Source organism: Proteus mirabilis ATCC 29906, assembly GCF_000160755.1.
In the GTDB taxonomy this organism is placed as follows: Bacteria; Pseudomonadota; Gammaproteobacteria; order Enterobacterales; family Enterobacteriaceae; genus Proteus; species Proteus mirabilis.
This window is the reverse complement of sequence record NZ_GG668578.1, coordinates 446,389-504,059: the sequence shown is the minus strand read 5'-3', so window position 1 is coordinate 504,059 and position 57,671 is coordinate 446,389. Positions and strand designations below refer to the sequence as shown.

Genomic DNA, 57,671 nt, shown 5'->3' with positions numbered 1-57,671 from the left:
ATTTAGGAATAATCAACGTGAGATTAGTGGTGACTGTGATAGTTTGCCCATTAATACAAATCTCACCTTTTGCACCATATACCATCGCGATCATCGGGTTTTCGATGTAAAACGTTTTTAAGGATATTTGGTTAGAAGAAAGTATGTGTTTGTATTCCATTGTCTTAGATATACCACAGGCAAGTTCAAAATGAACATGGGTTAAAATAAACAAAGCTTAAAGTTAACCACTTAATTTGTGAACTTATAAGCAGTAAGCATGGGTTTTATTATCACAATATTCCTATTGCGAAACCGCGTCGTTATACCGAATAGTATAAGAGTGGCTCAGAATATAATCTTGTTGCTGAGCAATAACAATATCGATATCTGTTCATTTTTTACTTTTATTTTTACCATTGTTATTTTTTCTAAACAAATTGCTGTTTATTTAAAACGCATTTTTTGAAACTCGGTGTAAAATCGCGCGGCATTGATGGAGCGCTTTATCCTGTTTGAGGAAAATGCAATTTATCTTTATTCACACCCTACCCAACATTCATTTCATTATTTTCTCGGTGATTTTGAATGACATAATCTGATGGGTAGTGCGGTATATATTCGTCTATTTCCTGATTTATTTGATCAATTTTGCCAAGTTGGCAGGAGTGGGTATGCCTGACTTTTCTGAGAAGGGTTGGCTTGCTGACATCGCTTTACGATATGAGTTAAAGCGAGGAAAGACATGTCTTACTGAAAAACGTCATCTCGGCCCCTTAATGGTTCAGCGACCTTTTTATCCAGAGCAAGGTGTTGCACATACCTATTTGTTGCATCCTCCTGGTGGGGTGGTCGGTGGTGATACGTTATCCATTAATATTAATGTGCAACCTTACGCACATGCCCTATTAACAACGCCGGGGGCGACAAAATTTTATCGTAGTGCAGGAGGCACTGCATCGCAAACGCAGACATTGACGGTTGCACAAGAGGGCTTTTTAGAGTGGTTACCCCAAGAGAATATCTTTTTTCCTGATGCTCAAGTGTGTTTAACCACACATATTCATTTAGCCTCATCAGCGAAATTTATCGGCTGGGAAATGCAGTGTTTTGGACGCCCAGTTTTAAATGAGTGGTTTGAAACTGGCAAGGTAAAAGGGCGCTTAAATTTTTATGTTGATGAGAGATTAATTTTAACAGAGTCAATGCGGGTTGAAGGCTTACAAAAACAAGCTGCCGCAATGCGTGAATTTCCTATGTTTGGCTCGCTTTATATTTATCCTGCAACCGATGCATTAAAAGAGATTATTCAACACCATTTAGAGAAGGTAAATCCCCTAGTTGAATATGGTTTAACGGATGTTGATGGCATTTTAGTTTTACGTGTATTAGGGACGCAAACCGAGCCGATGATGGCGTGTTTTGCGCAAGTATGGCAAATCGTCAGACAGCACTGGCTAGGTTATTGCCCTGAGCCACCGCGGATCTGGGCGACATAATCGTTTATTTTAGGAGCAGAAATGGAATTAACACCAAGAGAAAAAGATAAATTACTGCTTTTTACTGCAGGCCTTGTTGCAGAAAGACGTTTAGCTAAGGGATTAAAACTTAATTACCCTGAAGCTGTCGCCTTGATTAGCTGCGCCATTATGGAAGGCGCACGAGAGGGGAAAACAGTTGCTCAATTAATGAGTGAAGGACGTACTGTTTTAACCGCAGAGCAAGTAATGGAAGGGGTGCCAGAGATGATAAAAGATGTTCAAGTAGAGTGCACTTTCCCCGATGGCACCAAATTGGTTTCAATTCACTCACCTATTGTGTAGGTAATAACATGATCCCCGGTGAAATTAGAGTTAATGCAGCATTAGGCGATATTGAACTGAATGCTGGTCGCGAGACAAAAACCATACAGGTGGCTAATCATGGCGATAGACCTGTACAAGTCGGCTCTCATTACCACTTTTATGAAGTGAATGAGGCACTCAGGTTTGCACGAGAAGAGACATTAGGTTTTCGTTTAAATATTCCTGCTGGTATGGCTGTGCGCTTCGAGCCCGGTCAAAGTCGCACTGTTGAGTTAGTGGCTTTTGCAGGAAAACGTGAAATTTATGGTTTTCATGGCAAAGTGATGGGTAAATTGGAGAGTGAGAAAAAATGAAAACTATCTCACGTCAAGCTTATGCGGATATGTTTGGCCCAACAACAGGCGATCGTTTGCGATTAGCAGATACCGAGCTGTTTCTTGAAATTGAAAAAGATTTCACCACTTATGGCGAAGAGGTCAAATTTGGTGGTGGTAAAGTTATTCGTGATGGTATGGGGCAAAGCCAAGTTGTTAGTGCTGAGTGTGTCGATGTTCTGATCACCAATGCCATTATTTTAGATTATTGGGGCATTGTAAAAGCAGATATTGGTATTAAAGATGGCCGTATTGTCGGTATTGGCAAGGCAGGTAATCCAGATGTTCAGCCCAATGTGGATATTGTCATTGGCCCCGGAACAGAAGTTGTCGCGGGAGAAGGTAAAATTGTCACTGCTGGTGGTATTGATACCCATATCCACTTTATTTGTCCGCAACAAGCCCAAGAAGGTCTCGTTTCTGGCGTAACCACCTTTATTGGTGGAGGAACAGGCCCTGTGGCAGGTACTAATGCAACCACAGTTACCCCCGGTATTTGGAATATGTACCGCATGTTAGAGGCGGTGGATGAATTACCTATTAATGTGGGGTTATTTGGTAAAGGTTGTGTCAGTCAGCCCGAAGCAATCCGCGAACAAATAACAGCGGGTGCTATAGGTCTTAAAATACATGAAGACTGGGGGGCAACGCCAATGGCAATTCACAATTGCCTTAATGTCGCCGATGAAATGGATGTACAGGTGGCTATTCACTCTGACACCTTAAATGAAGGTGGTTTTTATGAAGAGACAGTAAAAGCCATTGCCGGTCGAGTGATCCATGTATTCCATACCGAAGGCGCAGGTGGTGGTCATGCCCCTGATGTGATCAAGTCGGTAGGAGAGCCCAATATTTTACCTGCATCAACCAACCCAACGATGCCTTATACCATTAATACCGTGGACGAGCATCTTGATATGTTGATGGTCTGTCATCATCTCGATCCCTCTATTCCTGAAGATGTGGCATTTGCTGAATCTCGTATTCGTCGCGAAACCATTGCTGCAGAAGATATCTTACATGATATGGGGGCAATTTCGGTGATGTCGTCAGACTCACAAGCCATGGGACGAGTCGGAGAAGTTATCTTACGCACTTGGCAGTGTGCACATAAAATGAAATTGCAACGAGGCACATTAGCGGGTGATAGCGCAGATAATGATAATAATCGTATTAAACGTTATATCGCTAAATACACGATTAACCCGGCACTGGCACATGGTATTGCTCATACGGTGGGATCAATAGAAAAAGGTAAACTTGCGGATATCGTGCTATGGGATCCTGCTTTCTTTGGCGTCAAACCGGCACTTATCATAAAAGGTGGTATGGTCGCTTATGCGCCAATGGGGGATATTAATGCGGCTATTCCAACCCCGCAACCGGTTCATTATCGTCCAATGTATGCCTGTTTAGGAAAAGCCAAATATCAAACGTCGATGATCTTTATGTCAAAAGCGGGTATTGAGGCGGGAGTGCCAGAAAAATTAGGCTTAAAAAGCTTAATTGGTCGTGTGGAGGGCTGTCGTCATATCACAAAAGCTTCGATGATCCACAATAACTATGTTCCTCATATCGAATTAGATCCACAAACTTACATTGTTAAAGCGGATGGTGTACCACTGGTTTGTGAGCCAGCGACTGAATTACCGATGGCTCAACGCTATTTCTTATTTTAACCAGCGTTTTTATTGAGAATTTATTGAATGAAAAAATTTACTCAGATTATTGATCAACAAAAAGCGCTTGAACTAACCTCTACAGAAAAGCCAAAGTTAACCCTTTGTCTTACCATGGATGAGCGCACCAAAAGTCGCTTAAAAGTGGCTTTAAGTGACGGGCAAGAAGCCGGGCTATTTTTGCCTCGAGGCACCGTACTTAAAGAGGGGGATATTCTGCTGTCAGAAGAGGGCGATGTTGTCACCATTGAAGCGGCTAAAGAGCAAGTATCAACGGTTTATAGTGACGATCCATTATTACTTGCTCGTGTTTGTTATCACTTAGGTAACCGACATGTACCATTGCAAATAGAAGCAGGTTGGTGTCGTTATTTTCACGATCATGTATTAGATGATATGGCTCGCGGCTTAGGGGCTACGGTGGTGGTTGGCTTAGAAAAATACCAACCTGAGCCGGGGGCTTATGGTGGATCATCCGGTGGTCATCACCACCACCATGATCACCATCATTAATGGCACTGCGATCATCAAAGGAGGTGCATGATGCTAGCTGATCTGCGCTTATATCAATTAGTTAGCCCCTCTCTTCCGGTAGGTGCTTTTACTTATTCTCAAGGGTTAGAGTGGGCCATTGAAAAAGGTTGGGTATGCTCAGCAGAAACCTTGTCAGATTGGTTAAGCGCACAAATGACCGGAACATTAGCCACACTCGAGCTTCCTATATTGCGGCGATTACAAACGAGTTTGGCAAAGGGTGATAGCGATACAGTGAAATATTGGTGTGACTTTATGGTCGCAAGTCGCGAAACCAAAGAGTTAAGGCAGGAAGAGCGTCAACGGGGGATCGCTTTTGCCCGTTTACTTCCTCAATTAGGCATTGAATTAGACGATACGTTACAACAGCGGGTTAAACAGACGCAATTAATGGCGTTTGCGTTAGCTGCCGTGCATTGGCATATCGATAGTGAAAAGCTCTGTTGTGCCTATGTTTGGGGCTGGTTAGAAAATACGGTGATGTCTGGGGTAAAACTGGTGCCATTAGGGCAAAGCGCAGGGCAAAAAATGTTGTTTGCTCTAGCTGAGCAGATCCCCGCTATTGTTGAGTTATCGGCACATTGGCCACAAGAGGATATTGGCAGTTTTACGCCAGCTCAAGTGATCGCCAGTAGTCGCCATGAAACTCAATATACTCGACTTTTTCGTTCATGAGATAAAGAGATGCAAGAATATAATCAACCACTGCGTATTGGTGTTGGTGGCCCTGTTGGTTCAGGAAAAACAGCACTATTAGAAGTTCTTTGTAAAGCTATGCGCGATAGTTACCAAATCGCCGTTGTTACCAATGATATATATACACAAGAAGATGCAAAAATTTTAACTCGTGCGCAGGCTCTTGATGCGGATCGGATCATTGGTGTTGAAACAGGAGGATGTCCTCATACGGCTATTCGTGAAGATGCTTCAATGAATTTGGCTGCCGTAGAAGAGTTGGCGATGCGCCATAAAAACTTAGATATTGTTTTTGTCGAAAGTGGCGGAGATAACTTAAGTGCGACCTTTAGCCCTGAATTGGCTGATCTTACTATTTATGTTATTGATGTTGCAGAAGGTGAGAAGATCCCTCGCAAGGGGGGGCCGGGGATCACACATTCTGATCTGCTGGTGATCAATAAGATCGATCTTGCGCCTTATGTGGGAGCGTCATTAGAAGTGATGGAAGCAGATACAGCCAAAATGCGTCCTGTGAAACCTTATGTTTTTACTAACTTAAAAGAGAAAGTAGGTTTAGAGACGATTATCGATTTTATTATTGATAAAGGTATGTTGAGACGTTAATCACTATAGAGTACCAGTATCGGTTATCGCTGTTACAATGACCGATACTGGTAAAATAATACGCTACTACCACGTGATACCTATCAGCGATATATTTAGTTTAGATAGGTAAATGCCGTTGTTACTTTAACAACACCTTTGGTTTCACTGGCAATTTTAGCGGCTGCAGCCCCTTCTTGACGGGTTAATATCCCTAATAAGAATACTTCGCCATTTTCGGTGATCACTTTTACGGAAGATGATTTGACGGCATCGCTAGCTAAAATTTGTGAACGTACTTTAGTGGTTAACCATGTATCTGAAGAAGCAGTGCCTAATGTCACAGGCTCACCTTGGCGAACTTCATTATAAACATTGTTTACTCCTTCCACTTTGCTAGCAACTTGTTTAGCTGTCTCTGCAACCGACATATCTGGACTTTGTCCAGTTAACAACACATTTCCTTGATAAGCGGTAGCGACAATGCGCGCATTACTGTTCTTGATCTGTTGGTTTTTATTTAGAGCACCAGAAACTCGGGCTTCCAATGTGCCATCATCAACTTGTTGTCCTAATGAACGAGGATCGGTTGCGGTTTTGCCAGCAACGGCAGCAGTACCCACCACAGCGGCACCAATACAGCCTTGTAGCAATAGCGCGGAACAAAGTACTGCGGTAATCGGAAGCAATTTCATAGTAACTCCTTAGTCATCCTGATGTGGGAATAATGTATTATCAATTAAGTCGCAGAGACAATTGACCGTTAACATCTGCACTTCCTGTATTCTGACTGTACGCTGAGAGGGGATCCTGATCTCCACATCTTGAGGGCCTAATAATCCAGCAAGCTCACCGCCATCATAGCCAGTCAGTGCAACAATGGTCATATCTCGAGTAACAGCGGCTTCAACAGCTTTAATAATGCTTCTGCTATTACCATGAGTGGAAATAGCTAACAGTACATCACCTGCTTGCCCTAATGCCCGTACTTGTTTGGCATAAATTTCATCATGTTGCTGATTTCCCATAATGGCGGTCATCACAACACTGTCGGTATTTAAAGATAATGCCGGTAAACTTGGGCGCTCTGTTTCAAAACGATGGATCATACTAGCAGCAAAGCGTTGAGCCGTTGCTGCTGAGCTACCGTTGCCACAGCTTAATATTTTATGTCCGTTTAACAAAGATTGAACCATCATCATGGCAGCTCTGGAAATGGCATCGGGTAACGCTTCTGCTGCTGCAATTTGAGTTTGAATACTCTCTGTAAAGCAGACTTTTATTCTATCAAGCACGTTAAGACCTATATAATCTAATTTAACGAATAAATTCCGTATGATCGAGAATGTTTTTTAGCCATATTAACTGGCGTTGATCAAATGCACAAATATCAAAGCGACAGTTAACCGTCTCGATACTTTGTTGGCGTTGAGCTAACCAACAATTGGCGGCGTACCATAAGCGGCGCCGTTTACTGTAGGTCACTGAGCTGATTGCATCACCAAATTGTGCACTACGCCGAAAGCGGACTTCAACAAATATCCATGTTCTATTACCCTGCATAATAAGATCAATTTCTCCACAGGGATATCGGACATTACGCTCAATTAACTTTAACCCTTGTTGGCGCAAGTAATTTAACGCTTTTCTCTCATAATATTGTCCGACTAGATAAGTACTTTTAGGAATAATCATCCATGATTTCCTGATGTTATCTCTTATAAATAAACCGCCTCAAGATAAAGTCAGCTCCTTATCTGGAGACTTCAAAGAGGCGGTTTATGGGGGAAATTGCTTACTTATTGTCCCACAGGTTCAATTTTACCTTGTTTAAATTGCATCCATGGGAGTTGTCGATAAATAGTGCAATTATCTTCCACACGTAAAGAGCCAGAAACACCATTGAACTGTAAGGTTCCTTTGGTGAGTTCATTGTAATTGTTTGCTAATGACCATGCATCAATACCCATAGCGTAAAGGCGCATTAATGAGTAATCGTTCGCAAATTTACTGGATGCTTTTTGCATTAACGGTAAATTTGCTCCCGTCATAAGAGGAATATCACTAAATTGGATACCGTCCATTTCCATACGAAAATCTGGCCCCATTCCCCCTTGATTACTGCGTGAACTGACATAAATCGGTGGGCGTTTTTTGGTACTGATTGCCATATCAATCATTGGTTTAATCAATGTTAACTCATCGCTAGTGGCAATGATATACACAGAATCAATAGCACCGTTTGTTGTTGGCATTGAAGCGGTATCTAATGGCAGTGGTGCATTGTCTGTTGGCAATACCGGGGTTCCTGTCATTCGAATACCCACGCCACGATTAATTGAACTTTTTAGACTATCAAGAGAGCCGAAAGTTTGTTGTAAGACGGTTCCACCCCCGCTACGCTGCCACTCATCCGCAAAAGTTTGTGCCATTCTTTGACCGAATTTATTGTCAGGAACGATAATAAGTGGATTAGATTTTTGTTGCTGGCGTAAGTGTTGAGCCGCATTACGAGTTTCATCTTCTGGGGAAAGTGAAAAGAAACACACTGTAGTAGCAAGAGGAATATTATCAACTTCATTTAGTGCTAAAACAGGTAAACCACTTTTTAACTCAATAGTTTTGATCACTTCGGGTTTTAATAGTGGCCCCACAATTAAATCAGCACCCTCTTGTTGCACTTGTTTCAGTAACAGATCAATGGGTTGGCTATTGGTATCATACATAATCACTTGGCGATTATTTTGGACAATAGGATCTAATTGCACGCGGCTATTACCCGCAAAGGCTTCGGTTTCTTTTGCTGAAGTAGCATCACTATTTTCAGCGCCTTCCGCTGTATTCTCATCTGTTGAATTATCGTTTTCCGTTGTCGCTGTGTCTGCATTCGGAGATGAAATACCTAATTCTGCTAAAATGGAAGCTAAACTATCTTGTTGGGGGGCTTCTGGCGCTGCGTTAGCTTGAACTTGAGGTAAACCTTCTTTAGCATCGGTAAAGCCTTGCATAATAGCATTACCAAACACTTTAGCTTGTCCTGTTAACGGTAATAATAATGCGATTTTTCCGCTGTTACTGACGGCAGATTGTGATTGGCGCAATAACAGCGTCGGTAATGTTAGCGCTCCTGGATTGCGTGGATAGCGTGTTTGCCATTCGCGTATTGCTTGGGATAATTTACCCGCATCATCTTGGTTATATTCATAAGTGTTGAGTAAATCTAACCAGCCTTGTAATGTATTTTCATCAGCTTTGATTACCACACTACGACGTTGTTCAGGTGTAAGCTTCGTGAGTGTTAACCAAGTATCATCAATATTTTGCTGATGTAATACAGGATCAGTGATAAGGGGTTCTAGGCCAATATAGGCACGGATCACATCTAAAGAGGCTTGTCCGTTCGCATCATCAATGACTTTCTGAAATTGTTTCATTTCCACTTGCGCTTTTTCAGCAGGTGTCAGTGGCTGTTGTTGTTGCCCCGTCAGGGTACAACCTGACATAATCAAGGCAGAAAGTATTGCAGTATAGGATAAACCTGTTTTAAAACGCACAAAAATTGAGGAAAGCATACTGTACCCAGTGATGTTTTATAATTATGCTCAATTTTAAATCGGTCATTCGGAATAAACAATGAATCAACCTAATCGAGCAGCGGTAACGACATCCACACTGTACATAGTACCCACACCCATTGGTAATCTGGGCGATATCACCCAGCGGGCACTTGATGTGCTGTCTCATGTCGATTTAATAGCTGCAGAAGATACCCGTCATACAGGGCTTCTATTACAGCATTTTGCCATTAACGCACGTTTGTTTGCGTTACATGATCATAATGAACAGCAAAAAGCAGATCAATTAATTAGCAAATTACAACAAGGGCTAAGTATCGCATTAGTCTCTGATGCAGGTACACCATTAATTAATGATCCCGGCTATCATTTAGTCAATCAGTGTCGCAAAAACGGTATAAAAGTGGTGCCATTACCTGGGGCATGTGCGGCAATTACCGCGCTATCAGCCGCCGGATTACCTTCTGACCGTTTTTGTTATGAAGGTTTTTTACCAGCAAAAACAAAAAGTCGTCAAGATTGTTTGCGTGATTTAGCACAAGAGCCACGTACTTTAATCTTTTATGAGTCCACCCACCGTTTATTAGATAGTTTAGCGGATATGGTGACGGTTTGGGGGGAAGCGCGCTATGTTGTATTGGCAAGAGAATTAACCAAAACGTGGGAAACCATTCAAGGAATGCCCGTTGGGGAATTACTTAACTGGGTTCGTGAAGATGAAAATCGCCGTAAAGGAGAAATGGTATTAATTGTGGAAGGGTATCAAAAGCCACAAGAAGACCATTTTGCCCCAGAAGTATTACGCACATTGGCGATTTTACAAAAAGAGTTACCTTTGAAAAAGGCGGCAGCAGTTACCGCTGAGATTTATGGCGTGAAGAAAAATGCGTTGTACAAACACGTCATTGCGCAAAATGAAGCGGAACAAGATCAGTAAAACGATTTTTTGTTTCTTTCGCTATACATTAACGCGGAAAATCCTTATAATCCGCCCCCTGAGTTGACTAGACAACCGCTGCTTTATCGTTGTCCCTTCGGGGAGACGGATAGAGGGGAGGAAAGTCCGGGCTCCACAGGGCAGGGTGCCAGATAACGTCTGGGAGGCGCGAGCCTACGACAAGTGCAGCAGAGAGTAAACCGCCGATGGCCTGTTTACAGGATCAGGTAAGGGTGAAAGGGTGCGGTAAGAGCGCACCGCGCAACTGGTAACAGTTTGTGGCATGGTAAACTCCACCCGGAGCAAGACCAAATAGGGGTTCTTATGGTGCGGCCCGCATTGAACCCGGGTAGGTTGCTGGAGCCAGCGCGCAAGTTCTGGCCTAGATGAATGGTTGTCCACGACAGAACCCGGCTTAACGGTCAACTCACCTTATATAAAACCCTCGATTCACTCTGTGGCTCGAGGGTTTTCTGCTTTATTGCTATTGCTATTGCTAGTGTGATGATAAATGATTGCTCGCTGATATCGCTAGCTGATTAAGAAACGATATCAATAAAAAGACCACGAAAAGCCTTTTGACATCTTAGCGCTAGCATATTGCTATCTTGAATAAAAGCACCATCACCACAACGGATTTCCCCAAGCTCTTGCTCTGAGGTTTGGAAATGGACACCGCCTTTGATAGATTGCAAATAGCCTTTCTGACCCTGTATCGGCAAGGTTATTTCATCCCCTTGCGCTAAATTAATATGATAGAGCCAGATATTTTGCCTTAGCATCAAACTGCCATTATCCCCTGATGGGGAAGCCAATAATTGATATTTTAAATCTTCATTTAAAGCTAATTTTTGTGAAGCGATGCTCTCTTGTTGTGGACACGCGTTTAGCCATAATTGAATACGAGTTAATGGGGTATCTGGACTACTATTTCTTTCAATGTAAGTTTCTGTATTATGAGGCGAAATTAATAAACACTCGTTTTGTTTGGCGGTAAGTGTTCGCCCCATATTATCAAGATAAGTCGCTTCACCTCTTAAGATCAGGTTGACGACATCCACATGAGGATAGGTTTTTGCTTTAAACTCAGAATTTGGTGCGAGCACTTCTTGGTTCAGTACTCTTAATGTGCCATAGTCTAAAAAATGAGGATCGAAATAGTGGCCAAAGGAGAATGTGTAGCGAGCTTGTAGCCAGCCATAGTCCGCTTTGCCACACTGTTGTGCTGTTCTGTATTTTATCATCGCGGTACTTTTCGAGTCGATTAATCAATATATTCATCATAGAGATATGGACTGTAGATTGTTAGCAAGTTAATCTGGTGCCAATAATCAAATTATTTGATAGAGATAAGTATAATGAGTAAAGATAAAGCCATTACATTGGAATCTCTACGAGTGATGGATGCCATTGATCGTAGAGGAAGTTTTGCTGCCGCCGCTGATGAGCTAAATCGCGTCCCATCAGCACTCAGTTATACCATGCAGAAATTAGAAGAAGATTTGGATGTTGTGCTATTTGACCGTTCAGGACATCGAACTAAATTTACTAATGTGGGAAGAATGTTACTTGAAAGAGGGCGTATTCTTCTTGAAGCTGCAGATAAATTAACTTCTGATGCTGAAGCGCTAGCTCGCGGTTGGGAGCCACATATTACGATTGTGTGTGAAGCATTAACACCCGCATCTCGCTTATTCCCGTTAGTTGAAAAATTAGCTGAAAAATCAAATACACAACTCTCTTTAGTCACCGAAGTACTTGCTGGGGCATGGGAAAGCTTAGAAAGTGGTAAATGTGATATTGTTATTTCACCGGATATGCATTTTCGTTCTTCATCAGAAATCAATTTCCGCCCTTTATATAATACCACTAGTGTCTATGTTGCCAGCCCTGATCACCCTATCCATAATGAACCTGAACCACTTGCAGAAGAAACTCGCTTAAAATATCGCGGTATTGCTATCGCCGATACCGCAAGAGAACGACCTGTTTTAACTGTACTGTTATTAGATAAACAGCGTCGTTTAACGGTGAGTTCGATTGAAGATAAACGTCGAGCATTAATTGCCGGTTTAGGGGTTGCTACTATGCCTATTGATTTAATTGAAGATGATTTAAAAGAGGGGCGTTTGCGTGTGGTTGGCCCTGAATATCATCATGAAAATAATATTATTATGGCGTGGCGCAGAGACAGTATGGGAGAAGCTAAATCCTGGTGTTTACGCGAAATTCCTAAACTCTTTGCCGCGGATAAAAAATAGTTTGTTCGCTAGAGTTTGATAATGCAATTAAAAAAGATCCCCTAGAGGATCTTTTTATTATTAAATCTATTATTACCAATTTTTCTTAAATAGGCGATCTAAGCTCCATTTACCCGGACCTGTGATAACCAGTAATAAATAGCCACCCGCAATAGTCATATTTTTCATAAACATTAACTGATTTGCCCCTTCTGCAAAGTTAGTGTGGAACAGTAGTGCGGTTAACAGCGTAAATACACTGGTAAAGATAGCCGTTGTGCGAGTTAAGAAACCGAATAATATGGCTAATCCACCCCCTAACTCTAATAAAATGGTTAAAGGCAATAAGGCTCCCGGAACACCCATTGATTGCATATATTGTTGAGTACCTTCATAGGCTTCAATTTTTCCATACCCTGCGCTGATAAATAAAATTGGCATGAGAATACGTGCGATTAATAAGGCAATGTTTTCAAAATTCTTCATGATGTTTATTCCTGATAAAATTTTATATTATTTAATATATCTGTATTTTATTTGTTTAATTGCCAGTTTTTAGTGTAAATAACCACTGTTTGGCTTGAGATATACAATAAAGAAAAAATAATATGGAGGATATTAAGAAGAATTAACATTCTTACACAAAAAAATTGATGTTTAGTCAGCGGTTTTTTTGACAGACTTCTGTAATGTGCGTATTAAACCAACAGCGCCTATCGCCCGTCGTCCCCAACGAACCAGTTTTTTAGGGTGCTTAATGCTATAAAGAGATACCACGCTCGCCCCTATTAACAAGATAGGTTTTAACGAGGTTAAGATATTCCATGCTTTATCATAAGGTGCTGTGACCTCTAACCATGTTTGCCCCTCTTGCGCTAATTGAGTGCGCTGTTGTTGAATTTCATCCAACAACAGCTTTTTGCGTCTTGCTAATGCTAAGGTGCGTCTATTTTGTTTGCTCATCGCAGTATTGCTCCAAAAGACGCTTATCTAATTCTAGTTGTTGGCGAGTATCACCTAACAGCGTTGAATTGCGGGCTTTTCTCAATGTCATGATAGCACCTATTAAGGCACCAACTAGCAAAATAGCCGTTGTAATCGCTAAAGCATGAATACGATATTCAGGTGGGATCACCCAAAAGAGGAGAATAAGTAGACTCATTAAGCCAAAGGCGGTGAGTAATAAGGTGATCCCCGCCATTAAAATAAGCTGAATAAGTGTAATTTTTTCTTCTTCTAGTTCGATGGCGATTAATTTTAGGCGGGTTTCAACCATGCCAACGATAACAGCGCCAATACGACTAAGAGAATTCAGAACCCCGGATGCGGGGCCCTGTGGTCTTTGAGTATCACTCATTATGGATTAACGTTTCGAAAGTAGAACACCGAGTACGACACCTACTGCCGCGCCAATACCAACACCTGTCCATGGGTTTTCACGCACATAGTTGTCCGCTTTACCCGCCATTTCTTTAGTGTTATCGACGATTTCTCTACCTGCATCACTGAGTTTTGCACGAGAGCCACGTAGCGCATATTCAGCTTTTTCTCGTAAACTTTGTAATTCCTCTTTTGATTTATCTGCCGAGGAGTTCAGAACTTCTTCTAGAGTATCAGCCAGAGATTTTAATTCACTACGCAGATCTTCATTTGAACGTTGGTGTGACATGAGTAACTCCTTTAATCAAGATATGAGGTTATACCTATAACAATAGACTAGATTTACCATATAATAAAATTAAATAATGACTTTATTCCCTAAAAAAGAGAAAAGTCTTATTCTTGCCAAGGGTGATATTAAAAAAATAATCAGTAATAGCTTGAAATAAAAAACAAAAGCCTGTTTTAATCATAAAACAGGCTTTAAGATGCTAAATATTAACGCTATAAAAAATAATAGAAATAGCGATAGATTATGGTTGATTACTCTGTTTACTTTTCTTCTTAATGACGACCCATACACTCCCGATTAAGCCAATCACTAATAAACAAACAGGCAGTAGCATCAGAAAATTCATTAAATGATGCTCATATTGGCGGAATAACGGACTATTTCCTAATAAATAGCCTAAGGTGGTTAAAATACCAACCCATAACAGACCACTTAGCCAATTAAAAACTTGAAAACGACCGTTTTGTAAGCCAGCAAGGCCGGCAATAGTCGGCAATAATGTTCTAACAAAAGCGAGAAAACGACCAATAAGTAACGCCGCCAAGCCATGTCGATGGAAAAGTCCATGGGCTCGTTGGTGGTAGTGTTCTGGTAAATGTGATAACCAACTTCGTACAAGTCGGGTGTTACCAAGCCACTTCCCTTGCAGATAACCCAGCCAACAACCTAAGCTAGCACCTGCCGTTAGAATAAGTAAGGTTAATGGAAAATCCATGGTTCCTTTAGCAATTAACACACCCACTAAAATTAATAAGCTGTCTCCTGGTAAGAAAGCTGCGGGTAGTACTCCGTTTTCTAGGAATAGTATGCTGAATAATAAAATGTAAATAATCCAAAGCAGTGAGGGATTCGCTAAGGTTTCGTAATCTTGATGCCAAAGCGCCAAGAACAGCTCTCTTACGATTTCCATATAAAAGGCTTCCTAAAACTGAGTCATTCGGGGGTAAATACAAAAACATTCTCTCTTGTTATCTATTTACCCGTAATACATATCATAGGGTTTATTTTTCATTGTTTAAAACAGCAACACTCTAACAAAATCAATAAAAACTAGACAGAAAATTTTTTCACTTAAATACCCTACAAGCGCTTCATTGAGCAAGAATATTTGAAAAAAGACATTCACTTTTGTTTTCCAGTTTAGGATATGTTGTTTTAAAGAAAAAACCTTAAGAAAACGTAATAATAGAATTACTATGATGATGTTTTACTGAGATAAAAAAGCATTATTTTTCCTTGCTGATTGAAGCTAATATCATGGTTATTTATTCATCAAAAAAAGTGTTTTAAAGTTGCCAATCGGCTAGTTAAACTAATTAAGATGTTATTAAAAAGTTAAAATTAAACTCATCAAGTGATTAAGAAAAATCAAGGTAAATAGTATAAGAGTTAGTTTTTTATTTAACGATTAAATCTAACCTTATGATAATAATAATTTCTTTCATTTGTGGACTGTACGTTAAAAAGAACAAAATCCTATTATGATCACAATTGTGTTATTTTGTTGTTAACAAAAATAGCTAATGATGTATATTTTGCAAAATAAGCTTTTCAGCAAGATTCATTTCCTTATACTGGCAAAAGCAAGCACACAATTGCTTTTTTAAATATTATTTTAAGTAATGGAATAACTATGGATAAACAACAATCCAGAGTACTTAACCTGCTTTTTCAGGGAAGTCTCGTTAAACAAATACTTGCTGGTTTAATTGCGGGTATTTTACTGGCTTGGTTAGCACCAGAAGTGGCTAAAATGATGAGCTTATTAGGTAACTTATTTATTAGTGCCTTAAAAGCCGTTGCGCCTGTTTTAGTCTGGGTATTGGTTATGGCTTCGATTGCCAACCACCGTCAAGGACAAAAAACCAGTATACGTCCCATATTAGTGCTTTATCTGCTGGCGACTTTCTTTGCTGCACTAACAGCAGTAGTGGCAAGCTTTGTGTTTCCCTCAGTATTAACGCTAGTTGTCAATAATTCACAGCTATCGCCACCTGAAAATATTGCTGAAGTCTTAAAAGGTGTATTAATTAATGTGGTGGCTAACCCTGTAGATGCACTGATTAACGGCAATTATATGGGGATTTTAGCTTGGGCTATTGGCTTAGGTTTAGCGTTACGACATGCAAGTGATACGACTAAAGCATTAACACAAGATTTTGCAGATGCGGTAACTAACCTTGTGCGTGTGGTGATCCGTTTAGCGCCAATCGGGATTTTTGGCTTGGTATCATCAACCATTGCTACGACTGGCTTTAAAGCTTTAGCTGGCTACTTGCATGTCTTACTTGTTTTAATTGGTTGTATGCTGTTTGTTGCGCTCGTTGTCAACCCATTGATTGTATTTTGGAAAATTCGCCGTAATCCTTATCCATTAGTATGGGCTTGCTTACGTGAAAGTGGTGTTACTGCCTTCTTTACGCGTAGTTCAGCGGCTAATATTCCGGTGAATATGGCAATGTGTCGTCGTATGAATTTAAATGAAGATACCTATTCTGTCTCAATCCCATTAGGTGCGACCATTAATATGGGGGGAGCGGCAATCACTATTACTATTTTAACACTTGCTGCGGTAAATACCTTGGGTATGCCTGTGGATATTCCAACAGCCTTATTGCTAAGCCTTGTTGCTGCTATTTGTGCTTGTGGTGCATCAGGGGTTGCTGGTGGCTCGCTACTGTTAATTCCGCTTGCTTGTAGCATGTTCGGTATTAGTAATGATCTTGCGATGCAAGTGGTTGCGGTAGGTGTGATGATTGGTGTCTTACAAGATTCAGCAGAGACTGCATTAAACTCATCAACTGATGTGCTATTTACCGCAACGGTCTGCATAGCCGAAGATGAGCGTTTAGTTGCCAACCCATTAACTGAAAAAAATAATGGCTAAAGAGTATAAGTAGTAAATAGATATAAAGAGTAGTAAGACAGGAAGGGTAGTAAGTAACAACAAAAATTAATAATAAAAACAGAACCCCATATAGGAAACTATATGGGGTTTCTGGTTATTGATATGATAAATCGAGTGTTAAATAGTAAGTGCTAATTCTGTTCCCTGCTTAATGGCTCGTTTGGCATCTAATGCTTTAGCCTCTTTTGCCCCGCCAATAAGATGGACGGTTTTATTTTCTTGTTGTAACGCTTGCAGTAGCGGACGATAAGATTGTTGCCCGGTACATAAAATCACGCTATCAGCCGCGAGCAGTTGCTGTTGTTCATTATGTTCAATTATTACCCCTTGCTCGGTAATTTTTTGATAATGGCAGCCCGTTAGCCATTTGACCCCTTTTTTCTGCAATGTTAAGCGATGTATCCAGCCTGTTGTTTTACCTAAACTTAAGCCAAATTTCCCACTTTTACGTTGCGTCATAACAATCTGTTTGTCTTTTTTAATAAAAGGATCGGCTGAGGTGATCCCTCCGCGATGCGTAAGTGTTGGGTCAATTCCCCACTCTTTATTAAATGCACAAGGGCTTAAACTACTGCATTGGCCTGTTTGGGTAAGATAAAGGCCAGTGTCAAAACCAATACCACCACTGCCAATAATCACCACTTTTTCGCCGGTTGGCTGATGGTATTTAAGGACATCAAGATAGGTTTTTACTATCGGATTATCATGGCCATCAATCTCTGGAATATGAGGGATAACACCACTGGCTAAAATAATTTCATCAAAATGTTGCAGATGGGAAAGTGTCGCTTCCGTATTATTTTTTACGATCACCCCTGTGATTTGCAATTGCCGCTTAAAGTAGCGCAATGTCTCTTTAAATTCTTCTTTACCCGGAATTTGACTGGCAATATTGAGTTGTCCACCAATACGGTCTTCTTTTTCAAATAAAGTAATATGATGACCACGTTTAGCTGCTGTAATGGCAAATGCTAATCCTGCGGGGCCTGCGCCAACGACAGCAATTTTTTTAGGGGCTTGAGTCGGGGTTAAAATAAGCTCTGTTTCTCGACAGGCAAAAGGGTTTACAAGACAAGATGCTGGGTGACCACTGAATATCTCATCTAAGCAAGCTTGGTTGCAGGCAATACAGGTGTTTATCTCATCCTCGCGACCAAGTTGCGCTTTTAATACGAATTGCGGATCGGCAAGAAAAGGACGCGCCATAGACACCATATCTGCACAGCCTTCCGCTAAAATAGCTTCAGCCACTTGAGGTGTATTGATACGATTAGAAGTGATAAGAGGAATATTGATTTTTCCCATCAATTGGCGAGTGACATAAGCAAATTGTCCTCTTGGTACCATAGTGGCAATAGTGGGGATACGGGCTTCATGCCAACCAATACCACTGTTGATTAGGGTTGCTCCGGCCTTTTCTACTGCTTGAGCAAGATAAAATACCTCTGAGGCATTAGCTCCCTCGGTAATTAAATCTAACATTGATAAACGATAGATAATGATAAAGTGTTCACCCACAGCTTCTCTTATGCCAGCTAAAATACGTAATGCAAAACGACAACGATTTTCAATAGAGCCACCCCATTGATCATCGCGTTGATTCGTATGACTTACTAAAAACTGGTTAATTAAATAGCCTTCAGATCCCATGATCTCAACACCATCATAGCCTGCTTTCTGAGCCAACTTAGCGCAATGAATATAATCTTCAATAGTCTGTTCTATCTGCTCATGACTCATTGCTTGGGGCATAAAAGGGGTGATAGGCGATTGGATCGCTGAAGGGGCGACTAAATTAGGCTGATAACTATAACGACCAGTATGTAAAATCTGTAAAGCGATTTTCCCATCCTGTTTATGTACCGCATCAGTGACTAATTGATGAGAAGCGAGTTGATCTTCTGACATTAGCGTTGCTGCATGTGGCAACAATACACCTTGCTTATTAGGGGAGATCCCACCGGTGACAATAAGTGCCACCCCTGCTGCAGCTCTTTGAGCATAAAATTCAGCAAGCTTAGGTGCATCATGTGGATCTTCTTCTAGTCCAGTATGCATCGAGCCCATCAAAATACGATTTTTAAGCGTAGTAAACCCTAAATCAAGGGGAGTAAATAAATAAGAATAGTGTGCCATCAGATACCTTTTTTATACTGGTCAGATGAGATATCTATAGCATAACGAGAAGTTGCTGATTAAGAGTTGATTATGTTAATAAGTTGTGATCTTAATCATGGAAAAGGTGAATAGCTCCTAATTAAACGATAATAATCTAAATGCCTCGTCAACCATAACAAATAATGATAATAAAAATTGCACTCATTCATATTTTTTAATCATATAATAATAAATACCCATTAATACGTATTAAAAATGCCCATCACATTGTTGATTTTGGAGACGTTATGATTAATAAATTTAATCAGCTTACAAACCACCCCGATTTAGGTAAGTTTGTTTTACGTGTTTCGCTAGGTGTCTTAATGTTATTACACGGATTACACAAAATGGAGCCAGGAGGACTTGCCGGTATACAGGGAATGTTGGCAAATATTAATTTACCTGCATTTATTGCTTATGGCACATTACTGGGTGAAGTTCTATGTCCTATCTTACTGATTATCGGTTTATTTACTCGATTTTCAGCATTTGTTGTGGCGGCAACCATGGGGGTTGCGGTGCTGATGGTACATTCCGGTGATCTTTTAGCCTTAGATCCCAAAACGGGGGGATGGGCACCTGAAAGTGCTGGCTTCTATATGTTTGCTGCGATTGCGGTGATGTTTTTGGGGAGTGGTCGTTGGGCGCTCAAAAAAGATTAATAAATTTAATAGACAATAATATTGAATGAAATATTGCTAAGTTATTCAGGTTAGATGAATAAACGCCCAGAATAAAGATATGCTGGGCGTTTATTATTAAAGTGATAAATAGAAATTTATTGCTTTGTTGGCGGTGTTAGTTTGAAGATTTTTTCATTTTCACCCAACCACTGACGAGCAACTTGATTAACATCACTGACACTTATTCCGTTGACAATCGCAGTCTCAGTTAATAGTCGTTGATATTGTTGGTCATCTGTTGCCACTTGAGCAAGTGCATCAGTCCAATAGCTAGCACTCTCTTTGGCTTGCCCATATTCAGTTAACCAAATATTTTTTGCCTCTTGTAATTCTTTATCGGTAATACCCGCTTGTTTTACGTCATTGACCACTTTACGCGCAAGTGCAATTAATTCATCTGCCCGCTGTGGTGATGCGGTAAAGTTTAAACGTCCGGTATAAAAACTACTTGGTAGCTTGGTTAATGACTCAGAAAAGCCTAGCGAGTAGATCCCGCCCGCTCGTTCACGAAGATTAAGCCTTAAACGTTGGCTGACAACGGTATCAAGCAAGTTAAGTGCTAACAGTTGCTGTTGTGACCATTGGGCTTTGGCTGCGTATTGAATACTGATCATACTCTTATCGCTACTGGCAATAGGGTAGGTTTTATTAAATGAGCTTAATTTGGGATTAATCGCCGGATCAGCCCAAAATAGACGTTGCGATGAACGTGTCGGTAGCGTTGCTATCCAACGTTCGATCATCGGTTTGACCTGATTTAGGTTAATAGGCCCACTAATCACCAATACCATATCGGCAGGCTGTCCTAGAAGTGATTGATTCGTTTGTTGTAATTGTTGGGCGGTAAACTGTTGCCAAGGGCCTTGTGGCGAAATCACTAAGCGCTCGCCGTTTTGATAGCTCTCTTTATTAATATGATCTAAGAAAATACGTTCAACTGGTGTTTTGGCGATCCCTAATGCCGTTGCTTGTTTTTGTTGCTCTAATTTTTGCCCATTAAATTGTGGTGCTGTCACTTTTAAATGCAATAAGGCCAACAAGGTGTCTAACTCATCAATAGGCGCTTCGCCACGCAAGCCGTGGAATAACAACTCACTGTATGGACGCAAACTGATTTGATGCTGTTTACTAAATAACGCTAACTCTCTTGCGTTGTAATGCCCATATCCACTCACTTCTGGTAAGTTTAATGCCCACTGAACCAAGCCTAAACTTTGTCCTGTTTCCAGAGAAACACCTCCGGGAATACGCAGTGATACTTGGATATTGTCTTTTAGCCACTGGTCATTTTTAATAATAACTTTTACGTTATTGCTCAGTGTCCACAGCTGTGTTTTTTCAATCGGAAGTGTTTGTGTGGTGACAACAGTACCGGTTTGCTCAGGTTTAATATCTAATACCACCGCATGGGTTTTCAATGTAAACGCACCGGGATCAGATTGTCTAATCTCTTGCCAGCGTTGCGAGGCTTTAGTGGCACTAAATACCTGACTATCACTATCTGGGCCGATAATTGCCACTCGTGGTGAAGCTTGTGTTAGGTATTGGGCAAAATAGTGTTTTAAGGTATCAGGTGTAACGTTATTTATTAGTTGATAACTTAAGTTTAACGCCTGCTTTTTGCTTTGGATTGGCATTTCTAATTCAAGTGCCGTAGTAATTTGGTTAGCTAAATAACCATGCTCATAGCGCTCTTCACCAGCAGCTTGTTGGCTAAGACGTTTTAACAGCGCATTGCGGGCATTATCTAACTCTTGCTGAGATACTGGCTGTGAGGCTAAACGCTGTACTTCAGTAAATAGAATATCTAATGTACCTTGATAATCATCCCCTTTAGGATGGGCAATCATCAATTGTTGTGAGCGACGGGCATCTAACATCGCACCTTGTGTATTGGCACTGACGGAAGGCACTAACCCATTATCAACAATGGTTGAAAAGCGCTGATTTAAGATAGAGAGCCACAACGAGTCCATTAAATCATCATATTGACCTTGGCGACTATTTAATGGTGCAGGCAGTGTACGCTGTAGAGTGAATTGCACAATGCGTGAGCCTTGCTCTTTATCAAAAATCGTCTTTACTAATAAATCTTTATTGTCGATAAAGCGGTGCCATGATGGAGAGTCAACGCCTTTGTTTTCACTATTTTTTGCATTGAACATTTGGGTAATATCAGCAATCGCATCACCTTGATTAAAATTACCCACTAACACCAATGCCATTCTTTCAGGCTGATACCAAGTATCGTAATAACGTTTTGCTTCTTTGACATCACCATGCTTAACGATATCTAAGTCCCCAATGGGATCACGATCTAGATAACGACTGCCATAATAACGTAACTCTTCAAGTTGGCGATTAATACGAAAACCAATACCTTGGCGTAATCGCCACTCCTCGACGATCACTGGACGCTCTTTATCAAACTCAACGGGATCAAATGTCATGCCAAAGGCCCAATCGGATAAGATCCTCAACCCTGTTTTTATTTGGGTCGGATTGGCATTAGGCAGGGATAATTTATAGGTTGTTGAGTTTAAGCTCGTTGCCGCATTAACATGACTCCCCAACTTCATTCCTAGGCTTTCAAGTTGTTTAAACCCAGTTGTTCCCGGAAAATGAGTCGTGCCTTTAAAGGCCATATGCTCGGTAAAGTGGGCAAAGCCAAGTTGTTTTTCATCTTCTTGTACCGAGCCACTTTTCACCAGTAAACGCATTTCAACCCCCGTTTGTGGGCGTTGTAGCAAATAGACATTTAAGCCATTATCAAGCGTAAAATGGCGAATATCGGGGCGCAGTGAAAGGGCATTATTGGTATGCTCAGACGAGTTGCCTGTTGCACAACCCAGAAGTGATAAACTGACTGAGATAATCAGTAACTTACGATACATATTCAGTAACTCCAGCTGATTGAGAGGAGGACGCAGTCGGCGCTTGTAATGAAATTACTTGCTCGGCAATAGCGTGAGTGAAACGCTGATGACTGACTAAGACAATGCCCGAGGTTGGTAGATGCTGTTTAAGTAATAACAACATATGTAGGGCATTTTGTTCATCAAGAGCGGATGTGGTTTCATCTAATAAAATAAGATCGGGTTTATTGAGTAATAAACGGGCAAAGATAAGACGTTGTTGTTCACCACCGGATAAGCGTGTTGTCCAATCTGTTTCCAGTGAAAGCTGATTTTTTATTTTATCTAGCCCCACCCAATGAAGCACTTCTTGGTACTCTTGTTGTGAGAACTGAGATGCTTGGCAAGGATAAGCTAATAAGCTATCTAAGCGGGCAACAGGCAGATACATACGTTGTGGGAGCCAACTGATATTGGTTACCCGTTGAATATCTCCTTTAAAATAAGGCCAGTGGCCGCTTAACGCACGTAACAGCGTTGATTTCCCGATACCTGAGCTACCTTCAATTACCGCCAATTCACCCGCTTTGAGAGAAAAGTGAATATTGTTAATTAATAATCTATCGTCTTGCATAAACAACGATAAATTGGCTGTCAGCTTAGTTTGTTTATCATCTAACTCGGTGATCTCAGGTTGGTGATCATGCTCTAACAACACCACAAAATGATAAAGACGGGTAACCGTTGCCTGCCATGCAGCAATTTCTTTATAGGAGAAAATAAACCAGCTTAATGCCCCAGCAACACTGGAGAAGGCTTGTCGTAACTGCATTAATCCCCCTAGCATTAATTCGCCGGCGAGGAATTTTGGCAAAGCAAAAATAATTGGCGCCATTGCCGTGGCTTGCTGATAACCCACAGTAAAGAAAGCAAGGTTTCTTTCATAACGGATAAGGTTATTCCAGTTGCGGATCACCTCTAAAAAGCGTCCCATCAGTTCATGACGATCGCTCATTTCACCCCGTTGACCAGCAATAGCATCACCATGTTGTTTACGTGTGATAAGCGCAGTACGGTAATCCGCCTCTTTACGCTGTTTATCCATATTGATTTTACGTAATGGAGAACCAATGAGCTGGGTGATGGTGATCCCGATAAGAGTATAAATAATACAGGCCCAGAACATATAACCCGGTATATTCCACTCTTTGCCTGCTAAAGAGAAAGAGAGCGCACCAGAGAGTGACCATAAAATAGTGGCAAAAGAGATAAGCGTTAACAGTGAATGTAAAAAGGTCACCGTTAAGCGCATTGTCGATTCAATCAGTAAACGAATATCTTCAGCAATTCGTTGGTCGGGGTTATCTGGCTCTTGCGAGGTTAACCGCAACATATAGTGTTTACTATTTTTTGATAGCCAGCGCTCAAGCACTTGCTCTGTCATACCTTCACGCCAGCGAATGATCATTTTTTGGCGTAAGAAATCACCCATCACGACTACGGTAATTAATCCGGCAATAATAATCACAAACTGTTGAAGCAGTTTATATAAGGCTTGCCCATCGAGTTGTTGTAGGGCGTTATAGAAGCTGCCATTCCATTCATTCATTTTGACGTTAAACCAAACGGATGAGAGGGTTAACGTTAAAGAGAGAATTAATAGGAACCAGCAGTAAAGGGCGGCACGCCGCCCCCAAAAAGGTGAAACCAAATAGAAAAATTGTTTTATTGTTTTCATTGCTTATTTGTCATGTTTTTATTGTTTATTGACTCGGTTGCTCACATTAACTTCATCAATTTTTAATAGTCATAGCTGACTTGTAGCCAGAACTGTCGACCTGGCTCGTAAGATTTGTACTCTTTATCTTGATAGGTAATGTAATCATTGACATTTTTGGTATTGAGTACGTTATTCACTTCAACGGAAATACCTACACCGTAAGCAAATTCAGGCTGCCAACTGAGCTTGGTATCCCAAGTAAAACGACTACTGTAATGACGTTTTTTATATTCAAATAGCGGGCCGTACTCACTTGGTTTTGGCGCACCATTATTGGCTTTCTCTGCTTGTGAACGAGCTCCATTCCATTGCAAACGGTTAAACCAAGTCACTCCTACATCATCCCAAACACTGGTTAGCTCAGCGGTCACTTTTAACGGCGAGTTAAAGTTGTCAGAGGGTAAGTCTTTGGCATTGATAATTTTTCCGCCATACCACACCTTGTCATAGTTCATCCCTTGAACGCTGGGATCAAAATTGGCATAACCTGAGTCTTTTGGCGTATTGGTTTTGCTTTTTTGCCAGCTAATCGAAGCATTAAAGACGTGATCGGCTTTAGCAAGCTCCCATGGTTGGCTATTTCTCACGGAGAGCGTTAAGGTATCGTGTGTACTACGACCATTATTATTGAAGTGGCGAATAGCACGTTTTTCATCAATGGTTGAGTCTGGATATTTAGTATCACTACGCACCTCATCACGACCATTGCGATGCACATACTGTAAACGCCAAGTGGTTGAGGCTATCTCTTGTTGTAGACCTAGAGTGAATTCATCGTTATAAGGGGTTTTTAGTGAATCAACACCATCAAAGTCGGTACGATTAGTCCACTTTTCCTCCGATGTTTGACAGTCAAAATAGCAGTGTTGTAAACCGGCATTTTGCGCACCATAAAGGGCGTAAGTGAGCATTGAACGTCCATAGTAACGGTTTACCCCACCAATAATTAAAGTATTACCTGTGCCCCAAATATCGTAAGTAGCACTTAAACGAGGTGAGAGGTTGTTTTTTTGTACAAAATCATCACGATCTAAACGTACACCGGGACGTAAGGTGAGGCGTTTATATTGAATATTATCGTCAATAAAAAATGAATAATTGATATAAGACGCATTATGGGTACCCGCTAGAAAACGCGTCGTTTGTGATAAGCTTCCCATCCATTCATCATTGACCGTCATGCCGCGATAGGTATAGTTGTAATAGGTTTTATCACGAATATAAGCGCCTTTGGTGCGGCTAATTTCAAATCCGGTGGTGGGGCGATGAGTGACGGTACCCCACACGATGGGATCAAAACGCATAATACTCTTGGCGCTATAGGTTTCTTGTTTACTACGCAGATCACCTTGACCACCACTGGAGACTTGATTAGGGTGTTGCCAATCAGTGTAATCTTCTACTTTGATAAAGTAGTCTTGATCATTGGTGCGTTTATCTTCCAGATTTTGATAACCTGCGGTTAACTCTAAGGTTCCTAGCGCAAGTTGATGCTTATAAAGGGCGGTAAAACTGAGTCCATTATGTTCATTATCATAACCGGAGTTATACACAGAGCTGGAGAACAGATAGCTCTTATAACGGGCAATATTACTTGATAGATCAAAAGATTGTTTATCAGAGATATTCCAAGAATATTTGATAAAGTAGTTATCTGAAGTACGCGTTTGATCACGATAATGTGGGCTTTGTAATACATGCTCTAATTCGCCTTCAGGGGTGTGAACAATTCCCCCTTCAGCACTTATCATCATCGGAATGGTTGATTCCCGACGAGAAGCTGAGAAAATTAATCCTGTATTTTCCGTTAAACCTGTTTCAAACCAACCGCCATAGTTTTGTTTATCATATTTTTTCTGGAAACGGGCTGGATTACTAAAATCATTATTTGCAGTATCAAATTTTAATTTGGGATCGGTGAAAATATTATTCCAGCTTGAACGGGTAGTACGGTAATAGGCATTGGCATGGGTTTCACCAGACCAACGACGACTTTGTACTTCAACTGTGCCTCCAGTAAATCCGCCAAATTCAACGGGAATATTGTTATCGTAAACGGTGACACTATCAATAAGTCGACTATCAAGATACATCCCTTGCTCATCACTGGTAATACGGGTATTGGTTTCACCATTGCCCGAATTGGCCGGATCAAAGTCATTATTAAAACTGACGCCATCAAGTTTATAGGCATTTTGATAGCTACTGGAGCCATGAATAGAAATACGTGAGGGCTTAATTTCACCTTGGTTCATCGAGTTGCTATCGTTATTTGCAAATTGAACCGCAGGGTTACTTTTAAGTAAGTCGGTGACATTGCCATCGCCAGTATTACGTTGCTTTATCTCTTCAGAGGTGATGTATTGTGGTGCTGAAACAACATCTGTAGCAGGATGATAACTGCTTCCCACCCCTGTGACTTTAACTTCAGGGATCACAATCGTACTGCTTGTTGCTAATGGACGAATAACAAAGCCATTTCCCTGTGAAATAATTTCCATACCACTACCGATTAACACCTTTTGTAATGCGGTATGGGTTTCATATTGACCAGAGAGTGCAGGAGCCCGTAAGTTTTTTATTGCGTTGGCATCAAACAGAATTTGTACCTGACCTTGTTTAGCAATAGTGTTTAAAGAATCAGCTAAAGATTGCTCTGGTAAAGAGACTGATAGCGTTGCCGCATAACTATAAGGGGCTGCCACGGTAGCCGTTATTAATAATGTGAGTAGCGACCTTTTTAGGGGCCTTTTTTTATTATGTATTCTCATTTCACCAATCCCATTCATAGACTTAATAATTTTTGTTACTAAGTAAGAGGGTGAAATGAGAATTATCCTCACCTGTAAAAAAGAATATTTTTCATGTTTGTTTTTACTTATTGATAATTAACACATTATTTTTATCAGTAAAAATAACATTAACCGGTAAAAGTAGCGGAAGTGCAGTAATAAAGCTTTTCGCGTCATTAATATTTGCTACACCTGATACCTTTATTTTTGCTACATCGGCTGATGAGATATGAACGTTGATATCCAGATAAGGTTTTAATTTAGTGATCACGTCACCAAGTGGTTGTTCAAAGAAATGGAGTTGCCCAAAACGCCAGCTTGCTACAGAATCAGCATTGACTGAGGAAATGACAAATTGATTATCAGTTGATTGGCTAATTGCTTGAGAGCCAGCATATAGGTAAGTCGCAGGGGATTTTTCTGTGGCTTTAACTTCAACAATGCCTTCATGTACGGCGACACTAATTTGATTATTTTGATAACGACTCACTTCAAATTCAGTACCGACAACTTTAATTAATCGCTCATCAGCATGGACATAAAATGGCCGATAAGGATTGGGTTTTACTTTAAAATAAGCCTCACCTTTATCTAACCAAAGGCGTCTTTGGGTTTGGACATACGAGACGCGTACCTGTGTATTTCTATTTAAAAAAACTTTAGAGCCATCAGCGAGGGTCATCTCTTTAGGAAAATTGCTGGTGGCTAAGGTCATATTATCCATTAACAGGGCAGGTAAATGACTATAAGGAAGATATAACACAGCAACTAAACAGAGTGCGGCTGTAGTGTGAATAAAGGGGCGCCAGAGTGAAGATTTCCTTTTTTCTATAGGCACAATAGTAGGGCGTGGTAAGGCTTCACAACTATGCCAAATTTCCGCGATAGCTTGATAAGCTTGTTGATTATCTTTATCTGCTACCCACTGTTTAAAGGCTTGTCGTTGCTGTGAACTCATTTGCTGACTATGTTGACGGGTGAACCAAAGCGCAGCTTGTTCATCAATAGATTGCTGGCTTAATTGATCATGGGTATCTGCCAAAAGCGTTGCAGGCGCCTCATCTGTGTGAGGTTGATTTCCCGACTTACTCGTCATTGGTGCATTTCTCCTGTCCTGCATCGACATATCTTTTACAATGTAATAGTGCTGCGGCAATATGTTTCTCTACCATGCTTATCGAAATTTCCATTTGTTCTGCAATTTCGCTTTGTGATAATCCATCAAAGCGATAAAGAATAAAAGCTTCTCGACGGCGGGGAGGAAGAGTATCAATAGCTTGTGTCAGTAAATCTAAACGCTGTTGATGCTCAAGGACGTGCCCGGGATCAAGCTCTGTCGTATAGCTCTGTACCGCATCTTCTAATTGATAATCTTCTTGATAGATATTTTTTTGTTTTTGGTTTTTCCTCCAATGATCGATCAAAACGTGGTTCGCTATTTTAAATAAAAAAGCACGCTGCTCTTGGACAGGAGTTTGTTCTTTTCGATTTAGCCATAGTGTAAACACATCTTGAGACAAATCATCCGCATCATGGTGATTACCCGTGCGTTTTTGGAAAAAACGTACAAGCTGACCATAGGTTGATTGGTAGGCACAACTGATTTTTTGTGCTAATGATTTATCGCTAGTCATAGTCTCTGGTGTCTAAAAAAGAGTGAAATAATAAGCTATTACTGCTTCTAATAAGGAATTTTTATAATCAATATTTAGCTAATTTTTTATTGTATTATTAATAATAAGCAATATCATTTGTGTTTGTATTATGCCTATAATTCATTAGAAAGAAAATCAGAGGCAAGAATTATGAGTAGTATGTCGGCGACTTTTCCACGCCGTTGGTCCTTTTCTATTGGTGGGTTAACTGCCAGTATTGTGTTTCATGTCACCTTGGTTGTTGTTGCTATAGGTTGGATAACGACGAAAGATGAGCAATATGCGGTTTTACCTCCAGCAATGACGATGCAAGTGGGGCTTTATCAATTGGCAAAAGCAGAACCCAAAGAGGTTCCTGTTGGGCCTGAACAGGTGATGTCAGTTCCAGAAGCTGCCGAGCCAGAGCCGATGAAAGAGCAACTTGATGTGCCTAAAATGCCTGTAGTCGAACAGGGAACTTATGAGCGAGTTGCGGAAAAGCCAAAGGTGAAACCCGTGGTTAAGCCTAAGCCTGTCGTGGTAAAAGTGCCTGATGATCTTCCCGTTTCAGAAGCGCCAGCAGATACCACAACCGCCCCTTTATCAGGTGAAAACGCGACCAGTAGTGCCGATTTTACCAGTACCGCTTCATCATCTCGCAGTGGTCAAATGGGGTGGGAAAGTTTAGTCCATAGCCATATTGATATGTATAAACGTTACCCTCGTGCAGCATTACGTTTTAAAGCGACGGGAGTGACACAAGTTGAAATTTCGCTCAATGCAAAAGGTGAGTTATTAGATGTGAGTATACAAACCTCGTCAGGTAATCGTATCCTTGATAAAGAAGCGATTAACACTATTAAACGGGCATCGCCATTTCCGGCACCTGAAAGCCACCGTTTAGTTAACGGCTCTTTCTCATTTATTGCACCCTTGAGCTTTGACTATCGGCAAAGTAGTTAATATCGTCATTGAATAGTGTGAGCCAATAAAACGTAAAGAGAGATAATAAAAAAGCAGAGGGTGAGCTCTGCTTTTTTGCGTTCAGCTAAATAATGATTACTTAGTGATGCGTTTATATTTCATGCGACGAGGTTGGATAGCTTCGTTACCTAATGTCCGTTTTTTATACTCTTCATATTCAGTAAAGTTACCTTCAAAGAATTCGACTTTACCTTCATCTTGATAATCGATGATATGAGTGGCGATACGGTCTAGGAACCAACGGTCATGGGAAATGACCATAGCACAACCTGGGAATTCTAATAGCGCATTTTCTAAGGCGCGTAGCGTTTCAACATCCAGATCATTGGTCGGTTCATCGAGCAGCAACATATTACCGCCGACTTGGAGAAGTTTCGCAAGGTGTAAACGTCCACGCTCACCTCCGGACAGTTCGCCAACGCGTTTACCTTGGTCAACGCCTTTAAAGTTAAAGCGGCCCACATAAGCGCGACTTGGGATTTCAAAGTTACCAATGCGCATAATATCTTGACCACCAGAAACTTCTTCCCAAACCGTTTTGCTGTCATCCATACTATCGCGGAACTGATCAACAGAGGCCAGTTTCACGGTCTCCCCTAAAGTCACGGTTCCTGAATCGGGTTGTTCTTGACCTGAGATCATACGGAACAGCGTTGATTTACCGGCACCATTTGGACCGATAATACCGACGATAGCGCCTTTAGGAATGGAGAAACTTAAATCATCAATCAGAACGCGATCACCATAAGATTTAGTGAGGTGACTCACTTCTAGCACTTTATCCCCTAAACGAGGTCCAGGTGGAATAAATAGCTCACTGGTTTCATTACGTTTTTGGTAATCAACGCTATTGAGTTCTTCAAAGCGAGCAAGACGAGCTTTACCTTTAGCCTGACGACCTTTAGGATTTTGGCGGATCCACTCAAGTTCTTTTTGAATTGATTTATGGCGAGCGGCTTCAGTGGCTGCTTCTTGTTCAAGACGCGCATCTTTTTGCTCTAACCAAGAGGAGTAGTTACCTTCCCACGGAATACCTTCTCCACGGTCAAGTTCTAAGATCCATCCTGCGACATTATCAAGGAAGTAACGGTCGTGGGTAATCGCCACAACAGTGCCTTCATAATCATGTAAGAAGCGTTCTAACCAAGCAACAGACTCAGCATCCAAGTGGTTAGTCGGTTCATCTAACAACAGCATATCTGGCTTTTCTAACAGTAAACGACAGATAGCCACACGGCGACGTTCACCACCAGAAAGATGTTCAATTTTGGCATCCCAATCTGGTAAACGTAGTGCTTCTGCTGCACGCTCTAATTGGTTATCAAGATTATGACCATCGTGAGATTGAATAATCGCTTCTAGCTGACCTTGCTCTTTTGCCAGTTGGTCAAAATCAGCATCAGGATCAGCATAAGCTGCATACACTTCATCAAGACGATTGAGTGCATTTTTGACTTCGCTTACCGCTTCTTCAACGGCTTCACGAACCGTTTGTTGTGGGTTTAATTTTGGCTCTTGTGGCAAGTAGCCAATTTTTAGACCCGGTTGTGGACGTGCTTCACCTTCGATATCGGTATCGATACCGGCCATGATACGCAGTAAGGTTGATTTACCGGCACCATTTAGACCAAGCACACCAATTTTCGCGCCCGGAAAGAAGCTGAGTGAGATGTTTTTAAGGATATGTCGCTTAGGGGGAACAACTTTCCCGACACGCAACATACTATAAACGTATTGAGCCACTATAATTACCCTTTGATTATAAAAGAGATTTTATCTGAAGTGTCAGTTTTTGCGTTAAACACAAAAGAATGTAAATAAGCAATGAATATATGACACCTAAATGAACAATAGTAAAGTCAATGTCAGTATTTTGCCAAAGACCCGAAAACGATGAAAGTCGCCAGTATACCCGATTTATAAAAGAAAACCTTAGGTAAAAGAGAGGTTTTTATCATCCTTGAGTGCTTGTTCGAAAAGTGAGGAAAATTTCATTTAAAGAGGGAACTAACATTGTTAATGATTATCATATTAGCTAATGTATTTATTCTTTGGATGTTTAAATTTGAGGTGGGAGAGGTAACGTGGTTAAGCAAAAGTGGTCCTTCGTCTTGGCAATTAGTACATTGTGTTTCTCTGCGTGGGCACAAGCAGATTCATTAAGTGAACAACGAACACGTTACCAAGAAATTAAAGCAGCTTGGGATGCTAAAGATACAGCACAAGTTGAAAAATTATTACCGACATTACAAGATTATCCTCTTTATCCCTATCTTGAATATCGCCAAATTACCGACAATCTTGATGTGGTCGCTCCGGCTGTGGTGACTGAATTTGTCGAAAAATATCCAACTTTGCCACCCGCGAAAGCACTACCTTCTTTGTTTGTTAATGAGTTAGCAAAACGTCAAGAGTGGCAAAACTTACTGACTTTTAGTCCTAATCCTCCTAAGCCTAAAGCAGCAAGGTGTAACTACTATTATGCTAAATGGGCGACAGGGGATAAACAAACGGCGTGGGTTGGTGCAAAAGAAGCGTGGTTAAACGGTACTTCTATGCCTTCAAGCTGTGATCCGCTATTTGATGAGTGGCAAAAAGCAGGAAATTTAAGCATTGAATTAGTGTTAGAGCGGATTAATTTAGCAATAAAAAGTGGTAATACTGGGTTAGCAACTTATTTAGCTAAGCGATTGCCGATGGATTATCAAACGATTAACGATGCCATTGTTGAACTACAAGATCACCCTAATCTGGTTGCTCGTTATGCCACACAACTTTCACCAACAGATTTTACGCGTAATATTGTACAAGCCGCATTTTCACGTTGGGCGCGAAAAGATGCCGATAGTGCAAGAGCACAGCTTGATAGTATCGCCAGAGCTCAAAAAATGACGACAGCTGAACGCCAATTAATGCGTGATACGGTCGCTTGGCAATATATGCCATATGCCACACCAGAGCAGGCTAAATGGCGTGATAGTGTGATACAAGATACCGCTTCAGATACCCTGCGTGAGCGTCGTGTGCGTTTAGCGTTAAGCCAAAATCAGCCCGCAGAATTAGCTTTATGGTTAGAAAGATTATCACCTGAAAGTAAAAATAAAGAGGAGTGGCGTTATTGGCGAGCGATGGTGTTGCAATCGCAAGGTAAAAACAGTGAAGCACAAGCGCTTTTACAAGAACTAACGCAACATCGCGGTTTTTATCCTATGGTGGCGGCTGAAAAGCTAGGTAAACCTTATGTTATGGTAATAGACAAAGCGCCAAGTGTTTCACCCACAATTCCACAGCAACCTGAAGTGCAACGAGTACGCGAATTAATGTATTGGCAAATGGATAATTTAGCGCGTACTGAGTGGGCAAATTATGTTGCCACCCAGCCTGCTACCACACAATCTCAACTAGCGCGTTATGCTTTTGAGCAACAATGGGCTGACTTAGCAGTACAAGCAACGATTACTGGTAAAATGTGGAACCATTTAGAAGAGCGTTTCCCACTTGCATGGCAAAATGAATTTGAACGATATACGAAAGATAAAGCGATAGATCGCAATTATGCGATGGCGATCGCTCGCCAAGAAAGTGCATGGAACCCACAAGCTCGCTCTTCAGCTGGGGCAACGGGTCTTATGCAAGTGATGCCGAAAACCGCAGAGTTCACGGTAAAACAAGCAGGTATTACCGGGTATGCAAGTAGTGCGCAACTGACAGATCCGGTTAAAAATATTGAAATTGGTACCGCTTATCTTGATTCTGTTTATCAGCGTTTTAATCAAAACCGTATTTTATCTAGTGCAGCCTATAATGCAGGTCCTGCACGGGTTGACCGTTGGTTATCTGATGCTAATAGCCAACTAGATGCTATTGCTTTTATTGAGAGTATTCCTTTCGCAGAAACGCGTGGTTATGTCAAAAATGTACTCTCATTTGCGGTGTTTTATAGCTATTTTGCCGGAGAGCAACAACCGATATTAACTCAAACTGAGTGGAATAGTCGTTATTAATGAGATAATTAAGCGATTTATTAATGGAACCTCTTTGTCACAGGATAAAATATGCTATAGTTTGTACTAGTTTATGAGTGTGGCTAGAAGAGGTTCCCACTATGCTAGATCCTGCATTATCACCAGAAGAGAATGAACACTGGGTACGTTTTGTTGAGTTATTACGCCAAGCGTTTGAACAGGGAGTTGAATTTCCTGTTTTACAACTTTTAATGACGCCAGATGAGCGCAGTGCATTAGCAACAAGAGTGCGTATTGTTCAAGAATTAATGCGTGGGGAATTAAGTCAACGAGAGCTAAAAGAGCTATTAGGGGTTGGCATCGCCACTATTACCAGAGGTTCTAATAGCTTAAAAACAGCACCCCATGATGTGAAATTATGGCTTGAAAAAGAGCTTATGATAAAAAAATAATTGCCTATTCGTTAGAAATAAAAATGCCATTTAATCAGTTGGTTAAATGGCATTTTTCTAAAATAGCGACAAGAGGACTATTTAATCACTCATTCATCATCTTTTTTGTTAAGTTGTTTATAAATATCATGAGTGACGGGCACTAAAGCTAATACAATCGCTTGTTGGTAAACAGAAGTGCGGCTTAATAAACCATCAGTAAAATAACCAATAGCGCCACCTTTTTGCTTAATATTATCAATCTTGGTTAAAAATGCTATTTCATCGCCAAGTTCACGACCTTCACGAACACCTTTTAAGATCTGTTCCGGTAGCATTAAACTGGCTGAGCGAGATTCACCGCGAATTTGCTCGTGTTCGATAACAATCCAAGCAAAAGTCATATCGTCTTCAATACCCGCTTCAACACCTACCCAAAAGTCAGCTTCTGGACGTACTTGTCTTGCGGCCATCACACGTTGGCGTGCGCCAGTTCTCGTTTCTGTATTTCCAATAGGTTGCTGTGGAACGCGGCTATCGACATTAATATCTTCAATATCAAAGGTATCTTTACCGAACACTTGCTCAAAGGCGAGTTTGATCGCGTTGATTTTTGCTGGATTCGTAGTGGCTGCAATGACATGATACATAATGAGTTAATCATCCTTTGAAAAATTAGAGCAGTATAACGGAAAAAATGTATGTTACAGGTCTATCTTGTTCGCCACGGTGAAACTGAGTGGAACGTGGCGAGACGTATACAAGGGCAATCTGATAGCCCACTAACAGCAATGGGTGTGCGACAGGCACAACAAGTTGCTGAAAGAGTAAAATCAGCAGGTATTACCCACATAATTTCTAGTGATCTTGGCCGGACTTGTCAGACGGCAGAGATTATTGCACAAGCTTGTCGCTGTGACGTAATCACGGATCCCCGTTTGCGTGAACTTGATATGGGCGTTCTTGAACAGCGAGAGATCGCCACATTAAATACACAAGAAGAAGCTTGGCGCAAGAGTTTAATTGATGGTACACCTGATGGACGAATTCCCCAAGGAGAATCCATGGTGGAATTAGCTAATCGTATGCAGGCTGCTTTAAACAGTTGCTTGGCGTTACCAGAGCATAGCCGTCCTTTACTGGTGAGTCACGGTATTGCATTAGGTTGCCTGCTAAGTACTGTGTTAGGCCTACCTGCTTACGCTGAACGACGTTTAAGACTACGTAACTGTTCAATTTCACGAGTGGACTATCAAAACAGTCCTTGGCTCGCTAATGGATGGGTAATCGAAACAGCAGGGGATGTGAGTCATCTTACTGATATCGCTCTTGATGAAGTACAGCGTTAATGACAATAACAGACTCTCTTTGCTGTAAAAGAGAGTCTTATTGTTAGGCCATTTCGCGTTTAATGGGAATATAATACTCAAAACGCTTAATATGATCTTGTGGCTCGGCGGTCATCACATTGTCATAGTGCACTTCTTTAAGATAATACTTTTCAATATCATGTCCTTTACGGCGAGTAAGCCCCATGGTTGGCAAGCAAACACCATAAATTAAGAATAAAAATTCCTGCATGGCGCCTCGTTTTGCCTCTCCCTCGAAGTCAAAGCGAATATAATCGCCAGCCTCTAATATGACTTCATAAGCAGTATCATCTTCTACAAAACTCGCATAAGCAGGCTCAACGGCGGTGGTGTAGATAACGCGCTGTTCATCTTCATGCTCATCACTGTGTTGCGTATGGTGCAAACCATAAACCTCATGGGGGATAGTGTTTACCTTAGTAATATAATTTTGCCAAAATGTCTGACGCATATCGGAACAAGCATTGGCCCATTGTTCTAGTGTATGGCTACAAGTTTGTTCAATACCAATCAATTTTATCTCCGGTAATTGCACATATGCCCATTTAGGCAAAGGCTGAGGATCTAATTTTATTGGAGGACAAATACCTACAGCACACCACTCATCAGAACGGCGATATAGGGCTGGAGTTCTATCAAACTGCTTTTTAAAGGCGCGAGTAAATGTTTGTTGAGAATCAAAACGATATTGTAAAGCGATATCTAAGATAGGACGACTTGTTAAACGCAATGCCACAGCCGCGCGAGATAGACGCCTCGAACGAATATAAGAACCAATCGCTTGCCCCGTTACTTCTTTAAACATGCGTTGTAGGTGCCACTTAGAGTAACCCGCTTTAGTTGCGACATTATCGAGGGATAGTGGCTGATCCAGATTATTGTCAAGCCAAGCGAGTAAATCACGTATGATGTTGGTTTGATCCATACATCTCCCTTAGTCATATTCGTTTATTTATGCTGTAGATGGTAAATAGCCTGAACGTCTATAACAAGTTATATTGTTAGATAAAGATGAAATATAGTCTTTTTCAATGAGTCATGTATACAAATTATTCTACCAGTTAACAAAAGTTTGCTTTATCCTAGACAAAATCATTCTTTCTTCTTTTTATGGAATAAATTTAATATGTTTAATTTCAAAAAGATACTCACACTTTCTATCTTGCTTCCGATGTCAATAATGGTGAAAGCTGAAGAAATTGGTTATGTCGATACGGTTTTTAAGTTTTTTGGTGCCAATCATAAAATTGTCATTGAAGCTTTTGATGATCCTGAAGTCAAAAATGTCACTTGCTATTTAAGCCGTGCTAAAACAGGGGGCATTTCCGGTAGTTTAGGGCTTGCTGAAGATACCGCCGATGCGGCTATTTCTTGCCAACAAGTAGGGCCAATCGAATTAAGCGAAAAAGTCTTAAAAGGTAAAAATCGTGGTGATGTTGTTTTTCAAAAAAGAACGTCACTGGTCTTTAAAAAGCTACAAGTGGTGCGTTTTTACGATAAAAACCGCCATGCACTGATATATCTTACTTACTCTGATAAGGTTATCGATGGCTCACCGAAAAATGCCATTAGTGCAGTACCCATCATGCCATGGAAAGAGTAATTTTTTTAATTAATTAACAAAATTAATAAGATTAAGTGTAAGAAATTTTTTTAGTTGATAAATTAGTTTCTATTTAAAATAGTCGCTAAGATCAATTTTTATCTTTTATGCTTTAATAAAGAAAAACCCCGAAACTGAAATCCGGGGTTTTTAGCATTATTTTTTACTAGGGTAACACTGATATCACTCGTCTAAATCACCACAGAAACGATAACCTTCACCATGGATAGTAGCGATAATCTCAGGTGTATCAGGGGTTGATTCAAAGTGTTTACGAATACGACGAATGGTAACGTCTACAGTACGATCATGAGGTTTTAATTCACGACCCGTCATTTTTTTCAGTAATTCTGCACGAGTTTGGATTTTTCCTGGGTTTTCGCAGAAATGTAACATCGCACGAAACTCACTACGAGGTAATTTATACTGTTCACCTGTAGGGCTAATAAGAGAGCGACTATTAATATCTAGCTCCCAACCATTAAATTTATAGCTTTCAACTAAACGACGCTCTTCTGTGCCATTCGCTAAATTCATAGTGCGTGACAATAAGTTACGAGCACGGATAGTTAATTCACGAGGATTAAATGGTTTAGTGATGTAATCATCGGCACCAATTTCAAGGCCTAAGATTTTATCAACTTCATTATCACGACCTGTTAGGAACATTAATGCAACACTTACCTGTTCACGTAATTCACGGGCTAATAGAAGACCGTTTTTACCAGGAAGATTAATATCCATAATAACCAGATTGATATCATGGTCGGACAGAATATTATGCATCTCGTTGCCATCAGTGGCTTCGTGTACGATATACCCTTCAGCTTCGAATATGCTTTTCAGGGTATTACGAGTAACTACTTCATCTTCAACAATCAGAATGTGCGGGGTTTGCATATTTGCTACCTAAAATTACCAAAAATAGAAAAAGGATATCTGTGTGTAACTTCTGTGTGTGCAAGGTGTGTGGTTATTCATTTTTGTTATTAGCACGCCAAAATTAGACCCAGATGAAAATTCGATAAATAACCATCACGTTATTAATTACAAACATGACCTATTTTACTGACAATGGACGTTAAAATCAGAATGTAAAATGCCCATAGTCTATTAACAGCAATATAACACCTGTTGTATTAAATACCATCTAAAAAGCTAACTTTTGTTGACACATATCAAAATCAAGATAACAGCTTAACCTTGATTTCAATAGTTAACTATATAATTTGATTTATGTAATGCAAAAGAAAAATATATGTTAAATATAGTGAGATTTTATCTTTTTACCAGTTTTGTTACAAAAAAAGAAGTGAAATAAAATACCTTATTATTTGTAAAAGTACAAATGTCTAAGTAACTCTTAAATGGTAGCGTTATTTTCTGTAACTCCCCCTTATTAGTAGTAATATGTATACTACAATATAAGTAATGCTCGAATAAATTTTATTTAAATTGTAGGTAAATTGAGGCAATAGAAAAGAAAAAATTTGACATCTCTCTCGCTTTGCTTTAACCAGTATAGGGTCAAACTAATTTTGAGACAGACAGGATTGTTATGCGTACTTACAGCCCAGTGACTATGAATACAATTATTACCACCACCACCACCGGAATTTTATATTGCGGGGCGGGCTGTCGCATATAAAAAACAAAAAACGAAAAAGCCCGCATTGAGAAATGCGGGCTTTTTTTTGGCGAAAAATCAGGAGAGCTGTATGCGAGTGTTAAAATTTGGGGGAACTTCAGTTGCCAATGCAGAAAGGGTGCTGAATGTTGCTGATATCGCTGAGAAAAAACGAGAGCAGGGACAAGTCGCTCTGGTATTATCAGCACCTGCCAAGATAACGAATTACTTGGTGGCAATGATTGAAAAAACGGCAGAAGGAGAAGAACCTCTCACTCAAGTACGAGAAGCAGAGCAAATCTTCGCTAATCTATTGCAAGGTTTACGAGAAAATCAACCTGGTTTTGATTACCAAGGCTTAAAAGACAAAGTTGAGCGTGAGTTTGCTGAGATTAAACATATCCTGCATGGTATCTCCCTATTAGGGCAATGTCCTGATAGCATCAATGCTGCGATGATTTGTCGTGGTGAAAAGCTTTCGATTGCCATTATGGAGTCGGTGTTACAAGCTAGAGGATATAACGTTACCGTCATTGATCCGGTTAAAAATCTCCTTGCTCAAGGTCATTATCTCGAATCGACAGTGGATATTCCTGAATCAACTCGCCGTATTTCCGCCCTTAATATTCCGAAAGATCATATGATCTTGATGGCAGGTTTCACTGCCGGTAATGAAAAAAATGAGCTTGTGGTTCTCGGTCGTAATGGCTCAGATTATTCAGCCGCCGTATTAGCCGCGTGTTTACGTGCACAATGTTGTGAAATTTGGACGGATGTTGATGGTGTTTACACCTGTGATCCACGCCTCGTCCCAGATGCACACCTATTAAAAGGCATGTCCTATCAAGAGGCGATGGAACTTTCTTACTTTGGTGCCAAAGTCCTTCATCCACGCACTATTGCACCTATTGCTCAATTTCAAATCCCTTGTTTAATTAAAAATACGGGCAATCCAGAAGCACCGGGTACGTTAATAGGTGATGGTCAAAAAGATGACAGCACGCCGGTAAAAGGGATCACTAACCTGAATAATATGGCAATGATCAATGTATCAGGGCCGGGTATGAAGGGAATGGTGGGTATGGCGGCTCGTGTCTTTTCTGTGATGTCGCGTGCAGGAATATCGGTAGTATTAATTACTCAATCTTCATCTGAATACAGTATTAGTTTTTGTGTACCGCAAAAAGAGCTAATTAGAGCGCAAAAAGCACTGTCAGAAGAGTTCTATCTAGAGTTAAAAGATGGCGTACTTGATCCGTTAGATATTATGAACAATGTTGCTATCATCTCGGTTGTCGGTGATGGTATGCGCACCCTTAAAGGGATCTCAGCCCGTTTCTTCTCTGCTTTAACTCGAGGCAATATTAATATTGTTGCTATTGCTCAAGGCTCTTCTGAACGTTCTATCTCTGCAGTTATTGCCAATGATGCAGCGACGAATGCGGTGCGTTTATGTCACCAAATGCTCTTTAACACTAACCAAATCGTAGAAGTCTTTATTGTCGGTGTTGGTGGTGTTGGCAGCGCGCTAATCGAGCAGATCCATCGTCAACAAGCATGGTTAAAAAACAAACATATCGACCTACGTGTTTGTGGGATTGCCAATTCACGTGCGATGCTAACCAATATGCAAGGTATCGATTTAGATAATTGGCAACAAGCGCTACAAGCAGCTAAAGAGCCTTTTAGCTTTAGTCAGCTTATTCGCTTAGAAAAAGAGTACCACTTCCTCAATCCTGTGATTGTTGATTGCACTTCAAACGAAATGATTGCACAGCAATACGCCAATTTCTTACAAAATGGCTTTAACGTTGTTACGCCTAATAAGAAAGCCAATACGATGTCGATGGATTACTATCATCAAATTCGCCAATCAGCGGAAGCATCACGTCGTAAATTCTTATATGACACTAATGTTGGTGCGGGTTTACCTGTTATTGAAAACTTACAGAACTTGCTTAATGCTGGCGATGAGTTGGTGCAATTTAATGGTATTCTTTCTGGCTCACTCTCTTATATTTTTGGTCAGCTAGATGAAGGAAAAAGCTTGTCTGAAGCGACACTTTCTGCGAAAGAAAAAGGCTTTACAGAGCCAGATCCAAGAGATGATCTCTCGGGAATGGATGTTGCACGTAAACTGCTTATTCTCGCTCGTGAAGCGGGCTATCAATTAGAGTTGAGTGATATTGATGTAGAACCTGTTTTACCTAGCTCATTTGATAGTACAGGTGATGTCGAGAGTTTCTTAAACCGCTTACCTCAAGTAGATGTTGAGTTTGATGCTAAAGTCGAAGAAGCCCAAAAGTCAGCGAAGGTATTACGTTATGTGGGGATCATCAATGAGGGGAAATGCCAAGTCAAAATAATGGCCGTTGATGCTAACGATCCTCTCTTTAAAGTAAAAAATGGTGAAAATGCGCTAGCCTTCTACACTCGCTACTATCAACCAATTCCTTTAGTTTTACGTGGATATGGTGCAGGAAATGATGTCACTGCTGCTGGGGTATTTGCAGATGTATTACGTACACTATCATGGAAATTAGGAGTTTAAAGGTGGTTAAAGTTTATGCACCGGCGTCAATTGGCAATGTGAGTGTCGGTTTTGATGTGTTAGGAGCCGCAGTTTCGCCTATTGATGGTCAATTATTAGGAGATTGCGTAACCGTTGAAGCGGCGCAAGAATTTCAACTTCACAGCAAAGGACGATTTGTTAGCAAATTACCTTCTGATGCTAAGCAAAATATTGTTTATCAATGTTGGGAGCTATTTTGTGAAAAATTAGGTAAACAATTACCTGTCTCGATGACACTTGAAAAAAACATGCCGATAGGCTCAGGATTAGGATCAAGTGCTTGTTCTGTTGTGGCTGCACTTGTTGCATTAAACGAATTTGCTCACAAACCATTTAGTGAAAGCCACTTATTATTAATGATGGGAGAGCTGGAAGGCCGTATTTCCGGTAGTGTGCACTACGATAATGTCGCGCCATGTTATTTAGGTGGTCTACAACTTATTTTGGAACAAAACGACATTATTTGTCAGCCTGTGCCAGCTTTTGACGATTGGTATTGGGTGATGGCTTATCCGGGGATCAAAGTCTCAACGGCACAAGCAAGGGCTATCCTCCCTAAACAATACGATAAAGCTGATATTATTAATCATGGTCGTTATTTATCTGGATTTATTCATGCTTGTCATACACAACAACCAAAACTTGCCGCAAGCTTAATGAAAGATGTGATTGCAGAGCCCTATCGAACACAGTTGCTCCCTGGTTTTGATAAAGCGAGAGAGGCTGCATTACAAAAAGGCGCGCTTGCATGCGGTATTTCAGGCTCAGGGCCAACGCTGTTTTCTATTACTGATTCATTGGCTATTGCCCAAGATGTGGCGCAATGGTTACAACAACATTATGTACAAAACGATGAAGGCTTTGTACACATCTGCCGTTTAGATACTCGTGGCGCAAGAGAGATAGGGTAAGTAATGAAATTATATAATTTAAAAGATAACCAAGAACAAGTCAGCTTTGCTCAAGCGGTTAAACAAGGTTTAGGAAAACAGCAAGGACTCTTCTTTCCCAAAGACTTGCCTTCATTTTCTCAAGCAGAAATTGATGCGCTATTAAAATTAGACTTTGCAACACGCAGTAGCCGTATTTTAAGTGCTTTTATCGGTGATGAAATTCCTGCTGATGTGTTAGCAAAACGTGTGAATACGGCATTTGCTTTTCCTGCGCCAGTGACACAAGTAGAAGAGGATATTAGTTGCCTTGAACTCTTCCACGGACCGACGCTGGCTTTTAAAGACTTTGGTGGCCGTTTTATGGCTCAAATGTTATCAGAAGTCGCGGGTGACCAGCCTGTTACAATTTTAACGGCGACATCCGGTGATACAGGAGCAGCGGTCGCTCATGCTTTCTACAAGTTAGATAATGTCCAAGTCGTGATCCTCTATCCACAAGGAAAAATCAGCCCATTACAAGAAAAGCTATTTTGCACATTAGGGGAGAATATTCATACTGTTGCTATTCAAGATGACTTTGATGCTTGCCAAGCATTAGTCAAACAGGCATTTGATGATGAATATTTAAAGAACACCATGCATTTAAACTCGGCTAACTCGATTAATATTAGCCGCCTACTGGCACAAATCTGCTATTACTTTGAAGCGGTTGCACAAATTCCAGCTGAAAAACGTCAACAATTAGTCATTTCTGTACCAAGTGGTAATTTTGGTGATCTCACTGCAGGATTACTGGCTAAATCTATGGGATTGCCTGTTAAACGTTTTATTGCGGCGACCAATGTGAATGATACCGTTCCTCGCTATTTAGATAGTGGTAAATGGGAACCACATCGGACAATAGCAACACTTTCAAATGCGATGGATGTTAGCCAGCCTAATAATTGGCCTCGTATTGAAGAGTTATATCGTCGCAAAGGTTGGCTGTTATCGGATCTTTCGCATGGGGCTGTGAGCGATGAAACGACGGAAGAAACTGTACGTGAACTGGCACAAAAAGGCTATATTTCAGAGCCTCATGCGGCGGTTGCTTATCGTCTATTACGTGATGAGCTACAAGAAGGAGAATATGGGGTATTTTTAGGTACTGCTCATCCGGCGAAATTTAAAGAAAATGTCGAACGTATTTTAGGTGATACATTACCTTTACCAAAAGAATTAGCTGAGCGTGCTGATAAAAAATTACTATCGCATCTTTTACCGGCAGATTTTTCTCAATTAAGAGCATTTTTGTTAGAACGAGCACCTAAATAAATATAATTATTTATATTAATTAATTTTGTTTTTATTAAAAAGCTCACTATAAGGGTGAGCTTTTTTATTGTTTTAAATAATTTTATACCCAAATAAAAATAAGAAAATAATCATTTAATGCTAAGGAGAATTACACTAGTTTTTATCTCTTAATGTAATTAACAATAAAGAGGTAGACTATGGGTAGATTTAAGAAAATTAATATCAATGATGATATTGAAAGAATTACACTAGAAATAGTGAAATATATTAAAGAGCATAGTGTTGAATTACCTTTTAATATTGAGTCAGTAAGGCGTGTTTTAATTGAGAATTATATTTATATTCTTACTTATAAAAATGAATATGCTGCTAATGATTTTTTAATAAAAATAGAAAGTAATTTATCTCTTTATAATCGGGATAAATTTACTAAAGCGATTGATTTTATTGTAAAAGAGATTAATGCAAGTATAGAGAATTTATTTGTTAATAATTCTTATCTTACAAACAAAAATTATCAAAAGCTAAATAAAACACGTGTTAATCCAGTATTTCAGCACTACCCATCAGGATCCTTTCACTTAAAAATAGAAGATAAAGACTTATTTATACAGATAGATAATACCAATCAATTATTTAAAATCATTGACTTTGAAGGTACAGTGGAATTCTTTTCTAAAAAAGATGACCTTATTCATACTATTAATCAAATGGTTAAAAACAGTATTGCTGATAACTCTATATCTTACCGATTTTACGCTAAGAACGAATATTTTAATTTCTTTACTCTCGATAAATATTGGCAAGTAACACCTAAAGATATTTATGCCGAAGTTATTAATGATATTAAGGCAAAAAAACAGGTACATATTGATAGTCATTTAACTATTGAATTAATAGATAGTTATTCATATAAAAATATTTTTATTGTTAGAGACTCTAATGAAAACTCAGAAAAAATACTCCATATATATCTTAATAATATTGATGAAGCATTCTTGATTGCCGTAGCTAAACATCGTCAGCTAAAAGAAAATGGTGAACATTTACTTTATAAATTAGATAAGGATTGGTTCTTTACTAAAATGAAAGATAAATCCGTTAAATATTTTTCACAAACTTCTGATTTATTAATACCATTAGAAAAGATAATGGGAAGAATTAATCTTGTCGCTTCAGCTGAAAATAATTATAATTTTAGCCATTTTGATCCACTTTCAGGGGTATGTTATGGAATAAGTTTAAAATATTTATTGGAGGTTAGAAATAATGGTATAGAAGGAGGGAATAAATATTTACATTGGCTAAAGGAAAATATTAATCTTTACAAGGATAAAAAAGAAAAAATATCTGATAAGCTTGAAAAAATTATATTTGATAGTGTACAAGAATATGAAGTGTTAAAATTGATTAAAGAGATCAAAGAAATTAAATTCGCACAGATTTTTCAAATGGAGAGAATATATGAAAAAATAAATTATACAATTTTTGATTTAACAAAGGCGACCGAATACCGAAAAATTTTAGCAGAAAATGGCTTGAAAGCATCGAATGCAAATAGGCTAGAAAGTAGTCTCTCACAAATAAATTATCACTTAGAATATATAATGCAATATTATAATGAATATTATGCGATTATTGCATTTAAAACGCATGCCATTGCTCTTGCTTATAAGAGATATTCTAATAATCATTATAAATTTACGCTATTTGATTCTAATTCTGAATTGACGGAATTTTCTAATATAGAATCAATAAAAGACGCTTTGATAAAAACAATGGGCTCTTATACTCTAAATAAAGCTGATGGAAAAGAATATTTTATAATTGATGAATATAAAAGAAATCCTACAACAAAATATCGTAGTTTATGGGATCAAAATGAAATCGAGTTACATAAAGGTATTGCTGAAAATATAAAAAAAATTGGTTTTTCATTGCCTTTTAAAGATGGTGTTGTTGGACGAGTTATTCATTACAGTGAACAGCGTGAACTCATTTTAGAACTTAAAATAAATAGTAAATTAGTTGAAGTCGTGGCCAAAAATGTTTTTGTTGATGAGGGAATATTTTTAGTTAAAAATAATTTAGATAAAATTCTTGAGAATAATAAATCCAGTAAAGTAATTATAATGAGCAATAGTGATGGTATTGATATTCAATTTACTGAATTTAATGCACATCAAAAAATGAGTAAGCCAAAAGGATATCTGGAATTTAATGATGTTTATTATCGAGATTTAATTAAGATTAATAGTTATTTATTAAATGGTAAAAAATCATTTTCATTGAATAAAATTGTTTCATTAATTGATACACTAAGGGGGAATATTTATTTTGATAAAATAACAGCCAGTTTTTCTATAATTGATGAAATTATACTATTTAATCAAAACAATGAAAATATTTCTCTTGTTGATATCCTGAATCAAGTGAAACAGAAAATAGAAGATAAATTATTCTATGGCGATCTCCTTTATGGAAAGGAAAAGTTAATTGCATTAGCACAAAAAAATAGCCTAGCAGCAGCAATTTTTTATCGAATGATGGTTAATGAAATCAATGAAGGTTATACTGGAATTAGTAATTTTATTTATGAGCAAATTATTGATAACCCTTTTTTAATATTAGATAAAAATAGAAATATCGGGGTTGTTGGTTATGATTATACGATTAATTTTAAAAATAATTATAAAGCGTTAAAAGAAATTATTGATGGTATTGATGTTTCTGAAATAAAAAATATTTTTCTTTTAGATGATGAAAATAGACTGCACTTAAAATTAACTTATCAAAGATTATCAGAATATAGAAACAACAAGTATGTTAATAAGCTTCTTCATTTGATTGAAGATGAAATTGATTCTATAAAAAAAACAGATGATGCAGGTATTTATCGTGATTTATATCTGGAGTTTTTTAGCAATCATCAGTTTAATAATAGAGTGATTATTCATGAAATAGCACAATTAGAAAGTTATTTTAATAATAATTATCAGGAGCGAAACCATGGCTATCATCCTAGTAATTTTTATATTAATGAAAATGATCCTCTTACCCTACTAGAAAAGTCATTTAATCAGAACAAAAATGAAATAGATGGTAGTTATCTGTTATTTAATGAAAGTAAAGAAAATTTTGATTTTTTATTTGTTGATAATAATTTTATTACTAGAGATTTTGTAGATAATATTATTATTGAAAGCATTAGTGGCGTTTATCAAGATGATATCGTCATTTATTTCTATAATGGTGTAAAAAGTGAACAATTAACACAATACTTAAAAGATAAACCAGAAATAGGCCGTTTTCTTGATTATTGTTTAAAACATGAAATAAGAGTGATTGCTGCTGGAAATGAAGAATACTTTCCTGCCACCAATGCGCTTGTTAAGCAGAAAAGCCGTGTTGAATCACTACAAAATGTTATTTTACAACATCAATTTGTTGGTGAAAGAACAATTGTTTTTGCCAATAAGGAGACTTTATTTAGTTATCAAAGTGGTCATTTATTTATTGAAGGGATTGCTCAGCGGCTAAATATGCCTATTTATACTGTGACGGATAACAGTGTTATACTTGAAAATGAATACATTATGGTAAAACCGACGACTGAAAGTCAGTTTATTGGTCACCCTTTACTTGCTGATACAGGTGCATCTAATACGCTACTTACTGAAACAGTACCTAATGAGCCTAATACAGTGTCTAATAGGCAAAGAGTAGATATTGAAAATAAAAACTATGCTGCAGAAATCTATCAATTCGTCTCACACAATTACACTAATTATAGAGATAATCAAGAGTTTAAGTTAGGTTATCAGAATGAGATTAGCACTATTTTTCCTGACTATTCTGACAATATGACCATTGCTGATATTTTAAATTACATTCAGTTAAATCGCTATCAGATCAATTATGCTCAATTAGGTGCAATTATTAGGAAAGTCGATCAAATTAACCTTAAATATCATAAAGAAAAGCTTGCAGAGTTCAGTGATAAAATAATAAATCACGATTTACTCATTGATAATGCAATTGAGAAATATTTGGTTGAATTATCGGCAATATTTAATACGTCAGATAATAGTTTAATAAAAAGGAATTTAATTCAATCACTTTATGATCCCTCTGTTAATAAAGAATTTAACCAATTTTTAATGGATGGAACGAACTTTGAACAGTGGCAAGAAATAACTAATAAAGACTATGGGAACTATAGTTTAGCGGAAAGAACGTATCAAGTTATTGAAATTATTCATGCAATTTATGATACTCCTCACTTAATAGATAATTTAAGTGAACTATCTAAAAATAGGCTTAATGCTTTTTTTGATGAGGGTAATAAAGGTATTTTATCACGAGTATTATTGAGCAAAATTTCAAGCTTTGAACTCTATAAAGAGACCATAAATAATTTAAAAAAACTCGCTGTTATCAGTCAGTCTGATGAAGAGATTAGCGCTTTATCACCAGTAGAAGCATTAAATAAACTCAATGAGTTTAAAGGTGAAGTTAACTTAGCCACAAGTGAAGATAGCTCTACCATTTCTTCTAAAGTGGAAATTAATAATCTTGTCATTGACAAAAGATTACTCTGTTATTTAGGTGCAAAGATAAATGGTGAAAGTATCGATGCGATAGATCTTAATCAGATAGAGAACTGGGATAAAAAAATTACTTTTGATCCTCAGCATCTTAATGATTATTTTTTATCTGTGACGGGCAATGAAAAAGATAAAGAAGTTATTGCATTATTACGTTATCTATTAAATAACAAACAAGATAAAATTAAATATTTTCTTTCTCATATGGCCAGTAGAGCTGATTATGTCGCGGCTCATGAAAGATTAATGAAAATAATAGCATTAGGTAGTAAACAGTATAATCAGCAAGATTGGGAAAATTTAAGAATACCTTCATTAAAAATTCCCAGACATATGAGAGTTATCAGTAAAATTGGTTACGCTAATATTAGCTTCGGTATATGGCAATCAATCAATTCAACCTTTATGCTTGCTGAGCAACTTAATAATCCGCTATTAACCCCTCAAGAGCATAGAGAGACCATCAATAATCTTGCCATAACATGGTCAGAAATGGCCTATAATGGCTTATCTGAACTCATTGAAATCGCTTTAGCTAAAGGATTATTAAAGTACCGTAATAATCCTTTAGAGTATATTAGTAAAACCAGCACTCGGATTGGTATCGGGCTTAATATCCTGTCTATTGGATTTGATATCTATAATATCTACGATAACTTTAGCCGTATCTCAGTAGAAAAAAATGAAAAACGACGGATTGACTATATTGTGAATGGCTCTTTAGCTATAGTTTCCGGATTGGTTACTTTGGGGGTTTCTATCGCAATGCTTGCTGGCTCGACGGTCGCGGGGCCTATTGGTATTGTCGCGGGAGCTGTTATCGCCTTAGCCATTTCAATTTATAATGCCGCAAGACTGATAGAAGAAGCGAAAGAAAAAATAGGATTTACACCACTAGAAGAACTTAATAATGGTTTTTATGCATTTTTAATGGGGGATATCTTACCAAGCAAAAAGAATGAAATCGTCTATTTAGAGACAATATCACAGTTAGAAACCATGATTGCCCAAAATGCGCAAGAACATCTTAAAGAAATAAAAAAACAGGAGCCTCACAGTTATTATTTTTATTCGAATGAGAAACAACTTTATGAAGAACATCATTATTATAAAGTGATCCCTCGTATATTGGGGAAAACGTTAGATAATATACTTAATCCGTTTGGAGAAATTGTTGTACAACGAGTGGCGAAAAATTTAAGTAAAGAAGAAGCAGAAAAGATAGCTGCGCTTTCTCATTATCTTAGTGTCGAAAGAACGGAATATAAATACTATGTTCCTAAAGAAGCCATCGCAACAGATGAAATTCTCATTTTTGATATGGATTTTTATGTTAATCAATTAAATCGTTATACGATTAATTTTGCATTTGAAGATGATAATCCTGTTTTTGAGGATGAGGTGGATATCTCTTTTTTTGATAAAATAAGAACAACAAAAGAAAAAACATGGCAAAATTTATCATCAGGAGAATTAACAGATGATTTAATTAAATCAACAGCTGAAAAACAATATTTTGAGCCAAGTTGGCGTGAGAATGAGCTATTTTATTTTAATACTTATAATGGGGATGATATTATTGCTGCACCATTAATAACACAAAATATATTTGATGTTCATAATGGGACTAAACGATTAAGTGGAGGAGAAAAAGATGACACCTTTAATGTGTTCACTTCTGAATCTCCTCGTTATGCCAGCCGTTTTTATGGTAGAGAAGGTAATGATACATTACGTATTATTCAGACAGAAAAAAAATATATAGGGTATGAAGTTAATCTATCTAAAAATTATATTAAATTTATCGGGGGAGAAAATAAATCCAATAGCCAGAGTTTTCATGCCAGACTTTTTATCTTTCAAGAGCAAGGACAAATCTATACCCATAAATTAGCGGATACAATGCCTAATATAACACTACAAAAACAACCCGTTATTGCCTATTTAGAGAGTATTGAAAATGTAGTAGGCAGTGAAATAGGTAATGATATTATTTATGGTGACCAAAAAAATAACTATTTAAATGGCATGGGAGGGGTAGATTCATTATATGGATTAGCTGGAGATGATACGCTGGTATTACGGGAAGGTTATGCACAAGGAGGGGCAGGAAATGATAGTTATACTATTCTAAGAGCATCAAATACGGATAATAATGTTAAACAACTTGAAACTATTATTGATGAAGAGACGCATACAGAAGCTAGTCTTATCCAGTTAAATTATACTTTTGATGAAATTACCGCTATTTCTCGTCGTGAAACAGATATTGTTTTTACGCTTAAAGTTAGTAATGACAAAGATCCTGATCAATTTATCGAGCATTTAATTGCATTAAGTCATGTATACCAAGATAAAAATAGTCAATTATTAGCCCATCGATATACCATTGTGACTATGGATGGTTTTATACTTACTATTAATGAAAATAATAATCAACCAAGAGAGGTATCATATAACTTTAGTTATTTAGAAAAGTATAATCAGCAAGAGAAGCTTCAACAGCTTTCTATTAATGACGATAAACACACATTGTCTATTCAATCTGAAAATAAAACTAAACTTATTCAATTATTACCTGAGCTACAATACAGTGGTTTCTCTTCTGGAGAACATTTAAAGCTTAATCTACAGGGTAATAGCGAGAATAATCATTATGCTGGAATTGCGGCTCATTCATCAATTAAACTGAGTCGCGGTTATGACAATTATCAAATAAGCTCATTGCTAGCTAAAAATAGAAATGAAAAGATCATTATTTCTCTGAGTGATAATGATAAACAATTAACATCTGATTGTACTAGTCATTTCTTTTTATCCGATGTGAGTGGATTTGATTTGATGTTTAGTGATGGCGTTTTATCTCATCGCTATAATCCTGATGCTCATATTAAACTTGTTTTCGATACGGAAAGTGTTAGTGCTATTTTTAACTCAGGAATGACACTTCAATTTATTGATAAAGATAATCGAGTTTTTCATTTGCCTAAGCCAGACAGCGGTCAGCGTTTACTGAGCCCCACTATCACTTTGGATGTTAGGTTGAGTCATCAAAGTGATGTTCTGATGATCCCACCCTCCCTACGTTTAAATAAAGAGGCATTATCATTGTATCCTCAGTATTTTCATAGAGAAGAACCATCATCACGTTCAACGCAATTACAGCGTATTATATCCACTCAAACACTAGAGCCTTATCCATTAAAGGTAATAGAATTACTGAGAGATGATATTGCCGTTAATGATAATCAACCTGTTAATTCTATTTTGTCTCTCAATAAACTATTTTCAAACAGATCACAAGATATATTCTCTCAAGCTATAGATTTATTACCAATGATAGAATTAATGGATGGTGATGATATTGTTGTTAATCATAATCAAAGTAGCTCAGTGATTGATGGGGGTAAAGGTGATGATCATATTGTTGTCAATGAAGGGCACCATATTTTAATTGCTGGAGAAGGTAATGATAATCTTAATGGCGGAAGTGGACATGATCTGTTTATTTCAACCTCAGGAAATGATTATCTAGGTGGAGGAAGTGGTAATAATGTTTATGTGGTACAAAAACGTCATGGTGAAGTGACGGTGTATGATGAAGGTGAAATGAGCCATATTTTTGTATCAGGATTATCTGAGCATGAAAAATTAATATCCTCTCAAGCAGGTAAAGATAAACAGTATCGAACGGCTGATAATCAATTTGTCTTGACTGTTAAAACAAACCGAGTAGAGAAAATAGAAACTGATCCTGTGAAGGTTATCGAAAAAGAACAGACATTATCAATGGGATCCCTTGCGACAATTATTCAACAAATGGCTCAATTTAATCAGCAACAACTATCGACGATGCAAGGCAGTGACGTTATTCCCTCATCAAACTGGTCGCCTTTAGCTGTGGTCGTTAAGCATTTATAATTTCCCTTGTGACCCAATAAAAATAGCCCTATTTTCAGGGCTATTTTTATGAATTACTATCATTTGATAGCAAAAAATGAGGCTTATTTTGCTAGATGTTCTGCACGTTTAAAGACAAGGGTATTGCCTTCAGACTCGGCGGCATTAAATTGATAACCCTCTAGATTAAATTCTTTAAGTTGTGCCTTATCACTTAATCTTTCTTGAATAATAAAACGGCTCATTAAACCTCTTGCTTTTTTAGCATAAAAACTAATCACTTTATATTTGCCATTTTTCTCATCAAGAAAAACAGGTTTAATAATTTCCGCATTGAGTTTTTTTGGGTTGACTGATTTAAAATATTCATCAGAGGCTAAATTAACCAAGATATTATCCCCTTGAGCTTCAAGGGCGTTATTTAACGTTTCAGTAATTATGTTACCCCAAAACTGGTATAGATCACTGCCTTTTTTATTGTTCAGTTTTATGCCCATCTCTAAGCGGTAAGGTTGCATTAAATCGAGTGGGCGCAATACGCCATATAAACCGGAAAGGATACGTAAATGCTGTTGTGCAAATTGAAAGTCGTCATCTGTGAAAAGTTCAGCGGCTTGCATTCCGGTATAAACATCACCTTTGAACGCTAAAATGGCTTGTCGCGCATTATCGGGTGTAAAGTCAGGTTGCCATTCACCAAAGCGAGCCGCATTTAGTCCTGCCAATTTATCACTAATTTTCATTAAGCTTGCGATATCACTGGACGACAGTTTTCGACATTCTGTAATAAGTTGTTGGGAATATTTGAGCAATTCAGGCTGGGTGAACTGCGTTGTTGCTAAAGGCGATTCGAAATCCAGTGTTTTAGCTGGTGAAATAGTAATTAGCATAATTCCCTCAATAGTTATTTTGATTTAGTTCTACTATAGCAAATTGTTTGGTAGATAAGTTAAATCATAATAATAGGAAAAAACAATACTTTCACCAATGTGCCATAAAATAGACATATTAAACGATTCAGCCTGAGTTGTTATTCTGTTTTTTGCTACTTTTGTTTTGCGAAATCGTTTGGCATTCAAATAATTGCTTTCGATGAATCTAAGCATCTTGTAGTGTGAGCAGTCCATGTTATTATCAATAGATATCCGCAGGTGACTGCAAACAGATTTACCTAGTAGATGAGATAAACAAAATGACCAACAAATTAACTTCTTTGCGTAAACTGACTACAGTTGTAGCTGATACAGGTGACATTGCAGCAATGAAACTGTATCAACCTCAAGACGCAACTACCAACCCTTCTTTAATTTTAAATGCAGCCCAAATTCCTGAATATCGTAAATTAATCGATGAAGCGATTGAATGGGCGCGTTCACAAAGCGATTCTCGCGAGCAACAAATCGTTGATGCGTGTGATAAACTTGCTGTCAATATCGGTTTAGAAATCTTAAAACTGATCCCAGGTCGTATTTCAACAGAAGTTGACGCACGTCTTTCTTATGATACCCAAGCCTGTATCGTCAAAGCGCGTCGTTTAATTAAACTGTATAACGAAGCGGGTATTAGTAACGATCGTATCCTGATTAAACTTGCTTCTACATGGCAGGGTATTCGTGCAGCTGAGCAATTAGAAAAAGAAGGTATCAACTGTAACCTAACTTTACTATTCTCTTTTGCTCAAGCTCGTGCATGTGCAGAAGCTGGTGTATATCTGATCTCTCCATTCGTTGGCCGTATTATGGATTGGTATAAAGCCAATACAGATAAAAAAGAGTTTGCACCAGCAGAAGATCCAGGTGTTATTTCTGTAACTGAAATTTATAACTACTATAAAGAGCATGGTTATAACACCGTCGTTATGGGAGCTAGCTTCCGTAATATTGGTGAAATTTTAGAATTAGCAGGTTGTGATCGCCTAACTATTTCTCCTGCGTTATTAAAAGAGTTATCAGAAGCACAAGGTGAAGTAGAGCATAAACTATCCTTTAATGGTGAAGTTAAATCACGTCCTGCGCCAATCACTGAAGCTGAATTTTATTGGCAACATAATGCTGATCCAATGGCCGTTGATAAATTATCTGATGGTATTCGTAAATTTGCGGTTGATCAGGAAAAATTAGAGAAAATGATTGCAGATTTATTATAATCTGGCGTTTAATTCTTATAAAAACTGACAACACCCACTTTAAATAGGGGGGTGTTGTCTTTTTTTTTATTGCAAAATAATATTTAAAATAATTTTAAGATTAAATTGATTTGAATAAATAATTTATCCGGTAATAATTATAAAAATTAATTATTAAAAGCATCCTATTTATTATTGGTGAATTATGAAAAAGATGGTTTTGGCAACAGTACTGGCATCGCTCTTTTTTAGTAGTGTTGCTATGTCAGAAGATAAAACAGCCTTCTCTTTACCTGCGATTGAAAAAAGTGCGGAAGAAGGGAATGCCGCTTCTCAGTATCAACTTGGTGTTAAATATGAAGGTGGCGAAGGTGTAGAACAAAATACACAAAAAGCATTGGAGTGGTACACAAAAGCGGCTGAACAAGGTCATGCAGAAGCGCAATTAAATTTAGCGTTAATGTATGATATGAATGATGATATTGAGCGTGATGCTGAAAAAGCGGTTTATTGGTATAACAAAGCGGCTGTTCAGGGACTCTCTTTAGCACAATACAATTTGGCCGTCTCTTTTGATGAAGGGGATGGTGTAGAGCAAGATCATGAAAAAGCAGTGTATTGGTATACAAAAGCCGGTGAGCAAGGTGATAGCGATGCGCAGTATAATTTAGCGATTTCATATGATGAAGGTATTGGTATCGAACAAGATCATGAAAAAGCGGTGACTTGGTACACTAAAGCCGCAGAGCAAGGTCATGCTGATGCACAATACAACTTAGCTGTCTCTTACGATGAAGGCGAAGGGGTCGAGCGTGATGGTAGCAAAGCGGTATTCTGGTATACCAAAGCGGCAAATCAAGGTAATCGAGATGCGCAAAATAACCTTGGTGTGATGTATGACGAAGGTGATGGTGTAGCAAAAGATCAACGTAAAGCGAATGAATGGTATAAAAAAGCTGCGCTACAAGGTAATGGCTTGGCACAAAATAACCTTGCAATAAACTATTATTATGGCAAAGGGGTTAAACGTAACTTGAAAGAAGCCTATGCATGGTTTGCTGTTGCTGTAGAAAATGGTGAAGGTGATGAGGCTATGCTAAAACGAACCGCCCGTGCCCTCAATGCTGCTCAATTAGCAGAAGCTAAACTTTTAGCTGCTTCTTATATTGCTAAATATCTTGATGACTAAGATTAAATCATTAATGTGATAAAAAACGGGAGTATAAAACTCCCGTTTTTTTATAGCTAAAATAACATAATAGCTTTTACTGAGATTGTTTTTAATTCACCCGTGTTCTCGTGTTAATATCAGCACGCTAATTGGCAGTTATTGATTAATTTGAGGTTGATATGAATGAATTACGTATAGGACTGGTTTCTGTTTCTGATCGTGCATCCAGTGGTGTTTATGAAGATAAAGGCCTGCCCGCTTTAGAAGCTTGGCTAAAAAAAGCAATCACAACCCCTTTTCATATCGAATCACGTTTGATCCCCGATGAGCAACTGATGATTGAACAAACATTATGTGAACTGGTTGATGAAGCAGGATGTCACTTGGTTTTAACAACGGGAGGCACAGGGCCTGCTCGTCGTGATGTTACGCCTGATGCAACATTGGCGATTGCTGATAGAGAGATGCCAGGCTTCGGTGAGCAAATGCGCCAAATCAGTTTGAAATTTGTTCCTACGGCGATTTTATCTCGTCAAGTGGGAGTTATTCGTAATCAAGCCTTAATTTTAAATTTACCGGGACAGCCTAAAGCGATCGCAGAGACATTAGAGGGATTAAAAGACAGTGAGGGACAGGTGATTGTCAGTGGTATTTTTGCCAGTGTTCCTTATTGTATTCAATTATTGGATGGCCCTTATATCGAAACTAACGAAGAAATTGTGGTTGCCTTTAGACCTAAATCAGCACGCCGTTCTACATCTGCTTAATACATTGCATCGGTTGTTTTTGTTATTAATATTGAATGTGAGTACGTTTTGCCCTAATAAGATTAAATAAGAACAACCTGCTATTTTTACCTATGAGTGATGCTTCTGTTGATGATTTATTGATCATTGAGATAACCCACTTTGTGTAATAATTGATTGAAACTGTTATATTTCAATTAGTTATTTTTTATATTAATGGATTATCGCTGTTGTTTTACATCATCATAATGGGTTAAAGACAATATTTATCATAACCTATTGATATATAATATTTATTTTTTATATTGTTATTTTACTAGATCTTTTTTTTATCTTTTTACTATTTTTTTTTATTTTTCCCCTTGATGAATGTATTTATGACCCCATCTATTTTTCAACTGCAATTACCACTATTGAGTTGCGTTGATGTTTATCCGCTTTGTGATGATATTGAGTCCATTAATTTTTTGACTTGAAAAATGAATATTCATCCTCATATAGATTGGTAATCAAATTGATAAAGAATTCTCTTTGGAGGCGTTTAAATGGGTAAAATTATTGGTATTGACCTGGGTACAACTAACTCTTGTGTTGCTGTAATGGACGGTAAGAATGCCCGGGTTATTGAAAACGGTGAAGGCGATCGTACCACTCCTTCGATTGTTGCATATGCACAAGATGGTGAAATTCTAGTTGGTCAACCAGCAAAACGTCAGGCTGTGACTAACCCACAAAATACATTATTTGCCATCAAACGTTTAATCGGTCGTCGTTTCGAAGACGCGGAAGTACAACGTGATGTTTCTATCATGCCTTACAAAATTATTAAAGCTGATAATGGTGATGCATGGGTTGAAGCACGTAACGAAAAAATGGCTCCACCACAAGTTTCTGCTGAAGTATTGAAAAAAATGAAAAAAACAAGCGGAAGATTACTTAGGTGAACCAGTTACAGAAGCTGTTATTACAGTTCCTGCTTACTTTAATGATGCGCAACGTCAAGCAACTAAAGATGCGGGTCGTATCGCGGGTTTAGATGTTAAACGTATTATTAACGAACCAACAGCTGCGGCATTGGCTTATGGTTTAGATCGTGAAGTGGGTAACCGCACTATCGCTGTTTATGACTTAGGTGGTGGTACATTCGATATCTCTATCATCGAAATTGATGAAGTTGATGGCGAAAAAACCTATGAAGTTCTGTCAACCAATGGTGATACTCACTTAGGTGGTGAAGATTTCGATAGCCGTTTAATTAACTACTTAGTTGATGAGTTTAAGAAAGAACAAGGCATTGACCTGCGTAATGATCCATTGGCAATGCAACGTCTGAAAGAAGCTGCAGAAAAAGCAAAAATTGAATTATCTTCAGCTCAACAAACAGATGTGAACTTACCTTATGTTACTGCTGATGCGACAGGGCCTAAACACTTAAATATCAAAGTGACTCGTGCAAAACTGGAATCTTTAGTTGAAGACTTAGTAAAACGTTC

Annotated in this window: 45 protein-coding genes, 1 other RNA gene, 1 pseudogene and 1 other annotated feature (2 of these 48 only partly in view); of the genes and pseudogenes, 25 read left to right on the top strand and 22 right to left on the bottom strand. The window is 38.7% G+C overall.

The features are described 5' to 3' along the window. Positions 1–160, bottom strand: partial view of a helix-turn-helix transcriptional regulator gene (locus HMPREF0693_RS10300; protein WP_004245268.1) — the start only. Its footprint begins 722 nt before the window's first position; the window shows 160 of its 882 coding nt (coding positions 1–160); its start codon is at positions 158–160; the stop codon falls past the left edge of the window. Between the two features lie 493 nt (positions 161–653). Here HMPREF0693_RS10300 and HMPREF0693_RS10295 point away from each other — a divergent pair, with 493 nt between their 5' ends. The 7 genes from HMPREF0693_RS10295 to ureG are packed head-to-tail and all read left to right on the top strand — an operon-like array spanning position 654 to position 5,673. Further along, positions 654–1,478, top strand: a complete 825-nt coding sequence (locus HMPREF0693_RS10295; protein ID WP_004248933.1) for an urease accessory protein UreD — start codon at positions 654–656, stop codon at positions 1,476–1,478. A gap of 21 nt (positions 1,479–1,499) precedes the next feature. Further along, positions 1,500–1,802 (top strand): urease subunit gamma, encoded by a 303-nt coding sequence (ureA, locus tag HMPREF0693_RS10290; protein WP_004245265.1) that lies wholly within the window; start codon positions 1,500–1,502, stop codon positions 1,800–1,802. Positions 1,803–1,810: 8 nt separating this feature from the next. Beyond that, on the top strand, positions 1,811–2,137 hold the full coding sequence (locus tag HMPREF0693_RS10285; protein ID WP_004245263.1) for an urease subunit beta: 327 nt from the start codon (positions 1,811–1,813) through the stop codon (positions 2,135–2,137). Next, entirely contained in the window at positions 2,134–3,837 is a 1,704-nt protein-coding gene (gene ureC / locus HMPREF0693_RS10280; RefSeq protein ID WP_004245262.1) for an urease subunit alpha, read from the top strand. Before HMPREF0693_RS10285 ends, ureC begins: the two co-directional genes overlap by 4 nt. A gap of 27 nt (positions 3,838–3,864) precedes the next feature. Further along, a complete protein-coding gene (gene ureE / locus HMPREF0693_RS10275) occupies positions 3,865–4,350 on the top strand; it encodes an urease accessory protein UreE (protein ID WP_004245261.1) in 486 nt (161 codons plus the stop codon). Positions 4,351–4,377: 27 nt separating this feature from the next. Next, entirely contained in the window at positions 4,378–5,046 is a 669-nt protein-coding gene (locus HMPREF0693_RS10270) for an urease accessory protein UreF (protein ID WP_004245260.1), read from the top strand. Between the two features lie 9 nt (positions 5,047–5,055). Beyond that, positions 5,056–5,673 (top strand): urease accessory protein UreG, encoded by a 618-nt coding sequence (ureG, locus tag HMPREF0693_RS10265; RefSeq protein WP_004245259.1) that lies wholly within the window; start codon positions 5,056–5,058, stop codon positions 5,671–5,673. A gap of 95 nt (positions 5,674–5,768) precedes the next feature. Here ureG and dolP read toward each other — a convergent pair whose 3' ends face one another. From dolP to HMPREF0693_RS10245, 4 genes are all read right to left on the bottom strand, one after another. After that, positions 5,769–6,347: a division/outer membrane stress-associated lipid-binding lipoprotein gene (dolP, locus tag HMPREF0693_RS10260; protein WP_004245258.1), complete on the bottom strand. Its 579-nt coding sequence runs from the start codon at positions 6,345–6,347 to the stop codon at positions 5,769–5,771. Positions 6,348–6,356: 9 nt separating this feature from the next. Beyond that, positions 6,357–6,947, bottom strand: a complete 591-nt coding sequence (gene diaA / locus HMPREF0693_RS10255) for a DnaA initiator-associating protein DiaA (RefSeq protein WP_004245257.1) — start codon at positions 6,945–6,947, stop codon at positions 6,357–6,359. A gap of 22 nt (positions 6,948–6,969) precedes the next feature. After that, complete coding sequence (locus HMPREF0693_RS10250; protein ID WP_004245256.1) at positions 6,970–7,347, bottom strand: YraN family protein; 378 nt, start codon at positions 7,345–7,347, stop codon at positions 6,970–6,972. A gap of 104 nt (positions 7,348–7,451) precedes the next feature. Further along, the gene (locus HMPREF0693_RS10245) at positions 7,452–9,224 is read right to left on the bottom strand and encodes a penicillin-binding protein activator (RefSeq protein ID WP_004245253.1); all 1,773 of its coding nucleotides are present in this window, start codon (positions 9,222–9,224) and stop codon (positions 7,452–7,454) included. A gap of 61 nt (positions 9,225–9,285) precedes the next feature. Here HMPREF0693_RS10245 and rsmI point away from each other — a divergent pair, with 61 nt between their 5' ends. Continuing rightward, positions 9,286–10,164, top strand: a complete 879-nt coding sequence (rsmI, locus tag HMPREF0693_RS10240) for a 16S rRNA (cytidine(1402)-2'-O)-methyltransferase (RefSeq protein WP_004245252.1) — start codon at positions 9,286–9,288, stop codon at positions 10,162–10,164. A gap of 59 nt (positions 10,165–10,223) precedes the next feature. Next, positions 10,224–10,598, top strand: an RNA gene (gene rnpB / locus HMPREF0693_RS18355) — RNase P RNA component class A. A 105-nt stretch (positions 10,599–10,703) separates the two neighbouring features. Here the strand turns inward: rnpB and HMPREF0693_RS10235 are convergent. Beyond that, the gene (locus tag HMPREF0693_RS10235; RefSeq protein WP_004245251.1) at positions 10,704–11,408 is read right to left on the bottom strand and encodes a pirin family protein; all 705 of its coding nucleotides are present in this window, start codon (positions 11,406–11,408) and stop codon (positions 10,704–10,706) included. Between the two features lie 114 nt (positions 11,409–11,522). Here HMPREF0693_RS10235 and HMPREF0693_RS10230 point away from each other — a divergent pair, with 114 nt between their 5' ends. Next, positions 11,523–12,425 (top strand): LysR family transcriptional regulator, encoded by a 903-nt coding sequence (locus HMPREF0693_RS10230; RefSeq protein ID WP_004245250.1) that lies wholly within the window; start codon positions 11,523–11,525, stop codon positions 12,423–12,425. Between the two features lie 72 nt (positions 12,426–12,497). Here the strand turns inward: HMPREF0693_RS10230 and HMPREF0693_RS10225 are convergent, their stop codons facing one another. The 5 genes from HMPREF0693_RS10225 to HMPREF0693_RS10205 form a co-directional block, all read right to left on the bottom strand. Next, positions 12,498–12,890, bottom strand: coding sequence for a DoxX family protein (locus HMPREF0693_RS10225; protein WP_004245249.1), 393 nt, complete (start codon positions 12,888–12,890; stop codon positions 12,498–12,500). A 171-nt stretch (positions 12,891–13,061) separates the two neighbouring features. Continuing rightward, on the bottom strand, positions 13,062–13,367 hold the full coding sequence (locus tag HMPREF0693_RS10220) for a YqjK-like family protein (protein ID WP_004245248.1): 306 nt from the start codon (positions 13,365–13,367) through the stop codon (positions 13,062–13,064). Further along, a complete protein-coding gene (locus HMPREF0693_RS10215) occupies positions 13,351–13,761 on the bottom strand; it encodes a phage holin family protein (protein WP_004245247.1) in 411 nt (136 codons plus the stop codon). The genes HMPREF0693_RS10220 and HMPREF0693_RS10215 overlap by 17 nt, the downstream gene beginning before the upstream one ends. 6 nt (positions 13,762–13,767) lie before the next feature. Beyond that, complete coding sequence (locus tag HMPREF0693_RS10210) at positions 13,768–14,073, bottom strand: ElaB/YgaM/YqjD family protein (RefSeq protein WP_004245246.1); 306 nt, start codon at positions 14,071–14,073, stop codon at positions 13,768–13,770. 244 nt (positions 14,074–14,317) lie between these two features. Next, positions 14,318–14,986, bottom strand: coding sequence for a DedA family protein (locus HMPREF0693_RS10205; RefSeq protein ID WP_004245245.1), 669 nt, complete (start codon positions 14,984–14,986; stop codon positions 14,318–14,320). 723 nt (positions 14,987–15,709) lie between these two features. Here HMPREF0693_RS10205 and sstT point away from each other — a divergent pair. Beyond that, positions 15,710–16,963: a serine/threonine transporter SstT gene (gene sstT / locus HMPREF0693_RS10200; RefSeq protein WP_004245243.1), complete on the top strand. Its 1,254-nt coding sequence runs from the start codon at positions 15,710–15,712 to the stop codon at positions 16,961–16,963. Between the two features lie 138 nt (positions 16,964–17,101). Here the strand turns inward: sstT and HMPREF0693_RS10195 are convergent, their stop codons facing one another. Beyond that, positions 17,102–19,120 (bottom strand): oxidoreductase, encoded by a 2,019-nt coding sequence (locus HMPREF0693_RS10195; protein WP_004245242.1) that lies wholly within the window; start codon positions 19,118–19,120, stop codon positions 17,102–17,104. Positions 19,121–19,389: 269 nt separating this feature from the next. On the opposite strand from HMPREF0693_RS10195, the gene HMPREF0693_RS10190 reads away from it, so the two are divergent. Beyond that, a complete protein-coding gene (locus HMPREF0693_RS10190) occupies positions 19,390–19,806 on the top strand; it encodes a DoxX family protein (RefSeq protein WP_004245241.1) in 417 nt (138 codons plus the stop codon). 116 nt (positions 19,807–19,922) lie between these two features. Here the strand turns inward: HMPREF0693_RS10190 and HMPREF0693_RS10185 are convergent, their stop codons facing one another. From HMPREF0693_RS10185 to HMPREF0693_RS10165, 5 genes are all read right to left on the bottom strand, one after another. Next, on the bottom strand, positions 19,923–22,721 hold the full coding sequence (locus tag HMPREF0693_RS10185) for a M16 family metallopeptidase (protein ID WP_004245240.1): 2,799 nt from the start codon (positions 22,719–22,721) through the stop codon (positions 19,923–19,925). After that, positions 22,711–24,420 carry an ABC transporter ATP-binding protein/permease gene (locus HMPREF0693_RS10180; RefSeq protein ID WP_036894187.1) on the bottom strand — a complete coding sequence of 570 codons (1,710 nt, stop codon included), beginning with the start codon at positions 24,418–24,420 and terminating at the stop codon, positions 22,711–22,713. Before HMPREF0693_RS10180 ends, HMPREF0693_RS10185 begins: the two co-directional genes overlap by 11 nt. A 62-nt stretch (positions 24,421–24,482) precedes the next feature. Continuing rightward, positions 24,483–27,233: a TonB-dependent receptor gene (locus HMPREF0693_RS10175; protein WP_036932382.1), complete on the bottom strand. Its 2,751-nt coding sequence runs from the start codon at positions 27,231–27,233 to the stop codon at positions 24,483–24,485. 103 nt (positions 27,234–27,336) lie between these two features. After that, positions 27,337–28,350, bottom strand: a complete 1,014-nt coding sequence (locus HMPREF0693_RS10170; RefSeq protein ID WP_004245237.1) for a FecR family protein — start codon at positions 28,348–28,350, stop codon at positions 27,337–27,339. Beyond that, a complete protein-coding gene (locus HMPREF0693_RS10165; protein ID WP_004245236.1) occupies positions 28,340–28,888 on the bottom strand; it encodes an RNA polymerase sigma factor in 549 nt (182 codons plus the stop codon). The genes HMPREF0693_RS10170 and HMPREF0693_RS10165 overlap by 11 nt, the downstream gene beginning before the upstream one ends. Positions 28,889–29,059: 171 nt before the next feature. On the opposite strand from HMPREF0693_RS10165, the gene HMPREF0693_RS10160 reads away from it, so the two are divergent. Then, complete coding sequence (locus tag HMPREF0693_RS10160) at positions 29,060–29,851, top strand: energy transducer TonB (protein ID WP_004245235.1); 792 nt, start codon at positions 29,060–29,062, stop codon at positions 29,849–29,851. A gap of 96 nt (positions 29,852–29,947) precedes the next feature. Here HMPREF0693_RS10160 and ettA read toward each other — a convergent pair whose 3' ends face one another. Then, complete coding sequence (gene ettA, locus HMPREF0693_RS10155) at positions 29,948–31,615, bottom strand: energy-dependent translational throttle protein EttA (protein WP_004248950.1); 1,668 nt, start codon at positions 31,613–31,615, stop codon at positions 29,948–29,950. Positions 31,616–31,956: 341 nt separating this feature from the next. Between ettA and sltY the strand changes: the two genes are divergently transcribed. Both sltY and trpR read left to right on the top strand, forming a co-directional pair. After that, the gene (gene sltY / locus HMPREF0693_RS10150) at positions 31,957–33,876 is read left to right on the top strand and encodes a murein transglycosylase (protein ID WP_004245233.1); all 1,920 of its coding nucleotides are present in this window, start codon (positions 31,957–31,959) and stop codon (positions 33,874–33,876) included. Positions 33,877–33,977: 101 nt separating this feature from the next. Further along, positions 33,978–34,289, top strand: a complete 312-nt coding sequence (gene trpR / locus HMPREF0693_RS10145) for a trp operon repressor (protein WP_004248952.1) — start codon at positions 33,978–33,980, stop codon at positions 34,287–34,289. 89 nt (positions 34,290–34,378) lie between these two features. Here the strand turns inward: trpR and yjjX are convergent, their stop codons facing one another. Beyond that, complete coding sequence (yjjX, locus tag HMPREF0693_RS10140; protein ID WP_004245230.1) at positions 34,379–34,918, bottom strand: inosine/xanthosine triphosphatase; 540 nt, start codon at positions 34,916–34,918, stop codon at positions 34,379–34,381. A gap of 51 nt (positions 34,919–34,969) precedes the next feature. Here yjjX and gpmB point away from each other — a divergent pair, with 51 nt between their 5' ends. After that, positions 34,970–35,617, top strand: coding sequence for a 2,3-diphosphoglycerate-dependent phosphoglycerate mutase GpmB (gpmB, locus tag HMPREF0693_RS10135; RefSeq protein ID WP_004245229.1), 648 nt, complete (start codon positions 34,970–34,972; stop codon positions 35,615–35,617). Positions 35,618–35,660: 43 nt separating this feature from the next. On the opposite strand, the gene robA is transcribed toward gpmB, so the two are convergent. Next, positions 35,661–36,563, bottom strand: a complete 903-nt coding sequence (gene robA / locus HMPREF0693_RS10130; RefSeq protein WP_004245228.1) for an MDR efflux pump AcrAB transcriptional activator RobA — start codon at positions 36,561–36,563, stop codon at positions 35,661–35,663. Between the two features lie 201 nt (positions 36,564–36,764). On the opposite strand from robA, the gene creA reads away from it, so the two are divergent. After that, positions 36,765–37,241, top strand: coding sequence for a protein CreA (gene creA, locus HMPREF0693_RS10125; protein WP_004245227.1), 477 nt, complete (start codon positions 36,765–36,767; stop codon positions 37,239–37,241). Between the two features lie 183 nt (positions 37,242–37,424). On the opposite strand, the gene arcA is transcribed toward creA, so the two are convergent. Further along, the gene (arcA, locus tag HMPREF0693_RS10120; RefSeq protein ID WP_004245226.1) at positions 37,425–38,141 is read right to left on the bottom strand and encodes a two-component system response regulator ArcA; all 717 of its coding nucleotides are present in this window, start codon (positions 38,139–38,141) and stop codon (positions 37,425–37,427) included. Between the two features lie 678 nt (positions 38,142–38,819). Next, positions 38,820–38,938, top strand: a sequence feature (Thr leader region). Between the two features lie 21 nt (positions 38,939–38,959). Here arcA and thrA point away from each other — a divergent pair. From thrA to HMPREF0693_RS10100, 4 genes are all read left to right on the top strand, one after another. Further along, the gene (gene thrA, locus HMPREF0693_RS10115) at positions 38,960–41,419 is read left to right on the top strand and encodes a bifunctional aspartate kinase/homoserine dehydrogenase I (protein WP_004245224.1); all 2,460 of its coding nucleotides are present in this window, start codon (positions 38,960–38,962) and stop codon (positions 41,417–41,419) included. 2 nt (positions 41,420–41,421) lie between these two features. Further along, positions 41,422–42,351 carry a homoserine kinase gene (gene thrB / locus HMPREF0693_RS10110; protein WP_004248956.1) on the top strand — a complete coding sequence of 310 codons (930 nt, stop codon included), beginning with the start codon at positions 41,422–41,424 and terminating at the stop codon, positions 42,349–42,351. A 3-nt stretch (positions 42,352–42,354) separates the two neighbouring features. Further along, positions 42,355–43,647, top strand: coding sequence for a threonine synthase (thrC, locus tag HMPREF0693_RS10105; protein ID WP_004245220.1), 1,293 nt, complete (start codon positions 42,355–42,357; stop codon positions 43,645–43,647). Positions 43,648–43,826: 179 nt separating this feature from the next. Further along, the gene (locus HMPREF0693_RS10100; RefSeq protein WP_004245219.1) at positions 43,827–52,157 is read left to right on the top strand and encodes a calcium-binding protein; all 8,331 of its coding nucleotides are present in this window, start codon (positions 43,827–43,829) and stop codon (positions 52,155–52,157) included. Positions 52,158–52,240: 83 nt separating this feature from the next. Here the strand turns inward: HMPREF0693_RS10100 and yaaA are convergent, their stop codons facing one another. After that, complete coding sequence (gene yaaA, locus HMPREF0693_RS10095; RefSeq protein ID WP_004245218.1) at positions 52,241–53,026, bottom strand: peroxide stress protein YaaA; 786 nt, start codon at positions 53,024–53,026, stop codon at positions 52,241–52,243. Between the two features lie 302 nt (positions 53,027–53,328). Here yaaA and tal point away from each other — a divergent pair, with 302 nt between their 5' ends. From tal to dnaK, 4 genes and pseudogenes are all read left to right on the top strand, one after another. Further along, positions 53,329–54,282, top strand: a complete 954-nt coding sequence (gene tal / locus HMPREF0693_RS10090; protein WP_004245217.1) for a transaldolase — start codon at positions 53,329–53,331, stop codon at positions 54,280–54,282. Positions 54,283–54,466: 184 nt separating this feature from the next. Beyond that, the gene (locus tag HMPREF0693_RS10085) at positions 54,467–55,450 is read left to right on the top strand and encodes an SEL1-like repeat protein (RefSeq protein WP_004245216.1); all 984 of its coding nucleotides are present in this window, start codon (positions 54,467–54,469) and stop codon (positions 55,448–55,450) included. A 161-nt stretch (positions 55,451–55,611) separates the two neighbouring features. Continuing rightward, the gene (mog, locus tag HMPREF0693_RS10080; RefSeq protein ID WP_004245215.1) at positions 55,612–56,199 is read left to right on the top strand and encodes a molybdopterin adenylyltransferase; all 588 of its coding nucleotides are present in this window, start codon (positions 55,612–55,614) and stop codon (positions 56,197–56,199) included. 524 nt (positions 56,200–56,723) lie between these two features. Beyond that, positions 56,724–57,671, top strand: a pseudogene (gene dnaK, locus HMPREF0693_RS10075) (molecular chaperone DnaK); it runs 979 nt beyond the window's last position.

Excerpts from the sequence above, each read along its gene's own strand:
- HMPREF0693_RS10295 (WP_004248933.1), top strand. The coding sequence starts at position 654 with ATGCCTGACTTTTCTGAGAAGGGTTGGCTTGCTGACATCGCTTTACGA.
- ureA (WP_004245265.1), top strand. The coding sequence starts at position 1,500 with ATGGAATTAACACCAAGAGAAAAAGATAAATTACTGCTTTTTACTGCA.
- HMPREF0693_RS10285 (WP_004245263.1), top strand. The coding sequence starts at position 1,811 with ATGATCCCCGGTGAAATTAGAGTTAATGCAGCATTAGGCGATATTGAA.
- ureC (WP_004245262.1), top strand. The coding sequence starts at position 2,134 with ATGAAAACTATCTCACGTCAAGCTTATGCGGATATGTTTGGCCCAACA.
- ureE (WP_004245261.1), top strand. The coding sequence starts at position 3,865 with ATGAAAAAATTTACTCAGATTATTGATCAACAAAAAGCGCTTGAACTA.
- HMPREF0693_RS10270 (WP_004245260.1), top strand. The coding sequence starts at position 4,378 with ATGATGCTAGCTGATCTGCGCTTATATCAATTAGTTAGCCCCTCTCTT.
- ureG (WP_004245259.1), top strand. The coding sequence starts at position 5,056 with ATGCAAGAATATAATCAACCACTGCGTATTGGTGTTGGTGGCCCTGTT.
- dolP (WP_004245258.1), bottom strand. The coding sequence starts at position 6,347 with ATGAAATTGCTTCCGATTACCGCAGTACTTTGTTCCGCGCTATTGCTA.
- HMPREF0693_RS10250 (WP_004245256.1), bottom strand. The coding sequence starts at position 7,347 with ATGATTATTCCTAAAAGTACTTATCTAGTCGGACAATATTATGAGAGA.
- HMPREF0693_RS10245 (WP_004245253.1), bottom strand. The coding sequence starts at position 9,224 with ATGCTTTCCTCAATTTTTGTGCGTTTTAAAACAGGTTTATCCTATACT.
- rsmI (WP_004245252.1), top strand. The coding sequence starts at position 9,286 with ATGAATCAACCTAATCGAGCAGCGGTAACGACATCCACACTGTACATA.
- HMPREF0693_RS10235 (WP_004245251.1), bottom strand. The coding sequence starts at position 11,408 with ATGATAAAATACAGAACAGCACAACAGTGTGGCAAAGCGGACTATGGC.
- HMPREF0693_RS10230 (WP_004245250.1), top strand. The coding sequence starts at position 11,523 with ATGAGTAAAGATAAAGCCATTACATTGGAATCTCTACGAGTGATGGAT.
- HMPREF0693_RS10225 (WP_004245249.1), bottom strand. The coding sequence starts at position 12,890 with ATGAAGAATTTTGAAAACATTGCCTTATTAATCGCACGTATTCTCATG.
- HMPREF0693_RS10220 (WP_004245248.1), bottom strand. The coding sequence starts at position 13,367 with ATGAGCAAACAAAATAGACGCACCTTAGCATTAGCAAGACGCAAAAAG.
- HMPREF0693_RS10215 (WP_004245247.1), bottom strand. The coding sequence starts at position 13,761 with ATGAGTGATACTCAAAGACCACAGGGCCCCGCATCCGGGGTTCTGAAT.
- HMPREF0693_RS10210 (WP_004245246.1), bottom strand. The coding sequence starts at position 14,073 with ATGTCACACCAACGTTCAAATGAAGATCTGCGTAGTGAATTAAAATCT.
- HMPREF0693_RS10205 (WP_004245245.1), bottom strand. The coding sequence starts at position 14,986 with ATGGAAATCGTAAGAGAGCTGTTCTTGGCGCTTTGGCATCAAGATTAC.
- sstT (WP_004245243.1), top strand. The coding sequence starts at position 15,710 with ATGGATAAACAACAATCCAGAGTACTTAACCTGCTTTTTCAGGGAAGT.
- HMPREF0693_RS10195 (WP_004245242.1), bottom strand. The coding sequence starts at position 19,120 with ATGGCACACTATTCTTATTTATTTACTCCCCTTGATTTAGGGTTTACT.
- HMPREF0693_RS10190 (WP_004245241.1), top strand. The coding sequence starts at position 19,390 with ATGATTAATAAATTTAATCAGCTTACAAACCACCCCGATTTAGGTAAG.
- HMPREF0693_RS10185 (WP_004245240.1), bottom strand. The coding sequence starts at position 22,721 with ATGTATCGTAAGTTACTGATTATCTCAGTCAGTTTATCACTTCTGGGT.
- HMPREF0693_RS10180 (WP_036894187.1), bottom strand. The coding sequence starts at position 24,420 with ATGAAAACAATAAAACAATTTTTCTATTTGGTTTCACCTTTTTGGGGG.
- HMPREF0693_RS10175 (WP_036932382.1), bottom strand. The coding sequence starts at position 27,233 with ATGAGAATACATAATAAAAAAAGGCCCCTAAAAAGGTCGCTACTCACA.
- HMPREF0693_RS10170 (WP_004245237.1), bottom strand. The coding sequence starts at position 28,350 with ATGACGAGTAAGTCGGGAAATCAACCTCACACAGATGAGGCGCCTGCA.
- HMPREF0693_RS10165 (WP_004245236.1), bottom strand. The coding sequence starts at position 28,888 with ATGACTAGCGATAAATCATTAGCACAAAAAATCAGTTGTGCCTACCAA.
- HMPREF0693_RS10160 (WP_004245235.1), top strand. The coding sequence starts at position 29,060 with ATGAGTAGTATGTCGGCGACTTTTCCACGCCGTTGGTCCTTTTCTATT.
- trpR (WP_004248952.1), top strand. The coding sequence starts at position 33,978 with ATGCTAGATCCTGCATTATCACCAGAAGAGAATGAACACTGGGTACGT.
- yjjX (WP_004245230.1), bottom strand. The coding sequence starts at position 34,918 with ATGTATCATGTCATTGCAGCCACTACGAATCCAGCAAAAATCAACGCG.
- gpmB (WP_004245229.1), top strand. The coding sequence starts at position 34,970 with ATGTTACAGGTCTATCTTGTTCGCCACGGTGAAACTGAGTGGAACGTG.
- robA (WP_004245228.1), bottom strand. The coding sequence starts at position 36,563 with ATGGATCAAACCAACATCATACGTGATTTACTCGCTTGGCTTGACAAT.
- creA (WP_004245227.1), top strand. The coding sequence starts at position 36,765 with ATGTTTAATTTCAAAAAGATACTCACACTTTCTATCTTGCTTCCGATG.
- arcA (WP_004245226.1), bottom strand. The coding sequence starts at position 38,141 with ATGCAAACCCCGCACATTCTGATTGTTGAAGATGAAGTAGTTACTCGT.
- thrA (WP_004245224.1), top strand. The coding sequence starts at position 38,960 with ATGCGAGTGTTAAAATTTGGGGGAACTTCAGTTGCCAATGCAGAAAGG.
- thrC (WP_004245220.1), top strand. The coding sequence starts at position 42,355 with ATGAAATTATATAATTTAAAAGATAACCAAGAACAAGTCAGCTTTGCT.
- HMPREF0693_RS10100 (WP_004245219.1), top strand. The coding sequence starts at position 43,827 with ATGGGTAGATTTAAGAAAATTAATATCAATGATGATATTGAAAGAATT.
- yaaA (WP_004245218.1), bottom strand. The coding sequence starts at position 53,026 with ATGCTAATTACTATTTCACCAGCTAAAACACTGGATTTCGAATCGCCT.
- tal (WP_004245217.1), top strand. The coding sequence starts at position 53,329 with ATGACCAACAAATTAACTTCTTTGCGTAAACTGACTACAGTTGTAGCT.
- HMPREF0693_RS10085 (WP_004245216.1), top strand. The coding sequence starts at position 54,467 with ATGAAAAAGATGGTTTTGGCAACAGTACTGGCATCGCTCTTTTTTAGT.
- mog (WP_004245215.1), top strand. The coding sequence starts at position 55,612 with ATGAATGAATTACGTATAGGACTGGTTTCTGTTTCTGATCGTGCATCC.